The organism is Demequina lignilytica (genome assembly GCF_030418305.1).
Classification (GTDB): Bacteria; Actinomycetota; Actinomycetes; order Actinomycetales; family Demequinaceae; genus Demequina; species Demequina lignilytica.
Map to the genome: position 1 here is coordinate 55,792 of NZ_JAUHPX010000004.1, position 55,979 is coordinate 111,770.

Sequence of the window (55,979 nt, forward strand, 5' to 3'; positions counted from 1 at the left end):
CCCGCGCCCCTGTCCTCGCCCCCGGGGGACAACGAACGGGCACCGCTCACGCTTCCCGCGACGGCGGCGGACACCAGCGCGGAGCGGCCGTGGCCGGTCCGGCACCTGTCCCCCAAGATCGCCGACTACATCGCGCGGCTGCCCGCGGTCTGGGTGGAGGGCCAGGTCCTCAACGTCAAGCGCTGGCGCGAACTGGTGTTCCTCACGCTGCGTGACACGGACGAGCACATGTCGCTCAGCGCGACGCTGCCCGCCAAGGCCGTCGACGCGCTGGGCACGGACCTGACCGACGGCACGCGAGTGGTCATCCACGCGAAGCCGCAGTGGTGGGCCAAGCAGGGCACCTTGCAGATGGCCGGCCGCGACGTGCGCCAGGTGGGTCTCGGCGACCTGCTCGCGCGGCTCGAGGCTCTCAAGGATGCGCTCGCTCGCGAGGGCCTCTTCGACACGGACCGCAAGGTCCCGCTCCCGTTCATCCCCCGCACGGTGGGCCTGGTGTGCGCGACGCAGGGCGATGCCGAGCACGACGTCGTCGAGAACGCGACGCGCCGGTGGCCCGGCGTGCGCTTCGAGATCCGCCGCGTGACGGTGCAGGGGGCACGTGCGGTCCCGGAGACCACCGCGGCCATCCGCGAGCTCGACGGCCTCGACCGGGTGGACGTGATCGTGGTCGCGCGCGGCGGCGGATCCTTCGAGGACCTGCTGCCGTTCAGCGACGAGGCGCTGGTGCGAGCCGCGGCCGCGTGCGCGACCCCGCTGGTCAGCGCCATCGGCCATGAGAAGGACAGCCCTCTCCTGGACCTGGTCGCCGACTACCGCGCCTCGACCCCGACCGACGCCGGCAAGCGCATCGTCCCCGACGCCGCGGCCGAGGCCGCCGGCATCGCGCGAGCGCGGCAGTCGATGGCCGGCGCGCTCGCCGCCGGGATCTCGCGCGAGCGGCAGGCTCTCGCGGCGCTGAGGTCGCGTCCCGCCCTCGACCGGCCGGGCACCATGCTGGAGGCGCGCGCCGTCGAGGCGGCGCGGCTCCGCGCGGACGCCGGTCACGCGCTGGTCAGGTCCCTCTCGTCCACCGAGGCGGAGCTGCGCGAGCTCGCCGCCGGCGTGCGCGCCCTCAGCCCGCTGAGCACGCTCGAGCGCGGCTTCGCCGTGGTGCGGGACGCCGCCGGCGGGATCGTCCGCGACGCCGCGCAGGTCGGGCCGGGCGACACCCTGCGCATCCGGGTCGCGCGCGGCGAGATCGCCGCCGACGTCTCCGGGACCTGACCGCGGAGGGTCAGCCCTTCCCGAGCAGGGCGTCCAGCGCATCGTCGCGCACCCGGTGCGCCGCGACGATCGGCGCGCGCTCGCCCACCGAGGCCGGGTGCGTCGGCGGGAACGCGGGGACCTCCGCCGCCGCGGCCGGGACGGCGGGGGCCGGAGCCGCCGCGGCGCCGTACCGCTTCGCCTCCGCGAGGCGGGCGCGCGCGTGCTTCGCGTACTCCTTGTGGATCTGCCGGCCCAGACGGGCGATGACCGGGTCCGGGACCGCGGGATTGCCGATCAGCGCATAGACCACGTCGACGTTCTTGTCCTTCGCGAGGTCCTCGAACAGCTCGACCGGGATCCCCTGGCGCGGGTTGCTCGCGACGCCGATCCGGACGTCCGCGTTGACGTCCTGCGCCAGCTTGAGCAGCGTGATGATCGGCGTTCCAGGGTGTGCCGCGGCCGCCGCGCGCACCTTCGCCTCGGGAGAGCGCGCGAGCGTTGCCAGCTCGCCGTCGCTGATGTTGCCCGCGAGCGCCTTCTGCGCGCTCTGCAGTGCCGTCTGCTGCCCGTTGCCGTCGCTGAACATGTCCACCTCGTCGTGTCTCGTTCTCGATGCGTGCTGTGCCTCATGGGACGGGGCATCGCACGGGTTATGACGCGACTAACGGCGCGAGATCGCCTCGACTTGAGTGCATTCGGTAGCGTCGGGCACGTGACTGACGCGACGAGCCCGCTCGAGACACCGGTGGACGACCTCTCCTACGAGGAGGCCCGCGACCAGCTCGTCGGGATCGTCGCGCGGCTCGAGGCGGGCAGCGCGACGCTCGAGGAGTCGCTCGGGCTGTGGGAGCGTGGTGAGGCGCTGGCCGCCCGCTGCCAGACGCTGCTCGACGGCGCCCGCGACAGGATCGCGGCCGCACGCGGCGTCGATGAGGACGATGCGGACGCCGGGATCGTCGGAGTGGCGGCGACGGACGACGAGGACTGACGCCGGAACGTCGCGACGGGGGTCCCCGGGCCCGCGCCTCCGTGCAAGAATCGGCGCCATGACAACGGAGTTCCGCATCGAGCACGACACCATGGGCGAGGTCCGCGTCCCGGCCGACGCCCTCTACCGCGCGCAGACGCAGCGCGCCGTCGAGAACTTCCCCATCTCGGGGATCACCCTCGAGCGCCGCCACATCGAGGCGCTCGCGCGGGTGAAGAAGGCGGCCGCCCGCGCGAATGCGGAGCTGGGCGTCCTGGACCAGGGGATCGCCGATGCGATCGTCGCCGCCGCCGAGGAGGTCGCGGGCGGCGCGCACGACGCCCACTTCCCCGTCGACGTCTTCCAGACCGGCTCCGGCACGTCCTCGAACATGAACACCAACGAGGTGATCGCGACGCTCGCCACCCGCGCGCTCGGGGCGGACGTGCACCCGAACGACCACGTCAACGCCTCGCAGTCGAGCAACGACGTCTTCCCGACCTCGGTGCACGTCGCGGCGACCGCGGCGCTCGTCGGCGACCTGATCCCCGCGCTCGAGCACCTCGCGACCACGCTCGAGGCGAAGGCGGAGGAGTTCGCCGACGTCTTCAAGTCGGGCCGCACCCACCTGATGGACGCCACCCCGGTGACGCTTGGCCAGGAGTTCTCCGGCTACGCGGCCGCCGTCCGCTACGGGGTCGAGCGCCTCCTGGTCGCCCTTCCCCGCGTCGCAGAGGTCCCGCTCGGCGGCACCGCGGTCGGCACGGGCATCAACACGCCCGCCGGATTCCCGCAGCGCGTGATCGCGCTGCTCGCCGAGGACACCGGCCTCCCGATCACCGAGGCCCGCAACCACTTCGAGGCGCAGTCCGCGCGCGACGGTCTGGTCGAGGTCTCCGGCGCGCTGCGCACCATCGCCGTGTCGCTCACCAAGATCTGCAACGACCTGCGGTGGATGGGCTCGGGCCCGAACACCGGCCTGGGCGAGATCGCGCTGCCGGACCTCCAGCCGGGCTCGTCGATCATGCCGGGCAAGGTGAACCCCGTGGTCCCGGAGGCCGTCCTCATGGTCTGCGCGCGCGTCGTGGGCAACGACGCCACCGTGGCCTGGGCGGGCGCGTCCGGCGCCTTCGAGCTCAACGTGCAGATCCCCGTGATGGCGCTGGGCACCCTGGAGTCGATCCGGCTGCTGTCCTCGGCCGTCCGCGTGCTCGCGGACCGCACCGTCGCCGGCACCGTCGCGAACGTGGACCGCGCCCGCTTCCTCGCCGAGGCCAGCCCGAGCATCGTCACCCCGCTCAACCGGGTGATCGGCTACGAGAACGCCGCCGCGATCGCCAAGCACGCGGTGAAGAAGGGCATGACGGTGCGCGAGGCCACCGTCGACCTCGGGTTCGTCGAGCGCGGGGAGATCAGCCTCGAGCAGCTCGACGCGCTGCTCGACGTCACCACGATGGTGGGCCGCTGAGAACACGCCGCTGACCAGCGCCGATATCGCCCCCGGGACGTAGGTCCCGGGGGCGAGGTACGATTGAGGGCGATTTTCCACGCACCGTCGCGGGACGGCGACGCGGGAACACGGCGGACCTCTCCCGCGGTTCCCCCTGCAGGAGGTTCCCCATGTCCCGGACACGCGTTCTCATCCTCGGAGGCGGCTACGTCGGCCTCTACACCGCGCTCACCCTCAAGAAGAAGGCGCGCGACAAGGTCGACATCACCGTGCTCGACCGGCGGCCGTACATGACGTACGCCCCGTTCCTGCCAGAGGTGGGCGCCGGGTCCATCGAGCCGCGCCATGCCGTGGTGCCGCTGCGCCGTGAGCTCCCCGAGGTGCGCGTGCTCCAGGGCAAGGTCGACTCGATCGTGCACGCCGACCGGCGGGTGACGGCGACCACCGACCTCGGCGAGGAGCTCGTGGTCGAGTACGACGAGCTCGTGGTCGCGCTCGGCGCGGTCTCGCGGACCCTGCCCATCCCCGGCCTGCTGGAGTTCGGCATCGGCTTCAAGTACGTGGAGGAGGCGATCAGCCTGCGCAACCGCGTCCTGGGACGCATCGCCCGCGCCGCGACCACCACCGACGCCGAGCTGCGCCGCAAGCTCCTGACGTTCGTGTTCGTGGGCGGCGGCTTCGCCGGCGTCGAGGCCTTCGCGGAGACCGAGGACATGGCCAAGGCGGCGCTGCGCTACTACCCGGAGCTGTCCCGCTCGGACCTCAACTTCGTGATGGTGGAGGCGGCACCGCGCATCCTGCCCGAGATGGGGCCGGAGATGGGCGCGTACACCGTGACGGAGCTCGAGGATCGCGGCATGCGCGTCCTGCTCGAGACCCGCCTCGAGAGCTGCGTCGACGGCCACGTGGTGCTGTCCAACGGCGAGGAGTTCGAGGCGGACACGGTGGTGTGGACCGCCGGCGTCAAGCCCTCGCCCGTGATCCAGGCCTCCGACCTGCCGCTCGGCCCCCGCGGTCACGTCAACACGGCGGCGACCCTCCAGGTGATCGACGACTCGGGCGCGCCGATCGGCGGCGCCTGGGCCGCGGGCGACTGCGCGCAGGTCCCGAACCTGGTCGAGGGCGAGGGCGACTGGTGCGCTCCCAGCGCCCAGCACGCGGTCCGTCAGGCGAAGCACCTGGGCACGAACCTCGCCCGACACCTCGCGGGCGACCCGCTCGACGAGTACAAGCACAAGCACCTCGGCGTGGTGGCCTCGCTGGGCCTCAACAAGGGCGTCGCGACCACCATGGGGTTCAAGCTGCGCGGCTGGCCGGCCTGGGTCATGCACCGCACGTACCACCTGCTCGCGATCCCGACCTTCAACCGCAAGGCCCGGGTCGCCCTGGACTGGACCGCGGCGGTGTTCTTCCGCCGCGACCTCGTGTCGATGGGCCGCATCCAGGAGCCGCGCCGCGCGTTCGAGGAGGCCGCGCGCTCCTAGAGCGAGGCCCCGCCCCCCTCCGCCGCCGGACGCTCCGCACGGATCTGGCCCGGACACGCCGGGCGCAACCCGTGCATCGTCCCAACCCGACGGCGTGTCGCCGTCGATTCCGTGCGGACTGTCCGGTGGAGCGGGGTGGGTCAGCCCTCCGACGCGACCGTGGGCTTGGGCGCGCGGCCCAGGCAGCAGTCGGTCGGGCACACGTCCTGCCACGGCCCCAGGCCGGTGAGCGCGACGCGGTCGCGCGGCGTGCCTCCGGGCGTCACGTGGCGCTCCTCGACCAGGTCGATCAGGCCGGCGACGAACGCCGGGTCGATGCCCACGGTCGGCACGCGCACGGCCGCCAGGCCGCGCTCCGCGCACGTCTCGAGCGCCTCGTTGTCGAGGTCCCACGCGACCTCCATGTGGTCGGACACGAAGCCGACCGGGGAGATCACCAGGCCGGTCACCGACGCGGGCAGCGCCTCGATCGCGTCGTTGACGTCGGGCTCGAGCCACGGCACCTCGGGCGCGCCCGAGCGCGACTGGAACACCAGCGACCACTCCGCGGTCGGGAACTCGTCCGCGACGGCATCCATGATGAGCGCGGCGACGGCGCGCTGCTGCTCGACGTACCAGCCGCCGCCGGCGAACCACTCGTCCGCGCCGCCGGTCGGCACCTCGGTGCCGTCGGGCCGCGCCTCGCGGGGACCGGAGACGTCGGCCGCCGCGGTCGGGATCGAATGGGTCGCGAACATGACGTGCGGCGCCGCGCCGTCCCCCTGCGCCGCGAGGGTCCGCAGGCCGGCACGCACGGCGTCGATGTTGGGGTTCACGAAGCCCGGGTGGTCGAAGTACTGGCGCACCTTGTCCAGCTCGAGCTCTCCCGCGAGCCCGGTCTCCTCGAGAGCGGTCGCGAGGTCCTCGCGGTACGCCCGGCAGCCCGAGTAGCTCGAGAACGCGGTGGTGACCAGCACCAGCACCTTGCGGTGGCCGTCCGCGTGGAGCTCCTTCAGGGCATCCGCGAAGTACGGCGCCCAGAAGCGGTTCCCCCAGTACACCGGGAGGTCGAGGCCGCGGTCGGCGATCTCGGCCTCCAGCGCGGCCTTGAGGTCGCGGTTCTGGTCGTTGATCGGGCTGATGCCGCCGAAGTGGCGGTAGTGGTGCGCCACCTCCTCGAGCCGCTCGTCGGGGATGCCCCGGCCGCGGGTGACGTTGCGCAGGTAGGGGATCACGTCCTCCTGGCCCTCGGGGCCGCCGAAGCCTGCGAGGAGGATCGCGTCGTAGGTCGCGGCGGGCAGGGTGCGGGACGATGCGGCGAGCGGCGGCAGGGCGACGGCCTCGGTCATGACGCGAGCACCTCCACGGCCTCGGCGGTGGTGATGCGGCGACCGGTGTAGAAGGGCAGCTCCTCGCGCACGTGGCGCCGGGCCTCCGTGTAGCGGAGGTCGCGCATCATGTCGACCAGCTCGGTGACGTCGTCGGCCTCCATCGGCAGCAGCCACTCGTAATCGCCCAGCGCGAAGGCGGCGACGGTGTTCGCGACGACCCCCGAGTACTTCGCGCCCGCGATGCCGTGCTCGCGGAGCATGACGGAGCGCTCCTCCTCGGGGAGCAGGTACCACTCGTAGGACCGCACGAACGGGTAGACCGTCAGCCAGTCGCGTGCGCGCTCGCCGCGCAGGAAGCCCGGCACGTGGCGCTTGTTGAACTCGGCGTCGCGGTGCACGCCCGCGGCGGACCACGTGAGCGTGGTCTCCGCGAGGAGCTCGGTGGCGCGCAGCTCGCGCAGCGCGAGCTGCAGGTCCTCGAGGACCGGGCCGTGCAGCCACAGCATGACGGTGCCGTCCGCGCGCAGCCCGGAGACGTCGTAGATGCCGCGCAGGACCACGTCGTGCTCGGCGAGCTCGGTGACCGCGGAGTCGAAGTGCTCGACCACGTCGGCGAGGTCCTCGTCGGGGGCGTGCAGCAGCCCGTCGAGCACGGAGAACAGCGTGAAGCCGTGAGGGGAGTCGCTCATGCGACCCATCTTCCCCCGCCGTGCGCCCCGGGGCGAAATCTGCGCCCCGCTCCTCCTCTCCCCCGGACGCTCCGCACGGAATCCGCGGCGACACGCCGCGGCCGGCGCGCGCATCGTCCCGTGGGCGCGGCGTGTCGGGATCAGCTCCGTGCGGGCTGTCCGGGGGTGGGGCGCTGCTCCGCGCCGACGATCGCGGCGAGCCCGCTCAGCCCGGCCGCCGATCCGACCAGCTCGAGCCCCGGCAGCGGCGCCCTGTCGGGCACCCGCGCGGGGGACGCGTCGTCCCACACCACCGTCCGGGACGCGCGGACCTGCGGCGGCGCGAGCGGCACGCCGAGCAGCCGCGCCGCATCGTCGACGGCGTGCGCGGCGACGTCCTCGTCCGGATCCGGCAGCGCGTAGGACAGGCGCACCACGTGCAGACCGTCGGCCGCCTCGCGCAGCCACCGCCACTTCGCGGTCGCGTGGGTGAGCGCCTTCGCGCGGGTCACGCCATCCGTCGCGAGCACCCCGGTGCCGCGCGGGGCGGCGTCGAGCGCGGGCGCGTCGAGCACCAGCGTCACGAGCGCGACCCGGCGGGCCGCAGCCTCGGGTGCGGTGTCGAGCGCGGGGACCAGGCGCCCCGCCACGGCAGCGGTGGTGGCGAGGACCAGCGTGTCCGCGGTCATGGTGCCGCCGCCGGCGCGCACGTGCCACGCGCCGTCCGCGCGCACGACCGACTCCGCCTCGGTGCCGCCGAGCAGGCGGACGCCGTCGGCGAGCGCCGCGTCCGCGAGCGCCTGCGCGATGCGCCAGATGCCGCCTCGCACGCCGAGCACGGCCGACCCGGCGGGCGCGAGGGCACGCCGGCGCTCCGCCAGCGCGGTGAGGCTGCCCGCGGCCCGCAGCTGAGCAGGCAGGGTCGGGTCGATCGCCGCCAACGGCAGCTCGTCGAGCGGGCGCGAGTACACGCCCTGCAGCACCGGCGCCACGAGCATCCGCGCGACCCGCTCTCCCAGCCGCGATCGCACCAGCGACCCGACGGTCGCATCGTCGGCGACATCGCCGAGCGGACGTCCACGCTCGAGGGCGGCGTCGACCGCGGCCGCCCAGCCGATGACCCGCCGCACGTCGGGCTGCAGGGGGCGCGTGGGGATGCCGAGCCAGCCGGTGATGGGGAGCGCGTACGCACGGTCGGGGCTCACCACCCACGCAGGCCGGCGGGTCGGGGCGACCAGGTCGCCGCCGAGCCCGAGACCGCGCGCCAGGTCCGCGACCGCGGCGCTGCGCGTGGCGAAGGACTCGGCGCCGGCGTCCAGCAGCAGCCCGTGGACCTCGTGCGCGCTGACGCGGCCGCCCCAGCGATCCGCAGCCTCGAGCACCGTCACCTCCGCCCCGTCGCGCGCGTGGCGGCGCGCGGCCAGCAGACCGGCGACGCCGCCGCCGACGACGATCACGCGTGCCGACATGTCAGCCGCGCTCGTGGACCAGGTCGACCACGCGCTGCAGCTGGTCGGGATCCGTCTCGGGCGGCACTCCATGGCCGAGGTTCACCACGTGGCCCGGGGCCTCCGCTCCGCGCGCGAGCACGTCGAGCACGTGGCTCGCGAGCACGTCCGCGGGGGCGTCGAGGCGCGCGGGGTCGACATTGCCCTGGAGCGGGTAGGCCCCGCCGAGCAGGCGGGACGCCGCGTCGAGCGGCAGCCGGTAGTCGACGCCCATGACCGTCGCGCCCGCCTGAGCCATCGGGGCGAGCAGGTGCGAGCCGTGGGCGGCGAAGTGGATGCGCGGCACCGGCAGGTCGGCGACCGCGTAGAGGGCGGCGGCGGAGAAGGGCAGGCACGACTCCTCGTAGTCGGACGCCGCCAGCGAACCGGCCCACGAGTCGAACAGCTGGACCGCGGAGGCACCGGCGAGCACCTGCGCGCGGAGGAACAGTCCGGCGGCTCGGGAGGTCCACGCGCTCAGCGCGGCCCAGACGTCGGGCGCCGCGAGCATGAGCCGTCGCGCGCCCAGGTGGTCGCGCGACGGGCGGCCGTCGACCATGTAGGCGGCCAGGGTGAAGGGAGCGCCGGCGAAGCCGATGAGCGGGGTCTCCCCGAGCTGCGCCGTGGTGAGGCGGACGGTCTCGCGGATCACGTCGAGCGCCGTGTCGAAGGCGCCCCTGTCGCCCGGCTCTCCCAGCTGGGGCAGCGCCTCGACGTCGTCCATGGTGCGGATCGGCCGCTCGAACACCGGTCCCACCCCGGGGGCGATGTCGACGCCGACCCCGGCGAGGCGCATCGGCACCACGATGTCGGAGAAGAAGATCGCCGCGTCGACGCCGTAGCGGCGGACGGGCTGCAGCGTGATCTCGGTCGCCAGCTCGGGCGTGAGGCAGGACTCCAGCATGGTGGTGCCGCGGCGGGCCTCGCGGTACTCCGGCAGCGACCGGCCCGCCTGCCGCATGAACCAGACGGGACGATGCGCGGGCTGCTCTCCGCGCAGCGCGGCGAGCAGCGGCGCGTCAGCGACGCGCCCGTCGGCGAGGGGATGGTCCGGGGCGAGCAGGCTGGGGTCGGGGGTCGCGGACGACGGATGCATGAGGACGATTCTGCCCTGCCGGGGTCCCGTGTCAGAATTGTGCGGTGCCTCTCCTGTCCCTGGTGGCCAGCCACCGCAACCGCGACCTCGCGATCCTCGAGCAGCTGCAGGTCGGCGCCGACCGCCTCGCGGCCGAGCTCGTGGACCGTCATGGCGCGGTGACGGGTGCCGTGGTGCTGCCGACATGCAACCGCTTCGAGGTCTACGTCGAGGCGGAGGACCTGGAGACCGCGCGGCACCAGGTGGTCGAGGCGATCGCCGAGCTGAGCCAGCTCGACCCCCGCTCGGTCGAGGACTCGCTGATGCCGTTCGAGGGCGACGATGCGGTCCAGCACCTGCTGTCCGTGACCTCCGGCCTCGAGTCGATGGTGGTGGGCGAGCGCGAGATCTCCGGCCAGGTCCGGCGCGCGCACCTCGACTCGCAGCGCCGGCACCACATCACCCCGCGGCTCGACCGGCTGTTCCAGTCGGCGCTGAGGACGTCGCGCGTGGTCGCCTCGTCGACCGGCCTGGGCACCTCGGGCCGCTCCGTCGTGTCCGTCGCCTTCGACCTCGCCTCCGACACGGTCGAGTGGGAGGACGCCCGCGTGCTGCTGATCGGCACCGGGGCGCTCGCCGAGACGGCGGTCGGCGTGCTGAACGGCCGCGGCGCCCGGATCTTCGGCGTCTACTCGCCGTCGGGCCGGTCCCTCGAGTTCTCCGTCCGCCACGGCATGGACGCGATCACGGCGGCCGGCCTGGAGATGGCGATCCGAGAGGCCGATGTGGTGGTGACGTGCTCAGGCGGGGAGTCGGTGGTGGTGACCTCGCCGCTGGTCGCCGCCGCGCGGCACGGCATCGACCACCCGCTGACGATCGTGGACCTCGCGCTCCATCGCGACGTCGCCCCCGGCGTGGCCGGCCTGCGCGGCGTCACCGTGATCGGTCTCGACCAGGTGGGCGAGCACGCCCCCGGCGAGTCCGTGGGCGCGATCGAGGCCGCGCGATCCATCGTGGCGCACGCCGTCGCACGCTTCGGGGACGGCGAGACGGCCCGCTCCCTCGACCCCGCCGTGGTGGCGCTCCGCGAGCATGTGTTCGGGCTCCTCGAGCGGGAGATCGCGCGGATCCGACCGGCGTCCGGCGCCTCGCCCGAGGCGATCGCGCGCGCCGACGAGACGGAGCAGGCGCTGCGTCGCTTCGCCAAGACCCTCCTCCACACCCCGACGGTGCGGGCGCGCGAGCACGCGCAGGCGGGCGAGTCGTCGATCTACCTCGATGCGATCCGCGCCCTGTACGGCATCGACGTGGCGGTGCCGGACGACGCGTGCCCGGCTCCGGCGATCGACGCGGACGGCGCATCGTCGACCACCTCGACGGACGCCATTTAGCCAACGTCCGCGTTGCTTTAATCGCTCGCGATGGGCTAGGTTAGGCAAACCTTCCCTGAAGCACGATGTCCGTGCGCCCCGTCCCGAGGAGTCGAATGCGCACGCGCGCCCTTGTCACGCTCGCCGCCGCCGCGGTGCTGCTCGTGGCCGTCGCGTTGTCGCTGGCGATCGGCTCGCGCAGCATCGACCTCGGCACGGTGTGGGAGGCGATCGTCCGGTACGACCCGACCGATCCCCTGCAGCAGATCGTGCGGGAGCTCCGTGCGTCGCGCACCGTGATCGGGCTGCTCGCGGGCGCCGCGCTCGGCGTGGCGGGCGCGCTCATGCAGGCGCTCACGCGCAACCCCTTCGCCGACCCCGGGCTGCTCGGGATCAACGCCGGCGCGTCGCTCGCAGTGGTGCTCGGCCTCTCGACGGGTCTCGCCACGGGCTTCGCCGCCCAGGTCCCGCTGGCGTTCATCGGCGCGGGGCTCGCCGCCGTGATCGTCTACGCGATCGGCGCGCGAGGCGCGGCCGCCGGCGCACCCGTGCGGCTCGCCCTCGCAGGCGTCGCGCTCACCGCCCTCATCTCCTCGGTCACCTACGCCGTCCTCATGGTCGACGACGCGACGCTCGACCAGTTCCGGCTCTGGGTCGCCGGCTCGCTCACGGGCCGACAGGCGGACGACGTCGCCGCGCTCGTCCCGGTGGTCCTGGTCGCGATCGCGGCGGCGCTGGTCGCCTCGCGCCAGCTCGAGGCGGTGGCGCTCGGCGAGGACACCGCCCGTTCGCTCGGCGTGCGCATCGGCGGGGTCCGGACGGTCGTCATCGTGCTCGTCACGCTGCTCGCGGCCGCCGCGACCGCCGCGGCGGGACCGATCGTCTTCGTCGGCCTCGCCGTGCCCCACCTGGCCCGCGCGCTGGTGGGCGCATCCCTCCCGTGGCTCGTGATCGTGAGCGCGCTCGGTGGCGCGGCGCTGATGCTCGTCTGCGACGTGGTCGGGCGGGTGATCGCGCCTCCGGGCGAGATCGGCGTCGGCATCACCACCGCCTTCATCGGCGGCATCATCTTCGCGCTCATGGCGCGACGCATGAAGGTGGTGGAGCTGTGAGGATCCTGCGCCTCGGGCCCCTGGGCATCACCACGCACCGCCGGACCTTCGCGGTCGGGCTGGCGCTCCTCGCCCTCCTGGCCGCGCTGCTGCTGTTCGCGCTGTCCGCGGGCAAGGCCGACATCGGCGTCCTGGACTCCCTCCGCGCCGCGGTCGGCATCCCCGTCGGGGCACCGGCGGACTTCATCGTCGGTCAGGTCCGCGCGCCGCGCGCCCTCACCGCGGTGCTGGTCGGGGCCATGCTGGGGCTCTCGGGCGCCATCCTGCAGTCGCTCACGCGCAACCCGCTCGCATCCCCCGACTTCATCGGCATCAGCATGGGCGCCGGCACGGGCGCGGTGCTCACCATCTGGCTCGTCACCGCATCGTCCCTCTGGGTCACCGCCGCCGCGGCGGCCGCCGGGGCGCTCGCGACGGCCGCGCTGATCCTCGCGCTGTCGTGGAGGCGCCGGGGCATCGTCCCCCTCCGACTGATCCTCGCGGGCATCGCCGTCGGGTTCGTCGCCCAGGCGACCACCCAGTACCTGCTCACGCGCATGGACGTGCACGACGCGGGGAACGCCCTCGCCTGGCTCGTCGGCACCACCACGGGCCGCACCTGGACGCACGTCACCGTCGCCGCGATCGTGATGGCCGTGCTGGCGCCGATCGTGCTGTGGAACGCCCGCGCGCTGCGGACCATGGAGATGGGCGAGGACACCGCGCGGGGGCTCGGCATCGCCGTCGGGCCGGCCCGCGCCACCCTCGCCGTGTGCTCGGTGCTGCTCGCCGCCGGCGCCGTCGCCGTGACGGGCCCGGTCGGGTTCATCGCCCTGGTGGCGCCCGCGCTCGCGCTGCGCGTCACCCGCAACGCCGGGGCCACGCTCATCCCGTCCGCCCTCATGGGCGCCACCCTGCTGCTCGCCGCCGACCAGCTCGCGCAGCAGATGCCCGCCACCCTGCAGTTCCCCGTCGGCATCTTCACCGCCGTCGTGGGGGCGCCGTACCTGCTCTGGCTGGTCTGGCGCGCATCCCGAGGAGGTCCCGCATGACCAGACTGGAGACCCGCGGCGCGGTCATCGGCTACGGCGGCGCGCCCATCGTGCGCGGCGTGGACGTGGCCGTGCCCGACGGGCAGATCACCGCGATCGTCGGACCCAACGGCTGCGGCAAGTCGACCCTGCTCCGGGCCCTGGTCCGGCTGCTCGAGCCGAGCGAGGGCACGGTGCTGCTGGACGGCGACGACATCCACCGCATCCCGACGCGCGAGGTGGCGCGCCGCGTCGGCCTGCTCCCCCAAGCGCCCATCGCGCCCGCCGGGATCACGGTCAAGGAGCTCGTGGCGCGCGGACGGACGCCGCATCAGAAGGTGCTCCGGCCGTGGAGCGCCGCCGACGAGACCGCGGTGATGTCCGCGCTCCACTCGACCGCGCTCACCGAGATCCAGGACGCCGTGGTCGACGAGCTCTCGGGAGGCCAGCGGCAGCGCGCCTGGATCGCGATGGCGCTCGCGCAGGACACGCCGCTGATGCTGCTCGACGAGCCCACCACCTACCTGGACATCGCCCACCAGTTCGACGTGCTCGACCTGCTCCACCGCCTCAACAACCGGCAGCAGCGCACCATCGTCATGGTGGTGCACGACCTTCACCAGGCCGCGCGGTACGCCCACCACGTGATCGCGATGCACGACGGCGAGGTCGCCGCGTCCGGCGCGCCCGCCGAGGTGTTCACCGAGGACCTGATCCGGCGCGTCTTCTCCCTCGAGGCGCGCGTGCTTCCCGACCCCGTCACCGGCACGCCCCTGGTGGTGCCGGCGCACGGGCCCGGCGGGGCGCGCGACCACGGCCCCGACCCGCGACCCACCCCCTGACGTCCCTTCACCCCAGCCGTCCAGGCACCGTTCCCCAGGAAAGGAAACCCATGATCACCTCCACCCAGCGCCGCGCCGCGGCGATCGGGATGGCCGCGGTCGCCGCGCTCGTCCTCGCCGCCTGCTCGTCGGGCACCACCGACGCCGAGGCGACCGAGAGCGCCTCCCCGGCGGAGACCGCCACCGAGGCCGCCGCCTTCCCGGTGACCCTCGACACCGTGATGGGCGAGGTCACCATCGACTCCGAGCCGCAGCGCGTCGTCACGCTCGGCTCCCACGAGCACGAGTACCTCTACGCGCTCGGCGTGGCCCCCGTCGCGGTGCCCGAGTCGTGGCAGGACTACGAGCTCGGCACCGGCCCGTGGGCCGTGGCCGACATGGAGGCCGCGGGCGCAACCCCAGAGACCTTCGTGCCCGGCTCCGGCACCTACGACGCGGAGCTCATCGCGTCCTTCGAGCCCGACCTGATCGTCGCGACCTACCCCAACCACACCATGACCCAGGAGGAGTACGACCTGCTGTCCGGCATCGCCCCCGTGGTGACCCGTCCCGCGACCGGCTCCGATGGCGTGGAGACCGTCGAGTGGGGCGTCTCGCTCGCGGACGAGCTGACCCTGCTGGCCGCCGCCACCGGCACCTCCGACACGGCCATCGAGATCCTCGCGGACATCGACGCCGAGTTCGCCGCCGTGCGCGAGGCGCACCCCGAGTGGGAGGGCCTCACCTCCCAGGTCGGCGGCTTCTACGAGGGCCAGGCCTTCGTGTACGCCGCCACCGACACCCGCAACCAGTTCCTCGCGAGCGTGGGCCTCGACGTCACCGCCGTCGAGGGCACCGACGCCGCGTGGCTGCAGATCAGCGCCGAGCAGCTCGACACCGTGCTCGGCGACCTCGACTCCGTGGTCTGGCAGGTCGCGACCACGCCGGAGGCCAAGGACTCCCTCGAGGCGCTGCCGCTGTTCGCGTCGCTCAACTCGACGACCACCGGCGGCAACGTCTGGCTGACGGACACCGTGCTGGAGGGCGCGTTCTTCGCGAACTCGCCGTCCTCGATCGCCTACACGATCGAGCACATGGTGCCGCTGCTCGAGGCCGCCCTCGACGGCGACCCGGCCACCGAGGCCGCCGCCTGACCCACGCCGCACGCAGCGAGGCCCCGCTCCCCTCTCGTGAGGGGGCGGGGCCTCGTCGCGTGTCGGGACGATGCGGGCCGGGCTAGAGGTCCAGGCGCTCCAGCATGTCCGTGACCAGCGCGGCGACCGCCGAGCGCTCGGAGCGCTCGAGGGTGATGTGCGCGAACAGCGGGTGACCCTTGAGCGCCTCGATCACCGCCGCGATGCCGTCGTGGCGGCCCACCCGCAGGTTGTCGCGCTGGGCGACATCGTGCGTGAGCACCACGCGCGACTGCTGGCCGATGCGGCTGAGCATCGTGAGGAGCACGTTGCGCTCGAGCGACTGGGCCTCGTCGACGATCACGAAGGCGTCGTGGAGGGAGCGGCCGCGGATGTGGGTGAGGGGCAGGACCTCGAGCATCCCGCGCGCCATGACCTCCTCGAGCACCTCGCCGGAGACCATCGCGCCGAGCGTGTCGAAGACCGCCTGCGCCCACGGGTTCATCTTCTCGGCCTCGGAGCCGGGCAGGTAGCCCAGGTCCTGGCCGCCGACCGCATAGAGCGGGCGGAACACCATGATCTTCTTGTGCTGGCGGCGCTCCATGACGGCCTCGAGGCCCGCGCACAGCGCGAGAGCGGACTTGCCGGTGCCGGCGCGGCCGCCCATGGACACGATGCCGACCGACTCGTCGAGCAGCAGGTCGATCGCGATCCGCTGCTCCGCGGAGCGGCCATGGATGCCGAAGACCTCCTGGTCGCCGCGGACCAGCCGCACCGAGCCGTCGTCGGTCACGCGGCCCAGCGCGCTGCCGCGGCCGGCGTGGATCACCAGGCCCGTGTGCACGGGGAGCTGCGCGAGGTCCTCGCCGCAGTCGGCGGGGTGCGGGGCGGGCAGCGACTCGTGCTCCCACAGGGAGGCCATCTGCTCGTCGGTCAGCTGGATCTCGCGCATGCCGGTCCAGCCGGACTCGACGGCGAGCTCCGCGCGGTACTCCTCCGCCTCGATGCCCAGCGCCGAGGCCTTGACGCGCATCGGCAGGTCCTTCGACACCACCGTGACGGAGTGGCCCTCGGCGGCGAGGTTCGCGGCGACCGCGAGGATGCGGGTGTCGTTGTCACCCAGTCGGAATCCCGAGGGCAGCACCTCGGGGTCGGTGTGGTTGAGCTCGACCCGCAGGCTTCCGCCGGTCTGGTTCACCGCGACCGGCTCGTCCAGCTTGCCGTGGAGGACGCGCAGCTCGTCGAGCATCCGCAGCGCCGACCGGGCGAAGTACCCCAGCTCCGGGTGATGCCGTTTCGCCTCGAGCTCCGTGATGACGACCACGGGGAGGACCACCGCGTGCTCCGCGAAGCGCTTCATCGCTCGCGGATCCGACAGCAGGACGGACGTGTCCAGCACGAACGTGCGGACCTCCGTCTCCAACGCCGAGTCGGTGGAGGTGGTGGGGACGGTGCTAGGCGAGGTGGTCAACGGTGCTCCCAGCGAATCAGGCCGCAGGGCACCGAGCGCCCTGCGGCGGTCGGTTACGTCGGCTCGGGTCCGGGTCGACGTCGTGTTGTTACCACGAGGCCGACGCTACGCCCGGAACGGCGGGAAGCGGGAGAGGATCGCCCAATTGTTCACACGTTTGTAACTCGCATCCCGCGCCCGGGCGTGTCCCCTCCCCGTTGCTCCGCACGGTTCGGGCGACGACCCGCCGGACCCCGCCCGCGCATCGTCCCTCGTGGCCGGCGTGTCGGGGACGAAACCGTGCGGAGCATCGCGGGGGACCGGGGTGCGACGATGCCTCGCCGCGCCCGTCAGCGGCCGAGCCGGCGCTCGCGCTGGGAGAAGGCGCGCAGCGCGCGCAGGAAGTCGATGTGGCGGAAGTCCGGCCAGTACGCCTCGCAGAAGTAGAACTCCGAGTGAGCGGACTGCCACAGCAGGAACCCGCCCAGGCGCTGCTCCCCCGACGTGCGGATCACCAGGTCGGGATCCGGCTGCCCCTTGGTGTAGAGGTGGTCGGCGATGTGCTCCACCGAGAAGCTCTCCGCGACCTCCTCGAGCGAGTGGCCCGCGTCGACCCCGGCGCGCAGGAAGCCGCGCACCGCCTCCGCGATCTCGTGCCGGCCCCCGTAGCCCACGGCCACGTTGACCTGCAGCCCGGGCGCATCGTCGGTCCGGACCACGGCCGCCGCGAGGCGGGCGGCCGTGTCAGCCGGGAGCAGCGACGCGTCGCCCACATGCCGCAGCCGCCACCGGCCGTCGTCCGCGAGCCGCTCGACCGCGGCGGCGATGATCTCGAGCAGCGGCGCGAGCTCCTGGGGGTCGCGCGCGAGGTTGTCGGTCGAGAGCATCCACAGCGTCACCACCTCGACGCCCGCCTCCTGCGACCACTCGAGGACCTCGGTGATCTTGTCCGCGCCGGCCTGGTGGCCGTGGGCCGTGGACGCGCCCGACTGCTTGGCCCAGCGGCGGTTGCCGTCGAGGATGACGCCGATGTGGCGGGGAGCCTGGCCCTCCCGCTTCAGGGTGCGCGCCAGCCGCTTCTCGTACGTTCCGTACAGGAGCGATCTGAGTGCCATCGACATCCGTTCTCGGGGGGCGGCAGGGGCCGAGACCACCGTACTCCCGCGCCGTAACCTACGGTATCGTAGGTTCATGGCTGAGAACCTCCCCGTGCAGGGCAAGCCGCTGATGCGCGGCTGGCTTCACCTCGGAGCGGCGCCGCTCGCGCTGGTCGCCGGGCTGGTGCTGACGGCGGTCGCGCCGACGCTCCCCGGGCGCATCTCCTTCGCGATCTTCACCCTCACCGCGGTGATGCTGTTCGGCACCTCCGCCGTCTACCACCGCGGCAACTGGTCACCGAAGACCCAGGCCGTGCTGCGGCGCATGGACCATGCCAACATCTTCCTGATCATCGCCGGCACCTACACCCCGCTCACGGTGCTGCTGCTCGACAACCCGGCGAGGACCTGGGTGCTCGCGATCGTGTGGGGCGGCGCGCTGCTCGGGCTGCTCTTCCGCGTGCTGTGGCTGGGCGCCCCGCGGTGGATGTACGTGCCCATCTACGTCGCGCTGGGCTGGGTCGCGATCGGGTTCATCAAGCCGTTCTACGAGGCGGGCGGCATGGCCGTGGTGGTCCTCGTGATCGTCGGCGGCCTCTGCTACACCGTGGGCGCCATCATCTACGGCACCAAGTGGCCTCGCGGATCGACCCGGTACTTCGGGTTCCACGAGATCTTCCACTCACTGACGATCGCCGGGTTCGTCTGCCACTTCATCGCCGCCTCGCTCGCCGCCTTCGCCGTCGCCTGACGGCTCGGGGGACGATGCGGCGGTCGCCTGCACGTCGCCTGCCGCGGCGGCCTCCGCCGCCTCCTTCGCCGCCTGCGCCCGCACCTTCCTGAGGTGCCGGCTGAGCGACAGGAACAGGATCACGCCCGCGATCACGAGCCCGAACGTGGCGAGGAACGCGAGGAATCCCGGCCCGCCGCTGAAGTCTGACGACATGTCCACCCTTCTGACCCGACTATCCTGCCTCATCATGAGCACCCCGCCCGCCGATGAGGCCGCCGCGTTCGAGGAGGAGTCCTCGGCGCTGCCCCGGCTCAGCGCCCGCGGCTGGGTGCTCGTGTCGCTCGGCCTGGCCGCGCTCATCGGCATCACGGCCTGGGTCGCCGTCCAGATGCAGTCGCAGCCGGTGCGGTGGAAGGACGTCGGCTTCACCGTCACCTCCCCGACCGAGGTGACCGCGACGTACGAGGTGTACCTCTACACCGACGCGGGCGCGACATGCACGGTGCGGGCGCTGAACGATCGCTTCACCGAGGTGGGCGTCGCCGCCGTGCACGTGGACCGCGCGGACGGCGCGGAGCAGCGGCTGACCACCCCCGTGGTGACCACCGAGGAGGCGACCACGGCCACCGTCCAGGGCTGCGTCGCGGACGGCTGACGCGCATCGTCCCCGCCGCGCCCGGCGACGCGCGGACTTGGGTGCCCCCGTGGGCGCTTGCTATCCTCACCTATCCCATCCGTGAGGAGAACGACGTGACCGAGACCACCGGAACCTGGCTCACCCAGGAGGCGTACGACCGCCTCCAGGCGGAGTACGACGACCTGGTGAACGTGGGCCGCGCCGCGATCGCGAAGGAGATCGACGAGCGCCGCCAGGAGGGCGACCTCAAGGAGAACGGCGGCTACCACGCCGCGCGAGACGAGCAGGCGAAGATGGAGGCGCGCATCGAGGAGCTGCGCCGCAAGCTCGCCAACGCGCACGTCGGCGAGGTGCAGTTCGACGGCACCATCGCCGCCGGCACCGTGGTGACCGCGTCCGTCATGGGGCGTGAGATGCGCTTCCTCGTGGGTTCCCGCGAGATCGCCGAGGGCACCGACCTCGACGTGTTCAGCGCGCAGTCGCCGCTCGGCGCCGCGCTGATCGGCCTCAAGGCCGGCGAGACGACGTCCTACCAGGCGCCCAACGGCAAGGAGATCGCCGTCGAGGTCATCTCCGCGGAGCCCTTCGGCGGCTGAGCCCGCGCGCCGCGGACGCTCAGCGCCGCTGCAGCAGCACCACGGCCTCGTAGTGCGTGGTGTGCGGGAACATGTCGAGCAGCCGCCCCCGGACGGGCACCAGCGAGGGCATCGCCGCGAGGTCGCGCGCGAGGGTGACGGCGTTGCAGCTGGAGTAGACCACCCGCGACACGCCGCTCGCCTCGAGCCACGCCGCCAGCTCGACGCCGATGCCGCGTCGTGGCGGGTTGACCACCACGACGTCGGCGACCGCCGGCTGCGACGTCGCCCACGCGACGGCGTCCCCCACGACGAAGGTCGCCCCGTCTGCCCCGGCGACCCCCGCATCGTCCATCTCCGCGGCGCTGAGCCGCGCGCTCGCGACGGCCTGCTCGCTCGCCTCGACCCCGGTGACACGGCGCCCCTCGCGCACGCAGTGGAGCGCGAAGCCGCCCACGCCGCAGTAGAGATCCCACACGGTGGCGGGCGCGGACTCGTCGACCCAGCCGGCGACCTGCGCGTAGAGGTCGCGCGCGATCGCGGTGTTGGTCTGGAAGAAGCTCTGCGGGCGCAGGTGCAGCGCCACGGCGCCCAGCTCCATCGTGAGGGACGCGCGCTCCGTCAGCACGATCTCGCGCTCGCCCTCCGTGACCGCCTTGTGCTCGGGCAGCACGTTCAGCGTGGCGACCGCGAGCGCGGGCAGGCGCTCACGCAGCCACGGCAGGTGCTTGACCAGACGTGCGTGCGCCTCGGTGGACCGCATGACGAACCGCACCATCAGGTCGCCGGACGGCGCCAGGGTGACGATCACGTGCTTGAGCTCGCCGCGGCGCTCCGGCACGTCGTAGGGCTCGAGCCGGGCGCGGGTGATCAGCTCCGCGAGGACGGGGAACGATGCGGAGAGCGGCTCCGGGTAGAGCGGGCAGCCCCGCAGGTCGACGCCGCGGCCGGCCGGGTCGAGGATGCCGATGGTGGGCGCGTCGACCGAGCCGGCGACCACCATCTTCGCCTTGGTGCGGAAGCCGGACTCGGCGCTCAGCAGCGGGGGCAGCCACTCCGGGCGAGCACCGGGCGCGCCCTGGGCGACCAGCCGCTCGAGCCCGGCCTGCTTGTCGGCCACCTGCACCGCGTGCGGCGTCTCGATGAGCGTGCACGACCGGCACCGCCCCGAGTCGTAGTAGTCGCAGCGCACCCGTGGAGTCTAGGCGCGCGCAGGCGTCCGCGGCTCGGGAGTCACCGGGCACGCGCCGACGGGACACCGAGCAGCGTCGAGGTCGCCGCGAACTGGCGATCGTTGCCACCCTGCAGGTAGTTCGTCTCGGCAAGGCCTCGCCCCTGCGAGAACGGGAGGTAGGGGAAGTTGGCGGGCGCGTCCGCGAGCTGCCGGATCGGGATGCCCTCCTTCCGCGCGACCATGTAGAGCCAGATGTCGTCCGCGCGTGGCGCGGAGTCCTCGAACTGCCTGCCGCGAGCGCGCAGCGCCGCCTGCATCCGCGGGTTGTAGAGCACGCCGCTGACGCCGGTCGGGAAGACCTCGGGACCCGGTACGTCGGTGCGGCAGTCCGGCCACGTGTGGTACGGCGGCAGCGTGCCATCGGCACCCGCCGCCGGCACCATCCGTGCTCGGTAGGCGATGTTCGCCTCGGGCATCTCGCGATGCGCCCGCGCGAGCCCGGCGAGCCAGGTCACCGGGTAGATCGCGTCGTCGTCGGAGGTGACGAGCGCGAGGCCGTCGGGCGCATCGTCATCGCTCACGTACGGGAAGTACTTCTTGTGGGGCCCCAGGTCCTCGCAGGCGCGGAGCTCGAGGCCACGCGAGATCAGCCGGCGGATCGCTCGCGGCGGCGAGGCCCGGAACTCGGGGTCCTCCGACCAGAGGATCAATCGGGCGGGCCGCAGAGAGCCGCGCGCGATGGACTCGATCACGAGGTGCACGTGCCGGAGCCGGCTCCCGTAGCTGGTGAGCGAGACGACGCAGGGCGAGCCCGGGTCGCAGACGCTCCGCCGAGACGTCAGATTGGCGACGCCGAGCCCGACGGCCGCAGGAACCGCACCCAGACCACGCATGCGCACCACCGCAGGCCTGAGATACCTCTTCGCGACGTCCCTCACGCTCATGCTCGCCCCCTCCCGCGCCATCGCCGCCGTGACTCAGATCCCTGGCAGACCCCCGTCACCCTGAGCTGAACCGTTGGGACGTCATCCTGGTCCCGAGCATCGGCGGCGATCGTCCCCGATACGCCGTGCATTCGCGAGCATAGCCCGCGGGCCCGGATCGGCCCAGGGGCCCGTGGCGACCCACGCCCGCCTCGGCGAACGTCCCGCGGTCCACGGCCGGGGCGAGGGCGGACCCCGCCGGGCGATGCGACCGACGCACCTTTTGACCTGGTTTGCACCCCCATGCCTGTGCAATGATCTGCTGAGGACAGCAGGGCTCGCAAGGGGGTGCGCGCAGATGCTTGTGGCAACAGTGGCGACGTGCGACGGCGGCGCATCCGTCGATCGAGACGAGTGCGGACGGCCGACCCGGACGCGGGCCAGTGACGATGGCTGAGGACGACGCGCTCTCGAGACGCCCCCTCGTCTCGGTGGTCGCACCGGTCTTCAACCCCGGGGAGGAGCTGGGCGACGCGCTGCGGAACATCGCGTCGCTCACATACCCCGAGCTCGAGGTGATCCTGGTCGACGACGCCTCCACCGTCCCCTCCAGCGCATGGGGAGCGTTCGACATGACGAGGCCGGGCACGCGGCGGATCGTCGAATGGATGCGTCTGCCGGAGAACGTGGGGCCGGCAGGGGCACGCAACGCGGGGCTGCGAGCCGCCTCCGGCGAGTACGTGTGGTTCGTCGACTGGGATGACGAGTGGGACCCGGGCATCCTCGACCGCCTCGTGGAAGAGGCGGAGTCGACCGGCGCGGACTTCTCCATGTGCCGCGGGCGATGGCAGATCGGCGCGGAGGAGGGCCCGCCCACCGACGGCCATGACGCGCCTACGGTGATGGACAGGGAAGGCGCGTTCCTCCAGCTGCTCCACGGCGGCATCCGCGGCTACCTCTGGACCAAGCTGTTCAGGCGAAGCGTCCTGGGGGTCGATCCCTTCGCGCCCCACGGATACATCGAGGACTTCTTCGTCGTGGCAGACGTGGTGGACCGCTGCGAGACGGTCGCGTCGATCCCGGAGACGCTGTACCGGCACCTGGTCCGGGCCGGGTCCCTCAGCAACTCCAAGGATCCGCAGCTCCATCATCTCGAGGAGGCGAACGCGCACGTGCGCCAGCTGGCGGCAGGGTTCCCCCAGACGCCGGCGCTCAGGCGCGGGTTGGCCCATTTCGAGCTCGAGTTCGATCACATCGCGCGGGCGACCACGGCGCTTCGGCTGTGCTCCGACGCGCGCGCGAGGGAGGTGCTTCGCGGGATCCGCCGCCAGATCCGGAGCCGCGATGTGCTCCTGGTGCTCCCGATCGCACCGGGAACGGCGTCGAGGGCGACCGCCATCAAGCTCGCGGGGCCGTACTTCCTGGAGGTGCGCGCGGCGGCTCGGTCCCTGAAGCGCCTGGTCCGGCGGGGCGGTCGAGGCCTCCGGCACCCGGACGGCGCACCGGCGGCGAGCGGCGCGGCAGCCTAGGCGCGGCTACGCCTCGGGGCCCTGCTGCTCCTGGGTGCCGCGCGGCTGGTCGGCGCCGCGGTGACGGCGCACGCGGATCTCGCCGGTGCGCGCGATCGCCTCGCGGGCGCGCCGGAGCGCGTCCTTGGGCTGTTCTCCGAGCACCGTGATCTCACCGGTCCCGTCCCCGGGGTCGTCGACCTCGTACTCGGAGCGCAGGGCGCGCGCGAACGCGTAGGCGAAGGAGACGATCGGCACCGCGATGACCGCGCCCACCAGGCCGAGCAGCAGGGTTCCCGTCGCGACGGTGAGCAGGATCGCCAGCGGGTGGAGCGAGGCGGCCTTGCCGAACAGCCAGGGGTACAGGATGTTCCCCTCGAGCTGCTGGACCAGGAGCACGATCCCGACCATGATCAGCGCCTTCACCGGGCCGCCGTCGACCAGTGCGACCAGCACCGCGATCGCGCCCGAGATGGTGGCGCCGAACAGGGGGATGAAGGACAGCAGGAACACGAAGATCGCGATGGGCAGCGCGAGGGGGATGCCCAGGATCCACGCGCCGAGACCGATGCCGAGCGCGTCGATGAACGCCACGAACACGCTGGTCTCCGTGTAGCGGCGCAGCGTGAGCCAGGCGGTCATGCCGGCGCGGTCGACCTTCTCGCTGCGACCGCGCGGCAGCAGCCCGACGAACCACAGCCACAGCCGGCGCCCGTCCTTCATGAAGAAGAAGAGGGCGAACAGCGCGACGATCGAGCCCGCGAAGAGGGAGCCGAGCGTGCCGGTCACGGACGCCGCCCCGCTCGCGACTCCCCACGCGTTGTCCTGCAGCGTCGACGTCGCGTTCGCGATGACCTGGTCGATCTGCTCACGTGACATGTGGATGGGGCCGTTGACCAGCCAGTCGAGGAACTGGTCGAAGCCCGCGAGCGCCGCGTCGCGCAGGTCGCCGAAGCCCGCGACGATCGAGCTGCCTGCCGCGACCCCGAGGCCCAGCACCACGACGACGAGCGTCAGGATCGCGAGCAGCGCGCCCCCCGTCCGCGGCACCCCCCACTTCTGGAGCCGGCTCACCATCTGCTCGAGCGGCGCCGCGATCAGCAGCGCGATGCCCAGGGGGAGGACCACCGAGGACAAGGTGGTGAAGCCCTGGAACAGGACGAGCAGAACGATGCCGACGACGATCAGTCGCCAGCCCCACGCCGCGGACACCCGCAGCCAGACCGGCACGTTCTCGGTGACCACGTCGGCTGGAGGGGCGTGAGACGCATCGTCCTTGTCGGGCATACCGTCACACTAGTGCGGCGGCGCGGAACATCGGCGGACCCGGACGCGTTCGTCCTGCGGAAGGGAGCAGCGATGCTTGGACTCGACAAGATGACCCTGGTGACCCCCGACAAGGCCCTGCCCGGGCGGGACGCCGAGATGCAGATCACCGACCGCCACGTGGTGCTCGGGAGCCCGCTCAAGGGCCCGTGGCCCGAGGGCCACGAGGTGCTCTACGTGGCGATGGGCTGCTTCTGGGGCGCCGAGCGCATCTTCTGGCAGATCCCCGGCGTCCACTCGACCGCGGTCGGCTACATGGGCGGGTGGACGGCGAACCCGACCTATCAGGAGACGTGCACATCGCTGACCGGCCACACCGAGACGGTGCAGGTGGTCTACGACCCGGCGCAGGTGTCGCTGGACACCCTGCTCGCGGCGTTCTGGGAGAACCACGACCCGACCACCCCGAACCGGCAGGGCGGCGACATCGGCACCCAGTACCGCAGCGCGATCTTCGCCACCACCGACGCGCAGCTCGAGGCCGCGAAGGCGTCGGCCGCGCGCTACCAGGAGCGGCTGAGCGCCGGCGGCTACGGCCCGATCTCGACGCAGATCGACCGGGTCGCGGACGCGGGCGACGGGCGCTTCTACTACGCCGAGGAGTACCACCAGGGCTACCTCGACAAGAACCCCGGCGGCTACTGCAACCACGGCTTCTGCCAGGTCAGCTTCGCCTGACCCCCGACCCCGCCCCCACCCCCGGACACTCGGCACGGGACAGGTCCAGGGTCGGCGGCGTGTCGGCCCGATCGGACCGGTCTCGACCGGCGTGTCCCCCGGAGATCGGTGCGGACTGTCCGGTGGGCGGGGCGGGACGATGCGGGGAGCGACCCCGGCCCTGACAGCACGACGGCCCCCGACCTCGCGGTCGGGGGCCGTCGGCGCGTCGGATGCTAGTCGCGACCGGAGAACAGCGCGATGAGGCGCAGGAACTCGGTGTAGAGCCAGACGAGCGTGACGATGAGGCCGAAGGCGGCCTTCCACTCGAGCTTCTTCTCGAGGCCGCGCTTCACGCCGTTGTCGATGAAGTCGAAGTCCCCGATGAGCGAGATGCAGGCCAGCAGCACGGCGACCACGCCGATGATGGCGCCGAGCGGGAAGCTGAGACCGCCGATGCTGATCTCCACCGAGCGTGCGCCGAAGGCCCCCATGTCCGGGTTCAGGAACATGATGCCGATGTTCACCACGCTGAACACCAGGTAGGAGATCGCGCCGATCATGAAGATCTTCTGCATCTTGGCCGTGTAGCGCACCTTGCCGGAGCGGTACAGCCAGAGGCACACCATGAACGTGATGCCGGTGGCGAGCAGGGCCTGGACGCCCGCGCCGGGAACCTCGAAGTAGGTCTCGATCCACGCGGTGAGCGCGCCGAGGAAGACGCCCTCGGCCGCGGCGTAGGTGCCCACGAGCCCCACGCCCGGGGTGCGCTTGAAGGCGGCGATGAGTCCGACCACGAGCGCCAGGATGCCGGCGCCGAACGCGAGAAGCATCGCGCCGGGCTGCTCGGCCACGTAGAAGTAGGTGCCGGCGCCGAGGCCGAGGGTGACCAGGCCGAGGCCCACGCCCTTGTTGACCACGCCGCGGTACGACATGCGGTCGTCGGCGTAGCCAGGGGTCGCCGACGGCGCCTCGTACTGGCGCTGGAGGTCCTCGGCCGTGGACTGCTGCGCGAGCAGGGGGTCGGCCTTGAACTCCTTCGAGCTGCTGAACACGGGACTTGCCACGAATGCCTCCTTGGATTGGCGCCCTCAGTCTACCGATCCCCCCTCGGGCCCGGTCCAGACGCCTTGCCTGATCAACGCGGGAACCACCCCCTCTGCTCCAGCGCGGCACGGGCCACGGGTTGAGGCACCGAGTCGCGCCGATTTGGTTCCGCTTGCTTTTGCTTGGTTTTTGTTTCTGTGGTTTCATGTGGATATTGCACCCCCGGAGGACGCAGACGAAGGAGTCGGGATGTACGCGACGGAGCGACAGCAGCGCATCCTCGCCCAGGCGCGCGACGACGGCCGGGTCGAGGTGGCCGCGCTCGCCGAGGACCTCTCCGTCACCCCCGAGACCATCCGCCGCGACCTCACCGCGCTCGAGCAGCGCGGCTCCGTGCGCCGCGTGCACGGAGGCGCCATCCCCGTCGAGCGCCTGGTCGCCGAGCCGACCCTCGCGTCGCGCTCCGCCCACCTGCCCGACGTGAAGCGCCGCATCGCCGCGCGGATCATGGACGAGCTCCCGGCGGGCGGCACCATCCTGCTCGACGCGGGATCGACCACCCACGCGCTGATCGACCTGCTCCCCGACGACGCGACCTTCACGATCCTCACGAACTCGATCCCCGCCGCTGCCGCCCTCGCCGGTCGCCCCGGACTCACGCTGTACGTGCTGGGCGGACGGGTCCGCGGTGTCACGGCGGCCGCCGTGGGCGACTGGGCCTCGGCCGCCCTCAAGGGCGTCGTGGTCGACGTCGCCGTGATCGGCACGAACGGGATCTCCGCCGCCCGAGGCCTCACGACGCCCGACCAGGCCGAGGCCGAGATCAAGCGCGCGATGGTGACCTCCGCCCGCCGGGTCATCGTCGCCACGGACTCCACCAAGGCGGGCGACGACCATCTCCACCGCTTCGCAAGCCTCGCCGAAGTCGATCTGGTGGTGACCGATGCCGACCTCTCCGAGGACGTGCTGGACGAGCTGCGCGAGGCCGGACCTGAGGTGGTGACCGCATGATCGTGACCCTGACCCCGAATCCCAGCGTGGACCGGGCGGTGACGCTGGACGCGCTGGTGCGCGGCGAGGTGCTCCGCGCGAGCGACGTGCGCGTCGACGCGGGAGGCAAGGGCGTCAACGTCGCCCGCGCGATCACCGCACAGGGCGGCGATGCCATCGCGGTGCTCCCTGTCGGCGGCCCGGAGGGGCACCTGCTCGAGGAGCTGCTCGACGCCGCGGACGTGCCGCGCCGCTCCGTCGCGATCACCGGATCCGCGCGCATGAACATCTCCGTGCTCGAGCCCGACGGCACCACGACCAAGCTCAACGAGCCCGGCCCCGAGCTCGCCGAGGCCGAGGTCGAGGCGATGCTGGACGCGACGCTCGAGGCCGCCGCGGGCGCCGCCTGGGTGGTCGGCTGCGGCTCGCTCCCGCCGGGCGCGCCGGTCGATCTCTACGGCCAGCTGGTCGCACGAGTGCACGCCGGCGGCGGGAAGGTGGCGATCGACAGCTCCGGGCCCGCGCTCGCCGCCGCCGTCGCGGCCACCCCCGACCTCATCAAGCCCAACCACGAGGAGCTCGAGGAGCTCGTGGGCCGCGCGCTTCCGACGCTCGGCGACGTCCAGGACGCCGCCCGCGACCTGGTCGCCCAGGGCATCGGCATCGTCTGCGTGAGCCTCGGACGCCACGGCGCCCTGCTGGTCACCGCGGACGAGCTGCTCCACTCCTGGGCCACCATCACCACGCCGCTGTCCACCGTCGGCGCCGGCGACTGCATGCTCGCCGGGATGCTCCACGGGCTCACCCGTGGCCTCGACCACGACGATGCGCTCGCTGAGGGCGTCGCCTGGGGCGCTGCCGCCGTCACCCTTCCCGGCAGCCGCGTCCCTCACCCTGAGGATCTTCACGGGATCCCGGTGGACCTCACCCACTCCCCCGACGCCGGCACGACGCTGGCAGAGAACTGACAGGAGAGGAACTCCCATGTCACTCATCAACGAGCAGCAGGTGATCCTCGGTCTCACGGCCGACGACCGCCACGCCGCGACGCGCGCGCTCGCCGAGACGCTGGTCGCCTCGGGACGGTGCACCGACCTGGACCAGTTCGTCGCGGACGTCCGCAAGCGCGAGGAGACCATGGCGACCGGCCTGCCCGGTGGCATCGCGATCCCCCACGCCCGCTCCGCCGCGATCACCGAGCCCACGCTGGCGTTCGGGCGGCCCGCGGAGGGGATCGACTGGGCCGCGAAGGACGGTCCGGCCACGGTGATCTTCCTGATCGCGGCCCCCGAGGGCGCGTCCGAGGCGCACATGCAGGTGCTGCCCAAGCTCGCCAAGGCGCTCATGAAGAAGGAGTTCAAGGCCGCGCTCGCCGAGGCCACCTCCGAGGACGAGGTCGTCGCGATCGTCGAGGCCGAGGTCGGCGAGGCGCCCGTCGCGACGCCCGCCCCCACCCCGACGCCCGCGCCGGCCGCCGCTGCCGCGGCGACGGAGCCGGCCGAGGCTCCCGCCGCATCGTCCGGCCTCACGCTGGTCGGGGTGACCTCCTGCCCCACCGGCATCGCGCACACCTACATGGCGGCCGAGGCGCTCGAGCGGGCCGCCAAGGAGGCGGGTCACACGATGGTGGTCGAGACGCAGGGCTCGGCGGGCGCGACCCCGCTCAGCGCAGCGCAGATCGCCGAGGCCGACGCCGTGATCTTCGCCCACGACGTCGAGGTGAGGAACGCCGACCGCTTCGCCGGCAAGCCGATCATCGACGTGGGCGTGAAGAAGGCGATCTCCGACGGTCCGCTGCTCATCAGCCAGGCGGTGGACAAGGCCGCCGAGTGGAAGGCCGACCCGTCGAAGGCCGCCGCCGCTCCCGCTGCCACCGGCAGCCTCGCCACCAAGGTGGACGAGAAGGCCGGCATCGGCACCCGCATCCGCCAGTGGCTGATGACCGGTGTGAGCTACATGATCCCGTTCGTCGCCGCGGGCGGAATCCTGATCGCGTTGTCGTTCCTGGTCGCCAACCAGGTGATCGAGGAGAACGCGCAGCAGGAGATCGTCAGCTACTACGTCGGGTTCGTCGACCCTGCCGTGTCCTCGGCCGCCGACTACACGCCGGACCCGTACAACCTCGCCGCGAGCTTCGACGCCACGTCGATGGTCTACTGGGCGGCGCTCATGTTCGTCATCGGCGGCGCGGCGTTCGGCTTCCTGGTGCCCATCCTCTCCGGGTTCATCGCGTTCGCGATCGCGGACCGTCCCGGACTGGTGCCCGGCATCGTCGGCGGCTTCATCGCGAACACGATGGGCGCCGGATTCCTCGGCGGCATCGTCACCGGTGTGCTCGGCGGCTTCGCCGCGAAGTGGATCTCGTCGTGGAAGGTCCACAAGGGCGTCCGCGGAGTCATGCCCGTCGTGGTGACCCCGCTCCTCTCTCTCCTGATCACCGCCGGGCTCTTCATCACCCTGCTCGGCAAGCCGATCGTCGCCGCGGCGACCGGTCTCACCGAGTGGCTCAACGGCATCCCCCCGGAGCAGGCCCTGATCCTCGGCGCCATCCTCGGCGCGATGATGGGCTTCGACCTCGGCGGCCCGGTCAACAAGGTCGCGTACTTCTTCGCGACCGCAGGCCTCGCCAGCGCCGGCGCGGTGTCCGGCTCGACGGAGCTGAAGGTCATGGCGGCGGTCATGGCGGCCGGCATGGTCGCCCCGCTCGCGATGGCGCTCGCCACCGTGGTGCGCCCCAAGCTCTTCTCGGAGCCGGAGCGGGAGAACGGCAAGGCCGCGTGGCTGCTGGGAGCCTCGTTCATCTCGGAGGGAGCGATCCCGTTCGCCGCCGCCGACCCGTGGCGCGTGATCCTGTCCTCGGTGATCGGCTCGTCGGTGACCGGAGCGCTCGCGCTCGCGTGGGGCACCGAGTCGCCCGCCCCGCACGGCGGCGTCTGGGTCGCCGCGCTCATCACCCACTGGTGGCTCTGGATCGCCGCGATCGTCATCGGCGTGGTCGTCATGACGTCGATCGTGCTGATCCTCAAGTCCCGCGACCCCAAGCTCGCGACCGTCGACGCGGCCGCGACCGTCTGACAACCCCCAAGAAAGAAGGAGATCCCTCATGGCACAGCGCACCGTTGCGATCGGCTCGTCCGTCGGCCTCCACGCCCGTCCCGCCGCCCTCTTCGTCGAGGCCGCGCAGGAGACCGGTCTGGACGTCGAGATCGGCCGACCCGGCCAGGACGCCGTCGACGCCACCAGCATCCTCGGCGTGATGGCGCTCGGCGCCAAGCACGGCGAGGAGGTCGTGCTCACCGCCGACGGCGACGGCGCGGACGCCGCGCTCGACTCGCTCGTCGCGCTCCTCGAGCGCGACCTGGACGCGGAGGGCTGACATGTCCGGCGAGACGTTCACCGGCGTGGGAGTGAGCCCGGGGACGGCTGCGGGTCCGGTGGTGCAGGTCGCGCCTCCGGTCCGGCCGCCGGCGGACGAACCCACCCCGGTCGACGCCGCCGCGGCCACCGACCTGGTGCTCGAGGCCTTCGCCTCGGTCGCGAAGGACCTCGACGCCCGGGCCGAGGCCGCCGACGAGCACGCCGCCCCCATCCTCAAGGCGACCGCCCTGATCGCCCGCGACAAGGGCCTCGCGAAGGCCGCGGGCCGCCAGGTGGGCAAGGGCAAGGGTCCGGCGACCGCCATCGCCGCGGCCGTCGACGAGTACGCCGCGCAGTTCGAGGCGCTCGGCGGCTACTTCGCGGAGCGGGTCACCGACCTCCGCGACGTGGGCCACCGCGCCGTCGCGGCCGTGCTCGGCGTCCCCGCTCCCGGGGTGCCGTCCCTCACCGGCCCGTCCGTGATCGTCGCGGAGGACCTCGCTCCCGCGGAGACCGCGGCGCTCGACCGCGCCAAGGTGGTGGCCATCATCACCGCGGCCGGCGGCCGCACCTCGCACACCGCGATCCTGGCAGCCCAGATGGGCATCCCGGCCGTGGTCCAGCTGCACGGCGCCACGTCGATCGCCGAGGGCACCACGGTCGCCGTCGACGGCGACTCCGGCGAGGTCACCCTCGAGCCCGACATGGAGCTCATCGAGGCGCAGCGGGCGCGCCGCGAGGCGCTCGCCGCCGCGCTCGCGGAGGTGACCGGCAACGGCCTCACCAGGGACGGGCACCCGGTCAACCTGCTCGCCAACATCGGCGGGGTGGACGATGCGGTGGCCGCCGGCGCCACGGACGTCGAGGGCGTCGGGCTGTTCCGCACCGAGTTCGTGTACCTGTCCGCGCAGACCATGCCGACCGTCGAGGAGCAGGCCGAGGTCTACCGCAAGGTGTTCGAGCAGTTCCCGGGCCGGCGCGTGGTGGTCCGCACCCTCGACGCTGGCGCCGACAAGCCGCTGGCGTTCGCGAACCTGGGCGACGAGGAGAACCCGGCGCTCGGTCGTCGCGGCCTGCGCCTGTGCGAGGCGAAGCCGGAGCTGCTCGACTCGCAGCTCGAGGCGCTCGCCGTCGCCGCCAAGGAGACCGGCGCCGACGTCCGCGTGATGGCGCCGATGGTCGCCACGGCCGACGAGGCCGCGTGGTTCGCCGAGCGGGTCTACGCCCACGGCCTGCCGAAGGCGGGCGTGATGGTCGAGGTCCCGGCCGTCGCGCTGCGATCGAAGCACGTGCTCGCGGAGGTCGACTTCGCGTCGATCGGCACGAACGACCTGGCGCAGTACACGATGGCGGCCGACCGCATGGAGGGCGAGCTCTCGCATCTGCTCGACCCGTGGCAGCCGGCCGTGCTCGACGTGGTGGCCGCCGCCTGCGACGGCGCGGACCACAACGGCAAGCCGATCGGCGTGTGCGGCGAGTCCGCGGGCGACCCGTACCTGGCGCTGGTGCTCGCCGGGCTGGGCGTGCGCAGCCTCTCGATGGCGCCGTCGAAGGTGCCGGCGGTGCGGCTCGCGCTGTCCAAGCACACCATCCAGCAGTGCCGCCAGCTCGCGCACCTGGCGCTCGAGGCGCGAGGCGCCCACGAGGCTCGCGAGGCCGTCCGGGCCGCGGCGAACGAGGAGCTCACCGCCATCCTGTGAGCCTCTGACCTTCGCCCGACCCCCCACCTCGGGGTTCTCTCTCCCTCCCCGAGCCGACGGCCGGGGCACCCGCTGACGAGCGGGCGCCCCGGCCGTCCTGTCGTCCCCCGTAGACTTGCCTCCTTCCCCAGCGACGAGCCCAAGGAGACGTGTGTCCGCGACCGCCCCGCTGCTCGACGGCATCTCGATCGAGATCACGGCCCGCGACGCGGCGACCCTGCCGACCGCGGCATCGTCCCTCCCGGCGGGCACCCGGGTGCACGTGACGCACCTCGGCACCGAGGAGCCCGCCGCGCGCGTCGAGGCCGCCGGCGCCGCGCGCTCGCTCGGACTGGTGCCGGTCCCCCACGTCGCGGCCCGTCGCGTGCCCAGCGAGGCCGCGCTGCGGCAGCACCTCGCGGCGCTGACCATGAGGGACGCGCACCGCCGCATGTTCATCATCGGAGGCGACCCGGCCACGCCCGCCGGCCCGTACGCCGATGCCGAGGCGCTGATCCGTGGGGACGTGCTCGCCGACCATCACGTCGAGGAGGTCGGGTTCGCCGCGTACCCCGAGGGCCACCCTGCGATCGCGTCGGACGTGCTGTGGGCCTCGCTGCTGCGCAAGCAGGACGCCGTGCGCGAGGCCGGCATGGCGGGGCTGGTCGCCACGCAGATGTCCTTCGACGCCGACGCGGTGCTGGCGTGGATCGCCGAGGCACGGGCGCGCGGACTCGAGCTCCCGATCCGGGTCGGCGTGCCCGGGCCCGCGAGCGTCGCACGCCTGGTGGGATTCGCACGCCGCTGCGGGGTCTCCGCCACCGCATCCATCGCGAAGAAGTACGGGTTCTCGCTGACGTCGCTCATCGGCTCGGCGGGGCCGGAGCGGCTCGTGGGCGACCTGGTCCACGGGCTGTCGCCCGCGGTGCACGGGGACGTGTCGCTGCACCTGTACACCTTCGGGAACCTGGAGGCGTCGGTGGACTGGATCGCGCGGGCGGAGGCGCTCCCGGCCTGAGCGGCCCGCGGCGCTCAGTCCAGCGGGCGGCGGAGCACGTCGCTGTCGAGCGCGGTGCCGTTCAGCTCCGCGTACAGGTGGCCGTCGGTGACCGAGACCGTGAGAGCGTTGCGACGCCCGACCAGCGCCGCGGCCGCGTCGATGAAGCCTGGGTCGAAGCTGACGAGCTCGATCCGCTCCCGCTCGTGGATCCGCTTGCCGTCCCAGCGGGCCAGCACCTTGGCGGGGTCGTGCTGGGTGTACACGACGGTCCGCTCCGCCAGGCGCGACCCGCGGTGCAGGCGCTCCGCCTCGGGCTGGCCCACCTCGATCCACGCGGTGATCAGCCCGGTCAGGTCGCGCACCAGCACCGCCGGCTCCTCGGTGGTGGAGATGCCCTCGGAGAACGCGATCCCCTCCGCGTGCTCGAGGCAGTGCGCCAGCACGCGGGTCATCATGAACGCGCCGGTCTCCGAGGGATGGCGCGCGACACGCAGCGACAGGTCCTCGTAGACGCCGCGGTCGACGTCCGCGAGCGTGATCTCGAAGGTGTGGACGGTCGCGCCAGCTGCCATGGCGCACCAGCCTAGGGGCTGGCCGGCAATCGCCGCCCCGCGCCGCCGCCTCGGTCCCGCGGCCGTGGCGCCACGGCCCCATCCCCCGAAATGGAGGTTCGGCGCACGAAACCCTCGGGTTGCGGTCACCGAGCGTCCATTTCGAGAACGGGGCGGCGGGGACCGGGCCGGGGCGGCGGGGACGGGGCCGGGGCGGCGGGCACGAGGGTGGAGCGGCGCGGCGGGCGTCTCGGCGGTGCCCCCGGCGGGGTTCGAACCCGCACTGGACCGGGTTTAAGCCGGCTGCCTCTGCCAGTTGGGCTACGGGGGCGGGACGATGCGCGGGTCGGGCCCGGCGCGAGCGCGCGGGCTCAGGCCCGCGAGGCTAACAGCGGCTCGGCCACCGCGAGCGCGAGCCCGTCCAGGATGTCGTGCTCCGACGTCACCACGTGCGGCAGCTCGCCCCCTGCCGCCACCACCGCGTCGCGCACGCGCGTCATCACCGTGCGCCACACGAGCGCGCCCGCACCGATGACGTCGACGCGGCCGGGGTGCATGAACCCGAGCGCGGCCCGCTCGTGGCGCGAGGCGACCAGCAGCTCGTCGCAGGCGCGGATGGCGTCCTCGATGGGCAGCACCGCACCGTCGAGCGTCTCGGAGTCGTACTCGGGCAGCCCGAGCGCGTGCGCGGTGACCGTGGTGACCGTGCCGGCGAGGCCGACCAGCGTGCGGGTGCGTTCCACCGGGACACCCTCGAAGGCCGCGTCGAGGGCGGCGTGGATGTCTCGCTCGGCCGCCTCCACCTGAGACGTCGAGGGCGGGTCGCCCGCGAGGTGCCGCTCGGTCATCCGCACGCAGCCGACGTCCATGGAGTGGGCCGCCTCGGGCGCGTCGACGCCCAGCACCACCTCGGTCGACCCGCCGCCGAGGTCGATCACCAGGAACGGCGCGTCGTGAGCCGGGTCCAGCACGGCGGTCGCGCCGCGGAAGCTCAGCGCGGCCTCCTCCTCGCCGGAGATCACCTCGGGCGTGACGCCCAACCGACCACGGACACCGTCGAGGAACTGCTCGCGGTTGCCGGCGTCGCGGGTCGCGGAGGTCGCGACGAACCGGATCGACTCCACCCCGTGCTCCCGGCACAGCGCCGCGTACCCGTCGACCGCCGCGAAGGTCCGCGTGAGCGCGGCCGCCGAGAACTCGCCGGTGCGGTCGACCCCCTCGCCCAGACGCACCACCACCATCTCGCGCACCACGTCGGTCAGCTCGAGCGAGCCGTCCGCCCGCGCGGCCACATCGGCGATCAGCAGCCGGATCGAGTTGGTGCCGCAGTCGACGGCGGCGACGCGTGCCACGTCCTCAGACCTCGACCGCGCAGGTGCAGCGGTCCGGCGTCCACGCGTGGGCGATCAGGGCGAGCGCCTCGTCGCCCAGCGGGTTGACCCCGGGACCCGCCGCGAGCGCGTGCCCGACGAGCACGTGCAGGCACTTCACGCGGTCGGGCATGCCGCCGGCCGAGATCCCGTGGATCTCCTCGACGTCCCCGAGCGCGTAGCGCTCCTCGAGGTAGCGCTCGTGCGCGGCCCGGTAGGCCGCGGCCAGCTCGGGCTCCTCTCCCAGCCGCGCCTGCATCGTCTTCATGACGCCGTCGGCCTCGAGCGTCGACACCGCGCTCACGGCATCGGGATGGGTCAGGTAGTACTGCGTCGGGAACGGGGTCCCGTCCGGCAGCCGCGGGGCGGTGTGGACCACCGTCGGGTTGCCGCAGACGCAGCGGGCCGCGATCGCGACCACGCCGCGGGGCACCCGCCCCAGCTGGGCCTCGAGGACGGCCAGGTCACGGTCGGTCGCGGGGGTGTCGGTCACCCGGGAGAGTCTAGTCGGCGTCGCTCGTGGCCGGGGCGGGCTCCTCCTCCGCCGCCGCCTCGCCCGCGATCGAGCCCCACACGCGGGTGTACCAGACGCCGTCCTCGGTGCCGGTCGACTCCTCCTCCGCGGCGGGCGATCCCTCCGCGGCGCCCGCCACGGTCTCGGGGTCGATCACGCGGTACGGGGTCTCCCCCGGGAAGACGAACGCGAGACGCTCGCGGGCCTGCGCGACCACGTACGCCGGGTCGTCCCAGCGCGCCGCCTCCGCGCGCAGATCCTCGACCTCGACCTGGGCCGCCTGGGCCTCCGCGGCGAGGTCGGCGAGCTCCTCCTGCTGGCGGAAGTACGAGCGCAGCGACGGCAGCACCACGGCGGCGGCGAGCACCAGCACCCCCGCGAGCACGGCGATCCGCCACGACGCCGCGGTGAGCCAGGAGCCCCGTGCACGCGCCGGCTCGATGCGGTTGCGCGTCTCGGGCCCGCGCGCATGCGTGGTGGGCCCGCCGGGGCGCGACGAGGCGCGGCCCTTCGGGATCCTCACCCCACCGGTCGCCGGCCCGTTGCGCTTGGGCGGCCGTGCGCCCGCCCGCACGCGGGGCTCCGCTGCGGGCGCCGCGGCGGCCGGGGTGCGGGCGAAGCGCGCGCGCAGGTTCGCCAGCGCACCGGCGGGCGCGGACGGCTCGTGGTGGCGGGCGGGCGGGGGCGTCGGCGAGGACGATGCGCGGGGAGACGCGGGCCGCGCCGGGCTCGGCGCGGGACGGCCCTGGTGTGCGGCGGCGGACGGGGCCTTGGCCGGGCCGCGCGCGGCGCTCGTCGCCGGGCGCTCGGCCTTCGCCGTGCCGCGCGCGGGCCGCTGCGCAGCCTTCTGGGCGCGGGCCTGCGCCTGGGAGCGCTGATCCGCCTGCACCCGTGCCCGGCGCTCGGCCGCGCTCGAGGTGGGGCGGGACGTGCCGGTGGGCGTCGTCTTCCGGCCACGGCCGGGCGCCGGCGGGACCATGGGGACCTGGACGGTGCGGGCATCGGGACCCTCGACCGCATGCCAGCCGCGCGCCGCGGCGTCGGGGACGCGCGGCTCGTCGGGACCGGAGGCGGAGCGCACGGGGACATTGTCGCCGCCACCGGCCGGGTCGGACCGCTGCCGCGGCAGCGAGTCGCTGGATTGCCCGGGCCCACCCCACGGACGCTGCGCACGGAACTCGGACCGACACGCCGAGTCTCGCGCCGCATCGTCCCGCGACACGCCGGGCAACCGGGACGTGCTCCGTGCGCGCTGTCCAGGCATGGGCGCGCCGGGGGGCGAGGCGGAGCCGGCCCCGGAACGCGGAACGGGCGCGCCTCCCGTGAGGGAGACGCGCCCGTCCGTCAGGCTGTCAGGCCGCCTTACGCGCCGTAGCGGCGCGGGAACGCCGACTTGCCGGCGTACTTGGCGGCGTCGTCCAGCTCCTCCTCGATGCGGAGCAGCTGGTTGTACTTGTTGATGCGCTCGCCACGGGCGGGGGCACCGGTCTTGATCTGGCCGGCGTTGTACGCGACGGACAGGTCGGCGATGGTGACGTCCTCGGTCTCGCCCGAGCGGTGCGACACCATGGCGGCGAAGCCCGCGCGCTGCGCCATCTCCACGGCGTCCGAGGTCTCGGACAGCGTGCCGATCTGGTTGAGCTTCACCAGGAGGGCGTTCGCGGCCTTCATGTCGATGCCCTTCTTGAGGCGCACCGGGTTGGTCACGAACAGGTCGTCGCCGACGATCTGGGTCTTGTCGCCCACCTTGGCCACGAGGCCGGCCCAGGAGTCCCACTCGTCCTCGGACAGCGGGTCCTCGATGGAGACCAGCGGGTAGTCGTTCACGAGGCCCTCGTAGAACGCGATCATCTCGTCGGGGGTCTTCTGACCGCCCTCCCACTGGTACGCGCCGTCCTTGAAGAACTCGGTCGCGGCCACGTCGAGCGCGAGCGCCACGTCGTCACCGGGGGTGAAGCCGGCCTTCTCGATCGCGACCAGGATCAGGTCCAGGGCGTCGCGGTTCGAGGGCAGGTTCGGGGCGAAGCCGCCCTCGTCGCCCAGGCCGGTCGCCAGGCCGCGCTCCTTGAGCACGGACTTCAGCGAGTGGTAGACCTCGGCGCCGGTGCGCAGGGCCTCACGGAACGTCGGGGCGCCGACGGGAGCGATCATGAACTCCTGGATGTCGACGTTGGAGTCCGCGTGCGAGCCACCGTTGAGGATGTTCATCATCGGGACGGGCAGCACGTGCGCGTTCGGTCCGCCCACGTAGCGGAACAGCGCGATGTCGGCCGACTCGGCGGCCGCCTTCGCCACCGCGAGGGACACGCCCAGGATCGCGTTCGCGCCGAGCTTGCCCTTGTTGTCGGTGCCGTCGATCTCGAGCATGCGCTGGTCGATCAGGCGCTGGTCGCCCGCGTCCATGCCGATGATCTCGGGGGCGATGTCGTCCATGACCGCGTCCACGGCCTGCTCGACACCCTTGCCCAGGTAGCGACCCTTGTCGCCGTCGCGGCGCTCGACCGCCTCGAACGCGCCGGTCGACGCGCCCGACGGGACGGCTGCACGCGCGAACGTGCCGTCCTCGAGTGCGACCTCGACCTCCACGGTGGGGTTGCCGCGCGAGTCGAGGATCTCGCGGGCGCCGACGGCCTCAATGCTGGCCATGATGCTCCTTCGCTTGGATGGATGTACCTCTAGGGAGTCTAGTCAGCGCACAGCGCACGCGCTGAGCGCCGTAGGTCCTAGTCCGATGAACGTCCGGTGTCCGCCGGACGCTGCTGCTCCGCGTCGCGGGCGGCCCCCTCGAACTCGCGGGTGGCGGCGCGCAGGGCGGCCTCGGCGTCGACGCCGGCGGCCTGCGCGCGCACGGCGAGGGCGAGCAGCTCGGCGCCGATCCGGGCCGCCGCATCGTCCCCGTCGGACGATGCGGGGGCGCCGGGGAGGACCACACCGGCGCGGTCGGCGCGGCTCGCGATCTTCTGCGCGCGGGCCAGGGCCGGCTGGTCCAGCGGGACGCCGTCGAACACCGACTCGCGCCGCTTGGTCTCCTTCTTGATCCGCTCCCAGCGGGAGTAGACCTCGTCGGCCGTGCCCGCCTCCGCGTCGGCGAAGACGTGGGGGTGGCGCTCGATCAGCTTGTCCGCGACGCCGTTCGCCACCTCGTCGAGGGTGAACGGGTCCTCGGGGTGCTCCTGCGCGACGCGGGCGTGGAACACCACCTGGAGCAGGACGTCGCCGAGCTCCTCGCGCAGGTCCTCGCGGGTGCCGTTCTCGATCGCGTCGACCAGTTCGTAGGTCTCCTCGAGCGCGAAGCGCACCAGGGTCTCGTGGGTCTGCTCCGCATCCCACGGGCAGCCGCCAGGGGACCGCAGCCGGTCCATCACCTGGACCAGGCGGATGAGGCCGTCAGTCACGCGCCGCCCAGGACACGTCGGGCGCCGAGAACCCGGAGACGTCGGTGTACATGATGAACGTGTAGGTGCCGAGGCCCAGGTTCGACGCCTGCGTCTGCGCGTCGGCCATCGAGGCCGACAGCGCCTCCGCCGAGAAGTCGCCCAGGCGCGGGGAGAACAGCCCGGAGTCCTCGACGTCGGCGGCGATCTCGGCGAGCTGCGCCTGCGTGTCCTCGTCGGTGAGCGACAGGACGTACACCGCGAGGATCTCGCGCACCTGCTCGACCACCTCGTCGCTGATCTCCGCGTCGGTGACGCCCACGTACTCGAACCACGCGGAGGCGACATTCGCCGCGACCCCCGTGGTGATCGGGCTGTCCGTGTCCTCCGTCGCGGCGACCGCGGCGGGACCGATCAGCGCGTACGTCGCGACCTGGTCGCGCGTCGGGGCGACGAGCCCGTCGCTGTCCTCCGCCCAGGCCGCGGCCAGCTGGTCGAGCCCGGCGGTGGTGAGCGTGGTGCCGTCGTACTCGGCGGCGACGCCGGGGGCGGCGCCCTGGCCGGGCACGGCGCAGCCGGCGAGCAGAAGGGACGATGCGGCGATCACGGCGAGGCGGCGACGGAACGACATGCGGCTCATCCTAGTTGCCGCCCGCGGGCGCGCGGACGCCCATGGCCGCGAGCACCTCGCGGACCCAGTCGAGCACGGGCAGACCCTCGACCGGCTTCCCGCCCACGCGCGCCGTCATGGGCGCGGGGACCAGCACCTGGCGCACCGCGGGCTTGATCAGCGTGCCCGGGTACAGGCGGGTGACGCGCATCGCCGCGGAGTCGGGCAGCTCGACAGGGCTGAAGCGGATCAGGCGGCCCTGGGACACCACGTCGTGGATGCCGGCGGCGCGCAGCTCGATGCGGACGCGGGCGACGGCGATCAGGTTCGCCACCGGCTCGGGGAGCGGGCCGTAGCGGTCGCCGAGCTCCTCGACCACGGCGTCCAGCGCATCGCCGCTCTCCGCGTCCGCGATCTTGCGGTACGCCTCGAGGCGCAGCCGCTCGTGGTCGATGTAGGCCACCGGGATGTGCGCGTCGATGGGCAGGTCGACGGTCATGGGGGCGCGCTCCTCCTGCTCCTCGCCGCGGAAGCCGGCGACGGCCTCGCCGACCATGCGGATGTAGAGGTCGAAGCCGACGCCCTCGATGTGGCCGGACTGCTCGGCGCCCAGCAGGTTGCCTGCCCCGCGGATCTCCAGGTCCTTCATGGCGACGGCCATGCCGGAGCCCAGGTCCGTGTTGGCGGCGATGGTCTGGAGCCGGTCGTGCGCCGTCTCCGTGAGGGTGCGGTCCGGCGGGTAGAGGAAGTACGCGTAGGCGCGCTCGCGGCCGCGGCCGACGCGCCCGCGGAGCTGGTGGAGCTGGGACAGGCCGAAGGTGTCCGCGCGCTCGACGATCAAGGTGTTGGCGTTGGAGATGTCCAGGCCCGTCTCCACGATCGTGGTGCACACCAGCACGTCGTACTTCTTGTCGTAGTAGTCGACGATCACCTGCTCGAGCTGCTTCTCGCTCATCTGCCCGTGGGCGACCGCGATGCGCGCCTCAGGCACCAGCTCGCCCAGCTTGAGCGCCGCGCGCGTGATGGTCTTGACGGAGTTGTGGATGTAGAACACCTGGCCGTCACGCAGCAGCTCGCGGCGGATCGCGGCGATGACCTGGGCGTCCTCGTGCGGGCCCACGTAGGTGAGGATCGGGTGGCGCTCCTCGGGAGGGGTCGCGAGCGTGGACATCTCCCGGATGCCCGTGACGGCCATCTCGAGCGTGCGGGGGATCGGCGTCGCGGACATCGCGAGCACGTCGACGTTCGTCCGCAGGGCCTTGAGCGTCTCCTTGTGCTCGACGCCGAACCGCTGCTCCTCGTCGATCACGATCAGGCCCAGGTCCTTGAAACGCACCGACCCCGTGATGAGGCGGTGCGTGCCGACCACCAGGTCGACGCTGCCGTCGGCCAGGCCCTCGATGACCTCCTTCGCCTCCTTGTCCGTCTGGAAGCGCGACAGGGCGGCGACCTTGACGGGGAACTGACCGAAGCGCTCGGCGAAGGTGTCGACGTGCTGCTTCACCAGCAGCGTGGTCGGGCACAGCACCGCGACCTGGGTGCCCTCCTGGATGGCCTTGAACGCGGCGCGCACGGCGATCTCGGTCTTGCCGAAGCCGACGTCGCCGCAGACCAGGCGGTCCATGGGGACGGCCTTCTCCATGTCGGACTTCACCTCGTCGACGGTGGTGAGCTGGTCGGGGGTCTCGACGAAGGCGAAGGACTCCTCGAGCTCCCGCTGCCAGGGGGTGTCCGGGCCGAACTCGCGTCCCTGCGTCGCCATGCGCGCGCTGTAGAGACGGATCAGCTCGGAGGCGATCTCCTTCACCGCCTTGCGGGCCCTGCCCTTGGTCTTCGACCAGTCGGCGCCGCCCATCTTGTTCACGCTCGGGGCCTCGCCGCCGACGTACTTGGTGATGAGGTCGAGCTGGTCGGTGGGCACCGACAGCCGGTCGCCCGGCCCGCCGCGCTTCGAGGGCGCGTACTCGATGACCAGGTACTCGCGCTCGATGCCCCGTACCGTGCGCTTGGTGAGCTCGACGAACCGCCCCACGCCGTGGGTCTCGTGCACCACGAAGTCTCCCGGGCGCAGCTGCAGCGGGTCGACCGCGGTGCGGCGGCGGCTCGGGACCTTCACCTTGGGCCCCGCGGCGGACGCGGCGCGGCCCGTCAGCTCGCTCTCGTGGAGCACCAGCAGCCTCGCGTCCGCGACCTGGTAGCCGCGCGCATCGACGGAGGCGAGGACGGCGACCACGCCGGCGTCCGAGTCGTCGCCTCGCGCGGCGACGCGCGCCGGGATGTCCCGCTCCGCGCACTGCTCGACGATGCGGTGGGCGCTGCCGACGGACGCGGCGGCGATGGTGACGCGCCAACCGTCGGCGAGGCGCGCCTTGATGAGGTCGAGCACGGCGGCGAGGCGTCCCCGGAAGTCCTCGATCTCCCCGATCGGCGTCGCGACGGCGGCGGCGGAGCCGAACGGCCCGATCGCGGTCCAGCCGAGGCCGTGCTCCGCGGCGGAGACCTCGACGTCCTCGAGCGCGAGGAAGCCGCCCTGCTCCCCCTGGGCCTCGAGCGGCGAGTCCGCGCCGGCCGCCGCGGACACCCACGCGGCCTGCAGGAACTCGGCGGCGGTGCGCTGGAGGTCCTCGGCTCGCCTCGCGAGGCGCTCGGGCTCGAGGGCGACGATGCGGGTGCCCGGCGGCAGGACGTCCGTCACCGGGGTGAGGCGCGTGAGCAGCACGGGGATCAACGACTCCATGCCCTCGACCGCGTGGCCGTCGGCGATGCGGGTGAGCATGTCGGCGGCGGTCGGGATCTGAGAGGCGAGGGCGGTGGCCCGGGTGCGCACCTCGTCGGTCAGCAGCAGCTCGCGGCACGGCGGCGCCCACAGCCGGCCGACCGACTCCAGCGACCGCTGGTCCGCGACCGAGAAGAAGCGCAGGGACTCGACCTCGTCGCCGAAGAACTCGACGCGGATCGGGTGAGGGTCCGTCGGCGGGAACACGTCGACGATCCCGCCGCGGACCGCGAACTCGCCGCGCCGCTCGACCATGTCGACGCGGGTGTAGGCGGCGGCCGCGAGCGCCTCGGTGAGGTCGGTGAGGTCGCGCTCGTCGCCGACTCGCAGGAGCACCGGCTCGAGGTCGGCGAGCCCGGGCACCAGCGGCTGCAGGAGGGCGCGGAGCGGGGCGACCACCACGCGCGGGGCGGGGAGGCCGGACTCGGCCGCGGCCCGCTCGGGGTGGACCAGCCGGCGGAGGGTCGCGAGGCGGCGGGCGACGGTGTCGGAGCGGGGGCTGAGGCGCTCGTGCGGGAGCGTCTCCCAGCTGGGGAACGTGGTGACGGTCGCCGGATCCAGATAGGCCGTGAGCGCGCGGGCGAGCTGGTCGGCGTCCCCGCCGGTGGCGGCGACGGCGACGATGGGCGCGTCGGCGGTGAGCGCGGCGCGGGCGATGAGCGGCGCGGCGGCGGCCCCGGGCGCCTGGACGTAGGTCGCGTCGCCGAGGCGCGCATCGGCCCACTCCCCGAGCAGCGGGGCGAGGGGTGCGGCGGGCGCGGGTGTGGTCACGGGGCTCCTCCAGGGCATGCCGAACGACCGGGATTCTCCGGCGGGACCATCCTAGGCGGCGCCTCCGACGGCGGCCTCGGGTGCCGCGGCGGTGGTCGAGCGGACCACGAGCGTGGTGGCGAGCTGGAGCCGTCTGGCCGGTGGCCTCCTGCCCTCCGCGAGGTCCAGCAGCGTGGTCGCCGCGAGCATGCCCATCTCGCGGATGGGCTGGTGCACCGAGGTGAGGGGCGGCACCGCCCATTCCGCGAGGTACGTGTCGTCGAATCCGACCACCGAGAGCTCGGCCGGCACGGGGATCCCGAGCCGGCGGGCGGCCTCGAGCACCCGGAGCGCGATCACATCGTTGGCGCACATCACCGCGGTGGGCCGGGGCTCCGCGCTCAGCAGCACGAGCGCCGCCTCCGTCGCCCGGTCGACCGTGGACGCGTCGAGCACCACCGTCGGCTCGGGCAGGCCGTGCACGTCGAGCGCGCTGCGGCAGCCCGCGAGCCGCTCCAGTGTCGCGTCGTCGCCGCGCGTCCCACCGAGGAACGCGACGCGCCGGTGCCCCGACGCGACCAGGTGCTCGACGGCCTCGAGCGCACCCGCGTAGTTGGTGGATCCGATCGACACCGTCCTGCGACCGGGCCGGTGCGGCGGGTCGACGAGCACCACCGGCAGTCCGATGTCCTCGCACAGCGCCACGGCGGCGTCGCTCACCTCCGTGGCGACGGCGAGGGCTCCGACCGTGCCCCGCGCGAGGCACCGCCGCACCCACTCCTCGGTCCACGGGACGGGGCGGCCGTCGGGGACCGCCTGCATGATGTCGACCGAGAGCTCCGCGCCGCGCTCGTAGGCCGCCGTGCGGACGGACTCGAGCACCTGGGCCGAGTACGCGTTCGTGATGCCGTCGAAGACGACCGCGAGCGAGGCCCCCTCCGCGAACAGGCGCTTCGCGGTCGTGGGCACGTAGCCCACCGCCCGCATCGACGCGGCGACGCGCTCACGGGTGCCGGCCGCCACGTCCGTCCTGCTGTTGAGCACCTTCGACACCGTGGTGACCGAGACCCCCGCGTGCCTGGCGACCGCCGCCAGGGTGGGCCGTGCTCGACGCATCGTCCCTCCCTCGTTGGCACCCGGTGATCGAAAATCTTCCGGCGCCGCTCCGCTTGCCTCCACCTTAGACATCCGGCCACCCTGGCAGAAGTCTTCATTTGATCGAAACTTTCCCCCAACGCGCGAGCGCACGGCCGAGCCCCGCGGCCATCACCCTCAGGAGCACCCCGATGAGCGCCACCCCGATCACCACCGCCGACAGGACCGCGTCCTGGACCATCACCACGCAGTCCGACGTCTGGTCGACGCAGGCGCCCGCCGCGCTCGACGCGCTCGAGGTGCGCGCGATGGAGGACTTCCCCTCCGTCATGATCCGCAGCTCGGAGCAGCGGCAGCGCGTCGACGGCTTCGGCGCCTGCTTCAACGAGCTCGGCTGGCGCGCGCTCCAGCGCCTGCCCGAGCCCGACCGCGAGGCCGTGCTCGACGCGATCTTCCTCCCGGGCGCCGGCCTCAACCTCACGCTGTGCCGGATGCCGCTGGGCGCCAACGACTTCTCGCTCGACTGGTACTCGTACGACGAGGTCGCCGGCGACCACGCGCTCGAGCACTTCAGCGTCGAGCACGACGAGGCGACCCTGATCCCCTTCATCCATGCGGCGAAGGAGCGGCAGCCCGACCTGCGCGTGTGGGCATCGCCGTGGAGCCCCCCGACGTGGCTCAAGGCCAACGGCCACTACGCGGCCGCGGAGCCGTTCCCCGCGTCGGGTGTCGAGAACGGCATCCGTCCCGACCAGGTCGGGCGGGAGGGCACCGACATGGCGCTCCTCGACGAGGCGCACCTGGACACGTACGCCCGCTACTTCGGCCGCTTCATCGAGGAGTACCGCGCCCGCGGCATCGACGTGTTCATGGTGATGCCGCAGAACGAGTACAACTCCCCTCAGGTGTTCCCCTCCTGCACCTGGACGCCCGAGGGCCTCGCCGCGTTCCTGCGGGTGCTGGGGCCGCGGATGGCCGCGCTCGGGGTGGAGGTCTTCCTCGGCACCACCGAGCGTCCCGACGCCCGCCTGGTGCTCGACACCCTCGCCGACCCCGAGGTCGCCCGCTGGGTGTCGGGCGCGGGCTTCCAGTGGGCCGGCAAGCGGGCGATCGCCGACGTCCGCACCGCGCGCCCCGACCTCGCGCTCTACCAGACGGAGCAGGAGTGCGGGGACGGCCGCAACGACTGGCGCTTCGCCCGCCACGCCTGGTCCCTGATGCGCCACTTCCTCACGAACGGCACGTCCGGCTACTGCTACTGGAACATCGCCCTCGACGAGGGCGGGGTGAGCCGCTGGGGCTGGGCCCAGAACTCGCTCGTCGTGGTCGACCCCGGGACCGGCGGCCACCGCTTCACCTACGAGTACGCGGTCTTGCGCCACGTCAGCGGCTTCGTCCAGCCCGGCGCCGTCCGTCTCGAGGCCTTCAGCTGGTCCGGGTACGAGAACCAGCTCGCGTTCCGCAACCCCGACGGCACCACCGTGATCGTGGTGCAGAACGACATGGCGGACCCGATGCCGTACGTGGTCTCCGTCGACCAGGAGGTCATGCGGGTGGTGCTGCCGGCCGACTCGCTCAGCACGTTCGTGCTGCCCGCCCCGGACGCCGCGGCCTGAGGATCGCCCGGTCCGTCAGCCCGCGACGGGCTCCTCCGCCGCGACCCTCGCCAGCAGGTCGAGCGTCGCGCGCGCGGACCGGGCCGCGGCATCGTCCAGGTGCTCGTCGAACTCGACTCCCCCGTCGCCCTGGCACATGTCCGACACGCAGCGGAGGGACAGGAACGGGATGCCGGACGCGGCGGCGACCTGCGAGACCGCGGCGGACTCCATGTCCGTCGCGATCACCTTGGGGAAGCGCTCGCGGATCAGGTCGACCGTCTCCGCGACCGCGAAGGCGTTCGCGGAGGCGAGGTAGCCCTTCTTCGCGCCCATCGCGACCGCGAGGTCGACCAGCGCGTCGTCCGACTCGTGGAACTCGGCGTGGCCGGGGACCTGGCCGTACTCGTAGCCGATCGACGTCGAGTCGGCGGACCAGTCGAGCGAGCAGCACGGCGCCACCAGGTCGCCCACCTGCACGTGACCGGGGATGCCGCCGCAGGTGCCGGCGGAGACGATCAGCGTGGGCGTGATCCCGCCGATCACCCCATGCGCGGCCAGGGTCGCGGCGCGGGCGGCCGCGACCATGCCGATGCGCGTCACCACCAGCAGGTAGGTGACGTCGCCGGACGTCACGAGCCAGGCGTCGTCCGGCGAGTTGAGACCCTCGTGGTGGTCGGAGAGGTCGAGGAATCCCTGGGCCTCCTCCGGCATCGCGACCAGCACGGCGGGGATGGAGGCGGCCATCAGCGCATCACCGTGAGGAGCTCGTCGGCGTGCGCCGTGAACTCCGTCACCGCCGCGCGCATCGCGTCGAGCGAGTGGTGCGCCCCCCACCCGCACTGCACCTCGTTCGCGGCGGGGACCTCCTCGAGGTCGAGCATCGAGGCCATGGTGGCGAGCACCAGGTCCTTGATCTCCTCGGGCGCGTGGTCCCCCGACATGATCAGGTAGAAGCCGGTCTGGCAGCCCATCGGACCGAAGTCGATGACCTGCGCGCTGTGGTCGCGCACGCACTCGGCGAACGAGTGCTCGATCGAATGGACCGCGGGCATCTCGAGATGGCCGACGTTCGGCTGCGTGAAGCGCACGTCGAACTTGGTGAGCACGTCGCCGTGAGGCAGCTCCTTGCGGTCAGCCAGCCGGATGAACGGCGCGGCCACGGCGGTGTGGTCCAGGTTGAACGACTCGACGTTCATCTTGCGTGGCTCGGTCACGGTGGATCCTTCGGCTCTGGGACGGCCTGACCAGCGTAATCCCCGCCCGCGCTCGGAGCCCACCGGCGCTCCTAGACTTGGACCCCATGACCGACCCGCATGCGACCGCCGAGCGGATCCTCCGTCGCTTCGCCCGCGAGACCAATCTGCTCATCTCAGGGCGCCCCGTGCGCGTGAGCGCCGAGGCCGAGGACACCGCCGTCGCGCTCGCCGTCGCGGGCATGGCCCGCGCGCTGGGCGCGCGTCTGGTGGAGGACGAGGCGACGAGCGCGGACGTCCTCGACATCGACGTGCGGGGCGACGATGCGGCGCTGTCCCTGGGCGGCGCGCCGCTCGCGAGCCGGGGTGACGCGGGCGGACGGCTCGACTTCGCCGCCGCGCACATGCCGGTCTCGACGGCGCTCGCGGAGGAGATCGGCGCGGCGGGCACCGTCCGCGGCCTGCGGGTCGGCGTCGCGATGACCCTCGAGCCCAAGACCGCGAACCTGGCGCTGCTGCTGCAGGCCGCGGGCGCCGAGGTCGCCGTGTACGCCCACCCCGACGAGACCGATCCCGCGGTCGCGGCCGCCCTGCGCGCGCGCGGCGTGCCCGTCGACGCCGACGCGACCCTCTCCGGCGAGGCCGAGCGTGCGGCCGCCCTCGCCTGGCTGCGCCGCGGCTTCGACGTGGTGGTCGACGACGGCTCCCACCTCGTGAGGCTCGCCCACGAGGCGGCACCGGAGCTCGTCGAGTCGTGGATCGGAGTCACCGAGGAGACCACCTCGGGCCTCACGCCGCTGCGCGCGATGGCGACGCAGGGGGCGCTGCGCACCCCGGTGGTCGCGGTGAACGATGCGGCGACCAAGACCGGCTTCGACAACCGCTACGGCACCGGGCAGAGCTGCGTGCTCGCGATCGCGGACCTCATCGAGCACGTCGACGCGACCGTCCGCGACCTGCCCGTCCTGGTGATCGGCTACGGCCCGGTGGGAGTCGGGGTCGCCGCGCACCTGCGCGCGCTGGGCGCCGAGGTCGCCGTCGCGGAGATCGACCCCGTGCGCGCGCTGCTCGCCGCGCACGACGGCTACCCGGTGGGTCGCGCCGAGGACCACGCGCCGGGCGCTCTCGTCATCTCCTGCACCGGCGCCCCCGGCACGGTGACCCGCGAGCTGCTGGAGCTCGCGAGCATCGTCGCGGTCGCGGGCGGCGTGCCCGGCGAGGTGGACCTCGACCTCGCCGCGCTCGAGCCGGTCGAGGTGGCCGGGCGCACCGTGGACCACCTCGACGTCGACGTCGAGCGCGGCACGCTCGTCCTGGACCGCGGCGGCTGCATCAACGTCACCGCGGCCGAGGGCAACCCGATCGAGATCATGGACCTGTCCTTCGCCACGCAGCTCGCCGCCATCCGGGAGCTCGTCGAGACCCGGCCCGGCCCCGGCGTCCACGCCGTGAGCGACGCGGCGGTGGCGCACGTCGCCGCCACCGCCGCCCGCGTGCGCGGCGTCGCGCTCGACGCGCGCCCCGCATCGTCCGCCGCGGCCTCGTCCGACTGGCACTCCCCGCGCTACCGGGAGGACCGCGCGTGACCACGATCGTCTTCAGCGCCGCCCTGGTGCTGCCCATGACCGCACCGCCCGTCCTCGACGGCGCGATCGCGGTGCGCGGACGGCGGATCGTCCACGTCGGCGAGCGTGCCTGGGTGGTCGAGGCCCTGCGCGAGAGCGGGCACGAGTTCACGGAGCATCGCTGGGACGGCGTGCTCATGCCGGGGCTCATCAACGCCCACACCCACCTGCAGTACACGGGCATGGCGTCGGTGGGTCAGGGTCGCTACACCGGCTTCGAGGACTGGGCGCTGGCGTTCAACCCGGTCTACGAGCGCGGGCAGGACTGGCGCGCCGCCGCGGCCGCCGGTGCCCGCATGGCGCTCGAGGCGGGCACCACCGCCGTCGCGGACGTGGTCACCGACCTCGAGGCGATGTACGCGCTCGCCGATGCCGGGCTGCACGGCATCACCTACTGGGAGGTGATGGACTGGACCAACGCCGCGTGGCGCGAGCGCGGTCGGGCCCAGGTCGAGGCGGCGCTCGACGCGCTTCCCACTCCCCCGGGCACCGGGCTCAGCCCCCACGCGCCGTACTCCCTCGAGATCGTGCCGCTGCTCGACATCCCCGACATCGTCCGCGAGCGCGGCAGCCGCATCCACATCCACCTGGGCGAGTCCGCCATCGAGCGGGAGTTCTCCCACACGGTGGCCGAGCCGTGGCAGCGCAAGGGACTGGGCTCGCTGTCCGAGCTGCGGTCGGCCGGCTACGGCACCTCGGCGACGGACTACGTCGACCACCTCGGCGTGCTGGGTCCCGACTGCCACATCGCGCACGGCGTCTACCTCTCCGCGAAGGACCGCGCGATCCTCCGGGCGCGCGGCACCTCCGTCGCGCTGTGCCCGCGCTCCAACGAGGTGATCGGCCTCGACGAGCCCCCGGTCGCCGCCTACCTCACCGAGGGCAGTCCGATCTCCGTAGGCACGGACTCGCTGTCGTCGGCGCCGAGCCTGGACCTGATGGGCGACGTGGCGGCGCTGTACGCGATGGCCCGCCGGCAGGGCTACGACCGCCCCGACCTCGCGGAGCGGCTGCTCGCCGCCGCCACCCACGGCGGCTCTCGCGCGATGGGCCTGCACATGGGTCCGGACCGCACCGGCTACCTCGCGGTCGGCGCCCGCGCCGACCTCGCGTTCCTCGACGTCCCCGTGGGCGACCTCGCGACGTCGATCGACGACCTGGCCCGCGCAGGCGACGGCCACGCCGTCGCCACCGTCGTCGCGGGCCGGCTGCGCCACGCCACCGCATCGTTCACCTCCCAGACCGGAGCGTCGCTCACATGACCGTCCCCGAGACCGCCGCCGCGCTGCACCTCGAGCCGCACCCCGAGGGCGGCTGGTTCCGCCGCACCTACACGTCCGAGATCCCGGTCGCGACCGCGGGCGGCGAGCGCCCCGCGGCGACGCTGATCCACTACCTGCTCGCTCCCGGCGAGCACTCCGCGTGGCACGTGGTCAGCTCGGACGAGATCTGGCTGTGGCACGGGCCCGGCCGTCTGGAGCTGTCGCTCGGCGGCCGGGGCGCTGAGCCCGACGAGGAGGCCACCCGGATCGTGCTCGGGCCGGCGCCGCTCGACGACGAGGCGGCCCAGGGCATCGTCCCTGCCGGGACGTGGCAGGCCGCGCGCCTCCTGGACGATGCGGAATGCCTGGTCAGCTGCATGGTGTCGCCCGGGTTCTCCTTCGCGGACTGGCGGCTGGCGCCGCCGGTAGACTAGGCGCCGCGCAGCCGACGACGGCGCGCCACTCCCACCCCGCAACTCTGCAAGGAGCACCCATGACCACCCGCGCCCGTGCCGCCCTCATCGCGACCGCCTCCCTGTCCGCGCTGATCATGGCGGGCTGCTCCTCGACCTCCTCGGACTCCGAGAGCTCGGCGTCGAGCACCCCCGAGCCCACCGCATCGTCCGCCGTCGAGCTCGAGACCCTCACCGAGGGCAAGCTCACCATTGCGACCGGCGAGCCCGCCTACGAGCCGTGGGTCGTGAACGACGACCCGGCCTCGGGCGAGGGCTTCGAGGCCGCCGTGGCCTACGCCGTCGCCGAGGAGCTCGGCTTCGCCGCCGACGACGTGGTGTGGGTCCGCTCGAGCTTCGACTCGGCCATCGCCCCCGGCGCCAAGGACTGGGACCTCAACATCCAGCAGTTCTCGATCACCGAGGAGCGCAAGGCCGCCGTCGACTTCTCGTCGCCGTACTACACGACCACGCAGGCCGTCGTGACGGTCGAGGGTTCGGCCGCCGCCGACGCCACCACGGTCGAGGCCCTCGCCGGGCTCGCCGTGGGCGTGCCGTCGGGCACCACCTCGTACACCATCGCCGCCGAGGTGCTCGGCGAGGACAACCTCTCCGTGTTCAACTCCTCGGAGGACACGGTCCTCGCGCTCAACTCGGGCCAGATCGACGCGTTCGTGATCGACCTGCCGTCGGCGTTCTACCTCGCCGCGGTCGAGCTCGACGGCGGCGTCATCCTCGGTCAGTTCGAGGACGCCACCGGCGGCGACGAGTTCGGCTTCGTGCTCCCCAAGGGCTCCGCGCTGACCGAGCCCGTCACCGCCGCCGTGGACGCGCTCCGCGAGGACGGCACGCTCGCCTCGATCGAGGCCGAGTGGCTGTCGGACGCGGTCGACGTCCCGGTCCTCAAGTAACACCTGAGGCAGATCGACGATGACGGACCGGGCGGCCGTGGAGGCCTTCTCCCCGAGCGCGCTGGAGCTGGATCGCCGGCTCCACCGCCGGCGGGCCTCCCGCCGCTCGGTCCTCATCGCACTGGTCTCGACGCTGGCGTTCGCCGGGGTCGGGGGCTGGCTGGTGGTGACGTCCCCCGGGTGGGACGGCGTCCGCCAGATGTTCTTCAACCTCGAGATCGCGGCCGACTCGTTCCCGAAGATCCTCGAGGGGCTGTGGCTCAACATCCGAGTGCTGTTCTTCGCGACCATCGCCGTCGCCGTGGTGGCGACGCTGCTCGCGGTCATGCGCTCGCTGCGGGGGCCCGTGTGGTTCCCGCTGCGCGCGATCGCGACGGGCTACACGGACCTGTTCCGCGGGCTGCCGGTGCTGATCGTGCTGTACCTGGTGGGCTTCGGCGTCCCCGCGCTCAACCCCGAGACCCGCATCCCCATCGCGGTGCTCGGCACCGTCGGCATCTCGCTGTGCTACTCGGCGTACGTCGCCGAGGTGCTGCGTGCCGGCATGGAGGCGGTCCACCCGTCGCAGCGCATCGCCGCGCGCTCCCTGGGGCTGTCGCACGCGAAGACGCTGCGCATGGTGGTGATCCCGCAGGCCCTGCGCAAGGTCGTGCCGGCGCTGATGAACGACTTCGTGTCGATGCAGAAGGACGTGGGCCTGATCTCCGTGCTGGGCGCCGTCGACGCGGTGCGTGCCGCGCAGATCGTCACCGCGCAGACGTACAACTTCACCCCCTACGTGGTGGCGGGACTGCTGTTCGTCGCGATGAGCTTCCCGATGATCCGCCTGACCGACACCGTGTCGGCACGGATGGCGCGGCGCGAGCAGCAGGGAGGGACCGTATGAGCGCCTCCGTCCTCGAGCTGCACGGCGTCCACAAGCTCTTCGGTGACAACCACGTGCTCCGCGGCGTCGACCTCACGGTCGCATCGCACGAGGTGGTCGTGGTGATCGGCGCCTCCGGATCCGGCAAGTCCACCCTGATGCGGACCATCAACCTGATCGAGCGGGTCGACGACGGCCGCATCCTGCTCTCGGGTGACGACATCACGGCACCCGACGTGGACGTCGACAAGGTGCGCGCGCGCATCGGCGTGGTGTTCCAGCACTTCAACCTGTTCCCGCACATGCGGGTGATCGACAACGTCACCCTGGCCGCGCGCAAGGTCCACGGGATCGAGGCGTCCGTCGCGCGCGAGAAGGCCGTCGGGCTGCTGTCGACATTCGGGCTGGCGGAGAAGGTCGACGACTACCCCGACCGGCTCTCGGGCGGCCAGCAGCAGCGCGTCGCGATCGTGCGCGCGATCATGACGGACCCGGAGCTCCTGCTGCTCGACGAGATCACCTCGGCGCTCGACCCCATGCTGGTCGGCGAGGTGCTCGACCTGGTGCGCGACCTCAAGGCGCAGGGCTCGACCATGCTGATGGCGACGCACGAGATGAGCTTCGCCCGCTCGGTGGCCGACCGCATCGTCTTCATGCACGGCGGCCGCCCGCTCGAGGTGGGCCCGCCGGAGCAGATCTTCGAGGACCCGCAGCATCCCGAGACCCGCGAGTTCCTGGCGCGCCTCACGCACCGCTGACCCTGCCCCCTGCCCCCGCCCCCGCATCGTGCCGGGACAGTGAGTCCTCAATCCTGAGCCCCCGTCGCGCTCCCGGGACAATGAGTCCTCATCTGCTCACCTCAGGATCGGGGGCACCTCGCCCCATGAGGACTCAGCGTCCCGGCAGCGAGCTGCCGCGCGCGACATGAGGACTGAGTGTCCCGACCCCGTGAGGGCGGCGGCTACTCGTCGCCGTCGTGCTCCGACTCCACCACCGCGGGCAGCGACGCGGTCACCACGGAGCCGTCCGCTCGCATGGTGCCGTGGAAGGCGGCCGCGTCGGGTGCCCCCGAGATGCGCGGGCCCTGGTCGGCGAGGGGCACCACGACCTCCTCGCCCCGCAGCACGCTCACGCGCTCGCCGCGCACCTCGACGGTCAGCCCCTGGCCCTCCTCGACCGTGAACCCGACGGACTCCTGCTTCACGGTGACGAGCAGCCGGGTGCCGCGCTGGGTGACGCGGAACCGCATCTCGGGCCAGCTGGCCGGGAGGCGCGGGTCGAAGGACAGCTGGCCCCCATAGTCGCGCATCCCACCGAAGCCGTGCGCCAGCGCCGACCACACGCCGCCGGCCGACGCCACGTGCACGCCGTCCGCGGTGTTCGAGTGCAGGTCCGCGATGTCGACGAACAGGCCGTCCCAGAAGTAGCGCAGCGCGAGCTCGTGGTACCCGACCTCGGAGGCCATGATCGACTGCACCACGCCCGAGAGCGTCGAGTCGCCGGTGGTGATCGGGTCGTAGTAGTCGAAGTCGGCCTTCTTCTCCTCGGCGGTGAACTCGTCGCCCTGCAGGAACAGCGCGAGCACCACGTCCGCCTGCTTGAGGACCTGGAACCGGTAGATCACGAGCGGGTGGAAGTGCAGCAGCAGCGGGCGCTTCTCGGGCGGCGTGTTCTCGAGGTCCCACAGCTCGCGCTCGTGGAACAGGGCGTCCTGCGGGTGGATCCCCAGGTCCTCGTCCCACAGGATCGCCATCGCCTCGGCGGCGGCGTCCCATTCGGCGACCTCGGCATCGTCCAGCCCCAGCCGCGCGACCATCTTGGCGTGCTGCTCGGGCCACATGCGCGCGAGCTTGCGGACCGACGCGGCGGCGCAGCGCAGGTTGAAGCGCGCCATCACGTTCGTGTACAGGTTGTCGTTCACCACGGTGGTGTACTCGTCGGGGCCGGTCACCCCGTGGATGCGGAACGAGGACCCCTCGGACTTGGTGGACCGCCAGAACCCCAGGTCCGCCCACATGCGCGCCGTCTGCACCAGGATGTCGATGCCCTCGCGCGCGAGGAACTCGTCGTCCCCCGTGGCGGTCACGTACTTGTCGATCGCGAAGGAGATGTCGGCGTCGATGTGATACTGCGCGGTGCCCGCCGCGTAGTAGGCCGAGGCCTCCTCGCCGTTGATGGTGCGCCACGGGAACAGCGCGCCGTGCTGGGCCAGCTCGCCCGCGCGGTCGGTCGCCTTGGGGAGCATCCGGTAGCGGTAGCGCAGGGCGTTCCGCGCGATGCCGGGCGAGGTGTAGACGAAGAAGGGCACCACGTAGATCTCGGTGTCCCAGAAGTAGTGGCCCGAGTAGCCCGAGCCGGTGACGCCCTTGGCGGCGACCCCCTGGCCGTCGCCGCGCGCGGCCGCCTGCGCCAGCTGGAACAGGTTCCAGCGGATCGCCTGCTGGACGCGGTCGTCGCCGTCGACCTCGACGTCGGAGCGCTGCCAGAAGTCGGTCAGCCAGGCACCCTGGTCGGCGAACTGCTTGTCGACGCCCTCGGAGCGGACGCGCTCAAGCGTGCGGTGGCAGCGGTCGCCGAGCTCGCGCGCGGGCACCATGCGGGACGTGTGGTACGACACCACCTTGGTCAGCGTGAAGGTGCGGCCGGGCGCGGCACGGAACCGGAACACCTCCTTCGCGAAGTCGGGCTCGACCAGCCGGTCGCGCTCGACGTCGCCGTCGAAGTCGACGGTGTGCTCCATGGCCACCGCGATCGCCATGCCCGAGTTGCGGCACTTGTAGCCGACCAGCATGTGCTCGTCGTGCGCGAGGTGGAGCTTGGGCTCGAGCACGCGCTCGTTGAGCGCGTCCGACTTGCGGGGGTCGAAGCCCGCCTTGGTGCCCTCGGTGGTGCGGTACTCGTCCGCACCGGACTCCCGGTTGAGCAGCTGCGAGGAGACCGCGACGGGCGCCTCCTTGTCGAGCAGCGTCACCTCGAACGTCATGATCGCCAGGTGCCGCTGCGCGAACGAGACCATGCGCCGCGAGCGCACGCGGACGCGGTTGCCCGCGGGCGTGCGCCACAGCAGGTCGCGCGTCAGGACGCCCGTCTTCATGTCCAGCGTGCGCGAGTACTCGGGGAGGTCGGCCACGGACAGGAGCAGCGGCTCGTCGTCGACGTAGAGCCGGATCACCTTCGGGTCGGGGACGTTGACGATGGTCTGTCCGGTCCGGGCGAAGCCGTACGCCTCCTCGGCGTGGCGGATGCGCCACGTCTCGTGGAAGCCGTTGATGAAGGTGCCGTGCGCGTGGGCGTCGTGACCCTCCTCGATGTTGCCGCGCAGGCCCAGGTAGCCGTTGCCGACGGCGAACAGCGTCTCCGACGTCCCGAGGTCGTCGCTGCGGAACTCCGTCTCGACCAGGCGCCACGGGTCGGCGGGGAACCGCAGGCGGTCGACGTAGTCCGGCGCGCTGGTGTCCCCGAGCGAGCGCCGCGCCGCCTTCATCCGGGCACCACCTCTCCGAGGTCCGTCACCACGACGTCCGCCCCGCCGTCCAGCAGCTCCTCGGCGCCCGCACCGCGGTCGACCCCGAGCACCAGCCCGAAGTCGCCCGCACGGCCCGCCTGCACGCCCGACAGCGCGTCCTCGACCACCACGGCCGCCTCCTTGGGCACGCCCAGCAGCTCGGCGGCGTACAGGTACGTGTCGGGGGCGGGCTTGCCCGGGATGCCGTGGTCGGCGGCGACCTGCCCGCTCACCACGTGC

52 protein-coding genes and 1 tRNA gene (2 of these 53 only partly in view) are annotated in these 55,979 nt (G+C 72.9%); 27 read left to right on the forward strand and 26 right to left on the reverse strand.

Annotation, left to right across the window (positions count from 1 at the left end):
- On the forward strand, window positions 1-1,266 hold the 3' portion of the coding sequence (xseA, locus tag QQX10_RS07510; RefSeq protein WP_301118867.1) for an exodeoxyribonuclease VII large subunit. The gene continues 12 nt to the left of window position 1, outside the view; only the last 1,266 of its 1,278 coding nucleotides appear in the window; the start codon falls outside the window, past its left edge; the stop codon is at window positions 1,264-1,266.
- Window positions 1,267-1,276: 10 nt separating this feature from the next.
- Here xseA and QQX10_RS07515 read toward each other — a convergent pair whose 3' ends face one another.
- Window positions 1,277-1,834 carry a hypothetical protein gene (locus tag QQX10_RS07515; protein WP_301118866.1) on the reverse strand — a complete coding sequence of 186 codons (558 nt, stop codon included), beginning with the start codon at window positions 1,832-1,834 and terminating at the stop codon, window positions 1,277-1,279.
- Window positions 1,835-1,960: 126 nt separating this feature from the next.
- Here QQX10_RS07515 and QQX10_RS07520 point away from each other — a divergent pair, with 126 nt between their 5' ends.
- The 3 genes from QQX10_RS07520 (at window position 1,961) to QQX10_RS07530 (ending at window position 5,149) form a co-directional block, all read left to right on the forward strand.
- A complete protein-coding gene (locus QQX10_RS07520; protein ID WP_301118865.1) occupies window positions 1,961-2,236 on the forward strand; it encodes an exodeoxyribonuclease VII small subunit in 276 nt (91 codons plus the stop codon).
- Between the two features lie 58 nt (window positions 2,237-2,294).
- Complete coding sequence (locus QQX10_RS07525; protein WP_301118864.1) at window positions 2,295-3,683, forward strand: class II fumarate hydratase; 1,389 nt, start codon at window positions 2,295-2,297, stop codon at window positions 3,681-3,683.
- A 152-nt stretch (window positions 3,684-3,835) separates the two neighbouring features.
- Window positions 3,836-5,149: an NAD(P)/FAD-dependent oxidoreductase gene (locus QQX10_RS07530; RefSeq protein WP_301118863.1), complete on the forward strand. Its 1,314-nt coding sequence runs from the start codon at window positions 3,836-3,838 to the stop codon at window positions 5,147-5,149.
- A 140-nt stretch (window positions 5,150-5,289) separates the two neighbouring features.
- On the opposite strand, the gene QQX10_RS07535 is transcribed toward QQX10_RS07530, so the two are convergent.
- The 4 genes from QQX10_RS07535 to hemE all read right to left on the reverse strand — a co-directional run bounded on the left by QQX10_RS07535 (window position 5,290) and on the right by hemE (window position 9,710).
- Window positions 5,290-6,477 (reverse strand): ferrochelatase, encoded by a 1,188-nt coding sequence (locus QQX10_RS07535; RefSeq protein WP_301118862.1) that lies wholly within the window; start codon window positions 6,475-6,477, stop codon window positions 5,290-5,292.
- Window positions 6,474-7,148, reverse strand: a complete 675-nt coding sequence (gene hemQ / locus QQX10_RS07540) for a hydrogen peroxide-dependent heme synthase (protein ID WP_301118861.1) — start codon at window positions 7,146-7,148, stop codon at window positions 6,474-6,476. Before hemQ ends, QQX10_RS07535 begins: the two co-directional genes overlap by 4 nt.
- Before the next feature lie 140 nt (window positions 7,149-7,288).
- Complete coding sequence (locus tag QQX10_RS07545; RefSeq protein WP_301118860.1) at window positions 7,289-8,596, reverse strand: protoporphyrinogen/coproporphyrinogen oxidase; 1,308 nt, start codon at window positions 8,594-8,596, stop codon at window positions 7,289-7,291.
- Between the two features lies 1 nt (window position 8,597).
- Window positions 8,598-9,710 carry a uroporphyrinogen decarboxylase gene (gene hemE / locus QQX10_RS07550; RefSeq protein WP_301118859.1) on the reverse strand — a complete coding sequence of 371 codons (1,113 nt, stop codon included), beginning with the start codon at window positions 9,708-9,710 and terminating at the stop codon, window positions 8,598-8,600.
- Window positions 9,711-9,754: 44 nt separating this feature from the next.
- On the opposite strand from hemE, the gene QQX10_RS07555 reads away from it, so the two are divergent.
- From QQX10_RS07555 to QQX10_RS07575, 5 genes are all read left to right on the forward strand, one after another.
- Window positions 9,755-11,080: a glutamyl-tRNA reductase gene (locus tag QQX10_RS07555; RefSeq protein WP_301118858.1), complete on the forward strand. Its 1,326-nt coding sequence runs from the start codon at window positions 9,755-9,757 to the stop codon at window positions 11,078-11,080.
- A 95-nt stretch (window positions 11,081-11,175) separates the two neighbouring features.
- On the forward strand, window positions 11,176-12,171 hold the full coding sequence (locus QQX10_RS07560; RefSeq protein WP_301118857.1) for a FecCD family ABC transporter permease: 996 nt from the start codon (window positions 11,176-11,178) through the stop codon (window positions 12,169-12,171).
- Window positions 12,168-13,202, forward strand: coding sequence for a FecCD family ABC transporter permease (locus QQX10_RS07565; RefSeq protein ID WP_301118856.1), 1,035 nt, complete (start codon window positions 12,168-12,170; stop codon window positions 13,200-13,202). Before QQX10_RS07560 ends, QQX10_RS07565 begins: the two co-directional genes overlap by 4 nt.
- Entirely contained in the window at window positions 13,199-14,023 is an 825-nt protein-coding gene (locus QQX10_RS07570; RefSeq protein ID WP_301118855.1) for an ABC transporter ATP-binding protein, read from the forward strand. Before QQX10_RS07565 ends, QQX10_RS07570 begins: the two co-directional genes overlap by 4 nt.
- A gap of 50 nt (window positions 14,024-14,073) precedes the next feature.
- Window positions 14,074-15,156 (forward strand): ABC transporter substrate-binding protein, encoded by a 1,083-nt coding sequence (locus QQX10_RS07575; protein WP_301118854.1) that lies wholly within the window; start codon window positions 14,074-14,076, stop codon window positions 15,154-15,156.
- A gap of 82 nt (window positions 15,157-15,238) precedes the next feature.
- Here QQX10_RS07575 and phoH2 read toward each other — a convergent pair whose 3' ends face one another.
- Both phoH2 and QQX10_RS07585 read right to left on the reverse strand, forming a co-directional pair.
- Window positions 15,239-16,495 carry an RNA 5'-3' helicase PhoH2 gene (gene phoH2, locus QQX10_RS07580; RefSeq protein WP_436968570.1) on the reverse strand — a complete coding sequence of 419 codons (1,257 nt, stop codon included), beginning with the start codon at window positions 16,493-16,495 and terminating at the stop codon, window positions 15,239-15,241.
- A gap of 440 nt (window positions 16,496-16,935) precedes the next feature.
- Entirely contained in the window at window positions 16,936-17,700 is a 765-nt protein-coding gene (locus tag QQX10_RS07585; protein ID WP_301118853.1) for an isoprenyl transferase, read from the reverse strand.
- A gap of 76 nt (window positions 17,701-17,776) precedes the next feature.
- On the opposite strand from QQX10_RS07585, the gene trhA reads away from it, so the two are divergent.
- Window positions 17,777-18,433 carry a PAQR family membrane homeostasis protein TrhA gene (gene trhA, locus QQX10_RS07590; RefSeq protein WP_301118852.1) on the forward strand — a complete coding sequence of 219 codons (657 nt, stop codon included), beginning with the start codon at window positions 17,777-17,779 and terminating at the stop codon, window positions 18,431-18,433.
- Here the strand turns inward: trhA and QQX10_RS07595 are convergent.
- Entirely contained in the window at window positions 18,365-18,628 is a 264-nt protein-coding gene (locus QQX10_RS07595) for a hypothetical protein (RefSeq protein WP_301118851.1), read from the reverse strand. The genes trhA and QQX10_RS07595 overlap by 69 nt on opposite strands.
- A 34-nt stretch (window positions 18,629-18,662) precedes the next feature.
- Between QQX10_RS07595 and QQX10_RS07600 the strand changes: the two genes are divergently transcribed.
- Both QQX10_RS07600 and greA read left to right on the forward strand, forming a co-directional pair.
- Window positions 18,663-19,070, forward strand: a complete 408-nt coding sequence (locus QQX10_RS07600; protein WP_301118850.1) for a DUF4307 domain-containing protein — start codon at window positions 18,663-18,665, stop codon at window positions 19,068-19,070.
- A gap of 95 nt (window positions 19,071-19,165) precedes the next feature.
- Window positions 19,166-19,648 (forward strand): transcription elongation factor GreA, encoded by a 483-nt coding sequence (gene greA, locus QQX10_RS07605; RefSeq protein ID WP_301118849.1) that lies wholly within the window; start codon window positions 19,166-19,168, stop codon window positions 19,646-19,648.
- A gap of 19 nt (window positions 19,649-19,667) precedes the next feature.
- Here greA and rlmC read toward each other — a convergent pair whose 3' ends face one another.
- Both rlmC and QQX10_RS07615 read right to left on the reverse strand, forming a co-directional pair.
- Window positions 19,668-20,819 (reverse strand): 23S rRNA (uracil(747)-C(5))-methyltransferase RlmC, encoded by a 1,152-nt coding sequence (rlmC, locus tag QQX10_RS07610; protein WP_301118848.1) that lies wholly within the window; start codon window positions 20,817-20,819, stop codon window positions 19,668-19,670.
- A 41-nt stretch (window positions 20,820-20,860) separates the two neighbouring features.
- Window positions 20,861-21,745, reverse strand: a complete 885-nt coding sequence (locus tag QQX10_RS07615) for a hypothetical protein (RefSeq protein WP_301118847.1) — start codon at window positions 21,743-21,745, stop codon at window positions 20,861-20,863.
- 428 nt (window positions 21,746-22,173) lie between these two features.
- Between QQX10_RS07615 and QQX10_RS07620 the strand changes: the two genes are divergently transcribed.
- Entirely contained in the window at window positions 22,174-23,253 is a 1,080-nt protein-coding gene (locus tag QQX10_RS07620; RefSeq protein ID WP_301118846.1) for a glycosyltransferase family 2 protein, read from the forward strand.
- 6 nt (window positions 23,254-23,259) lie between these two features.
- On the opposite strand, the gene QQX10_RS07625 is transcribed toward QQX10_RS07620, so the two are convergent.
- Complete coding sequence (locus QQX10_RS07625; RefSeq protein ID WP_301118845.1) at window positions 23,260-24,519, reverse strand: AI-2E family transporter; 1,260 nt, start codon at window positions 24,517-24,519, stop codon at window positions 23,260-23,262.
- A gap of 72 nt (window positions 24,520-24,591) precedes the next feature.
- On the opposite strand from QQX10_RS07625, the gene msrA reads away from it, so the two are divergent.
- A complete protein-coding gene (gene msrA / locus QQX10_RS07630) occupies window positions 24,592-25,236 on the forward strand; it encodes a peptide-methionine (S)-S-oxide reductase MsrA (RefSeq protein WP_301118844.1) in 645 nt (214 codons plus the stop codon).
- Between the two features lie 215 nt (window positions 25,237-25,451).
- Here msrA and QQX10_RS07635 read toward each other — a convergent pair whose 3' ends face one another.
- Complete coding sequence (locus QQX10_RS07635; protein WP_301118842.1) at window positions 25,452-26,282, reverse strand: Bax inhibitor-1/YccA family protein; 831 nt, start codon at window positions 26,280-26,282, stop codon at window positions 25,452-25,454.
- 229 nt (window positions 26,283-26,511) lie between these two features.
- Between QQX10_RS07635 and QQX10_RS07640 the strand changes: the two genes are divergently transcribed.
- The 6 genes from QQX10_RS07640 (at window position 26,512) to QQX10_RS07665 (ending at window position 33,306) form a co-directional block, all read left to right on the forward strand.
- Window positions 26,512-27,273: a DeoR/GlpR family DNA-binding transcription regulator gene (locus QQX10_RS07640; RefSeq protein ID WP_301118841.1), complete on the forward strand. Its 762-nt coding sequence runs from the start codon at window positions 26,512-26,514 to the stop codon at window positions 27,271-27,273.
- Window positions 27,270-28,220, forward strand: coding sequence for a 1-phosphofructokinase (gene pfkB / locus QQX10_RS07645; RefSeq protein WP_301118840.1), 951 nt, complete (start codon window positions 27,270-27,272; stop codon window positions 28,218-28,220). The genes QQX10_RS07640 and pfkB overlap by 4 nt, the downstream gene beginning before the upstream one ends.
- A gap of 16 nt (window positions 28,221-28,236) precedes the next feature.
- A complete protein-coding gene (locus tag QQX10_RS07650; RefSeq protein WP_301118839.1) occupies window positions 28,237-30,327 on the forward strand; it encodes a PTS fructose transporter subunit IIABC in 2,091 nt (696 codons plus the stop codon).
- 28 nt (window positions 30,328-30,355) lie between these two features.
- Window positions 30,356-30,628 (forward strand): HPr family phosphocarrier protein, encoded by a 273-nt coding sequence (locus QQX10_RS07655; RefSeq protein ID WP_301118838.1) that lies wholly within the window; start codon window positions 30,356-30,358, stop codon window positions 30,626-30,628.
- A gap of 1 nt (window position 30,629) precedes the next feature.
- The gene (ptsP, locus tag QQX10_RS07660) at window positions 30,630-32,309 is read left to right on the forward strand and encodes a phosphoenolpyruvate--protein phosphotransferase (RefSeq protein ID WP_301118837.1); all 1,680 of its coding nucleotides are present in this window, start codon (window positions 30,630-30,632) and stop codon (window positions 32,307-32,309) included.
- A 151-nt stretch (window positions 32,310-32,460) separates the two neighbouring features.
- Window positions 32,461-33,306, forward strand: a complete 846-nt coding sequence (locus QQX10_RS07665) for a methylenetetrahydrofolate reductase (protein WP_301118836.1) — start codon at window positions 32,461-32,463, stop codon at window positions 33,304-33,306.
- A 14-nt stretch (window positions 33,307-33,320) separates the two neighbouring features.
- Here the strand turns inward: QQX10_RS07665 and QQX10_RS07670 are convergent, their stop codons facing one another.
- From QQX10_RS07670 to QQX10_RS07715, 10 genes are all read right to left on the reverse strand, one after another.
- On the reverse strand, window positions 33,321-33,860 hold the full coding sequence (locus tag QQX10_RS07670; protein ID WP_301118835.1) for a YaeQ family protein: 540 nt from the start codon (window positions 33,858-33,860) through the stop codon (window positions 33,321-33,323).
- A 236-nt stretch (window positions 33,861-34,096) separates the two neighbouring features.
- A tRNA-Leu gene (locus QQX10_RS07675) sits at window positions 34,097-34,170 on the reverse strand.
- A 40-nt stretch (window positions 34,171-34,210) separates the two neighbouring features.
- Window positions 34,211-35,191 (reverse strand): Ppx/GppA phosphatase family protein, encoded by a 981-nt coding sequence (locus QQX10_RS07680; protein WP_301118834.1) that lies wholly within the window; start codon window positions 35,189-35,191, stop codon window positions 34,211-34,213.
- A gap of 4 nt (window positions 35,192-35,195) precedes the next feature.
- The gene (locus tag QQX10_RS07685; RefSeq protein WP_301118833.1) at window positions 35,196-35,702 is read right to left on the reverse strand and encodes a DUF501 domain-containing protein; all 507 of its coding nucleotides are present in this window, start codon (window positions 35,700-35,702) and stop codon (window positions 35,196-35,198) included.
- 10 nt (window positions 35,703-35,712) lie between these two features.
- Entirely contained in the window at window positions 35,713-36,804 is a 1,092-nt protein-coding gene (locus tag QQX10_RS07690) for a septum formation initiator family protein (RefSeq protein WP_301118832.1), read from the reverse strand.
- 281 nt (window positions 36,805-37,085) lie between these two features.
- Window positions 37,086-38,369 (reverse strand): phosphopyruvate hydratase, encoded by a 1,284-nt coding sequence (gene eno, locus QQX10_RS07695; protein WP_301118831.1) that lies wholly within the window; start codon window positions 38,367-38,369, stop codon window positions 37,086-37,088.
- Window positions 38,370-38,446: 77 nt separating this feature from the next.
- Window positions 38,447-39,118, reverse strand: coding sequence for a nucleoside triphosphate pyrophosphohydrolase (locus tag QQX10_RS07700; RefSeq protein WP_301118830.1), 672 nt, complete (start codon window positions 39,116-39,118; stop codon window positions 38,447-38,449).
- The gene (locus QQX10_RS07705; protein WP_301118829.1) at window positions 39,111-39,728 is read right to left on the reverse strand and encodes a hypothetical protein; all 618 of its coding nucleotides are present in this window, start codon (window positions 39,726-39,728) and stop codon (window positions 39,111-39,113) included. The genes QQX10_RS07700 and QQX10_RS07705 overlap by 8 nt, the downstream gene beginning before the upstream one ends.
- 10 nt (window positions 39,729-39,738) lie before the next feature.
- Window positions 39,739-43,272: a transcription-repair coupling factor gene (gene mfd / locus QQX10_RS07710; RefSeq protein WP_439710115.1), complete on the reverse strand. Its 3,534-nt coding sequence runs from the start codon at window positions 43,270-43,272 to the stop codon at window positions 39,739-39,741.
- A gap of 33 nt (window positions 43,273-43,305) precedes the next feature.
- Window positions 43,306-44,349 carry a LacI family DNA-binding transcriptional regulator gene (locus tag QQX10_RS07715; protein ID WP_301118827.1) on the reverse strand — a complete coding sequence of 348 codons (1,044 nt, stop codon included), beginning with the start codon at window positions 44,347-44,349 and terminating at the stop codon, window positions 43,306-43,308.
- Window positions 44,350-44,519: 170 nt separating this feature from the next.
- Between QQX10_RS07715 and QQX10_RS07720 the strand changes: the two genes are divergently transcribed.
- Window positions 44,520-45,944, forward strand: coding sequence for a glycoside hydrolase family 30 protein (locus tag QQX10_RS07720; protein WP_301118826.1), 1,425 nt, complete (start codon window positions 44,520-44,522; stop codon window positions 45,942-45,944).
- Between the two features lie 15 nt (window positions 45,945-45,959).
- On the opposite strand, the gene mtnN is transcribed toward QQX10_RS07720, so the two are convergent.
- Window positions 45,960-46,670 (reverse strand): 5'-methylthioadenosine/S-adenosylhomocysteine nucleosidase, encoded by a 711-nt coding sequence (mtnN, locus tag QQX10_RS07725; RefSeq protein WP_301118825.1) that lies wholly within the window; start codon window positions 46,668-46,670, stop codon window positions 45,960-45,962.
- A complete protein-coding gene (locus tag QQX10_RS07730) occupies window positions 46,670-47,140 on the reverse strand; it encodes an S-ribosylhomocysteine lyase (RefSeq protein ID WP_436968566.1) in 471 nt (156 codons plus the stop codon). The genes mtnN and QQX10_RS07730 overlap by 1 nt, the downstream gene beginning before the upstream one ends.
- An 86-nt stretch (window positions 47,141-47,226) precedes the next feature.
- Here QQX10_RS07730 and QQX10_RS07735 point away from each other — a divergent pair, with 86 nt between their 5' ends.
- Genes QQX10_RS07735 through QQX10_RS07760 form a run of 6 tightly spaced genes read left to right on the forward strand, consistent with a single transcriptional unit; the run spans window position 47,227 to window position 52,992 of the window.
- The gene (locus QQX10_RS07735) at window positions 47,227-48,705 is read left to right on the forward strand and encodes an adenosylhomocysteinase (protein WP_301118824.1); all 1,479 of its coding nucleotides are present in this window, start codon (window positions 47,227-47,229) and stop codon (window positions 48,703-48,705) included.
- On the forward strand, window positions 48,702-50,006 hold the full coding sequence (locus QQX10_RS07740) for an amidohydrolase family protein (RefSeq protein WP_367281264.1): 1,305 nt from the start codon (window positions 48,702-48,704) through the stop codon (window positions 50,004-50,006). Before QQX10_RS07735 ends, QQX10_RS07740 begins: the two co-directional genes overlap by 4 nt.
- Complete coding sequence (locus tag QQX10_RS07745) at window positions 50,003-50,440, forward strand: cupin domain-containing protein (RefSeq protein WP_301118823.1); 438 nt, start codon at window positions 50,003-50,005, stop codon at window positions 50,438-50,440. The genes QQX10_RS07740 and QQX10_RS07745 overlap by 4 nt, the downstream gene beginning before the upstream one ends.
- A 59-nt stretch (window positions 50,441-50,499) precedes the next feature.
- Complete coding sequence (locus tag QQX10_RS07750) at window positions 50,500-51,369, forward strand: ABC transporter substrate-binding protein (RefSeq protein WP_301118822.1); 870 nt, start codon at window positions 50,500-50,502, stop codon at window positions 51,367-51,369.
- Window positions 51,370-51,388: 19 nt separating this feature from the next.
- Window positions 51,389-52,255, forward strand: a complete 867-nt coding sequence (locus QQX10_RS07755) for an amino acid ABC transporter permease (protein ID WP_301118821.1) — start codon at window positions 51,389-51,391, stop codon at window positions 52,253-52,255.
- Entirely contained in the window at window positions 52,252-52,992 is a 741-nt protein-coding gene (locus tag QQX10_RS07760) for an amino acid ABC transporter ATP-binding protein (RefSeq protein ID WP_301118820.1), read from the forward strand. Before QQX10_RS07755 ends, QQX10_RS07760 begins: the two co-directional genes overlap by 4 nt.
- 203 nt (window positions 52,993-53,195) lie before the next feature.
- On the opposite strand, the gene QQX10_RS07765 is transcribed toward QQX10_RS07760, so the two are convergent.
- Window positions 53,196-55,718: a glycoside hydrolase family 65 protein gene (locus QQX10_RS07765; protein ID WP_301118819.1), complete on the reverse strand. Its 2,523-nt coding sequence runs from the start codon at window positions 55,716-55,718 to the stop codon at window positions 53,196-53,198.
- Window positions 55,715-55,979: the 3' portion of an HAD family hydrolase gene (locus QQX10_RS07770; RefSeq protein ID WP_301118818.1), read on the reverse strand. It continues 488 nt past the right edge of the window; 265 of the gene's 753 nt are visible here — the last part of the coding sequence; the start codon falls outside the window, past its right edge; it ends in the stop codon at window positions 55,715-55,717. Before QQX10_RS07770 ends, QQX10_RS07765 begins: the two co-directional genes overlap by 4 nt.

Bases quoted from the DNA above. Each gene is read 5' to 3' on its own strand.
- mtnN (WP_301118825.1), bottom strand. From the start codon at position 46,670: ATGGCCGCCTCCATCCCCGCCGTGCTGGTCGCGATGCCGGAGGAGGCC.
- QQX10_RS07720 (WP_301118826.1), top strand. From the start codon at position 44,520: ATGAGCGCCACCCCGATCACCACCGCCGACAGGACCGCGTCCTGGACC.
- ptsP (WP_301118837.1), top strand. From the start codon at position 30,630: ATGTCCGGCGAGACGTTCACCGGCGTGGGAGTGAGCCCGGGGACGGCT.
- QQX10_RS07530 (WP_301118863.1), top strand. From the start codon at position 3,836: ATGTCCCGGACACGCGTTCTCATCCTCGGAGGCGGCTACGTCGGCCTC.
- msrA (WP_301118844.1), top strand. From the start codon at position 24,592: ATGCTTGGACTCGACAAGATGACCCTGGTGACCCCCGACAAGGCCCTG.
- trhA (WP_301118852.1), top strand. From the start codon at position 17,777: ATGGCTGAGAACCTCCCCGTGCAGGGCAAGCCGCTGATGCGCGGCTGG.
- QQX10_RS07560 (WP_301118857.1), top strand. From the start codon at position 11,176: ATGCGCACGCGCGCCCTTGTCACGCTCGCCGCCGCCGCGGTGCTGCTC.
- mfd (WP_439710115.1), bottom strand. From the start codon at position 43,272: ATGCCCTGGAGGAGCCCCGTGACCACACCCGCGCCCGCCGCACCCCTC.
- QQX10_RS07715 (WP_301118827.1), bottom strand. From the start codon at position 44,349: ATGCGTCGAGCACGGCCCACCCTGGCGGCGGTCGCCAGGCACGCGGGG.
- QQX10_RS07755 (WP_301118821.1), top strand. From the start codon at position 51,389: ATGACGGACCGGGCGGCCGTGGAGGCCTTCTCCCCGAGCGCGCTGGAG.
- hemQ (WP_301118861.1), bottom strand. From the start codon at position 7,148: ATGAGCGACTCCCCTCACGGCTTCACGCTGTTCTCCGTGCTCGACGGG.
- QQX10_RS07735 (WP_301118824.1), top strand. From the start codon at position 47,227: ATGACCGACCCGCATGCGACCGCCGAGCGGATCCTCCGTCGCTTCGCC.
- pfkB (WP_301118840.1), top strand. From the start codon at position 27,270: ATGATCGTGACCCTGACCCCGAATCCCAGCGTGGACCGGGCGGTGACG.
- phoH2 (WP_436968570.1), bottom strand. From the start codon at position 16,495: ATGAAGCGCTTCGCGGAGCACGCGGTGGTCCTCCCCGTGGTCGTCATC.
- QQX10_RS07760 (WP_301118820.1), top strand. From the start codon at position 52,252: ATGAGCGCCTCCGTCCTCGAGCTGCACGGCGTCCACAAGCTCTTCGGT.
- QQX10_RS07750 (WP_301118822.1), top strand. From the start codon at position 50,500: ATGACCACCCGCGCCCGTGCCGCCCTCATCGCGACCGCCTCCCTGTCC.
- QQX10_RS07640 (WP_301118841.1), top strand. From the start codon at position 26,512: ATGTACGCGACGGAGCGACAGCAGCGCATCCTCGCCCAGGCGCGCGAC.
- QQX10_RS07625 (WP_301118845.1), bottom strand. From the start codon at position 24,519: ATGCCCGACAAGGACGATGCGTCTCACGCCCCTCCAGCCGACGTGGTC.
- eno (WP_301118831.1), bottom strand. From the start codon at position 38,369: ATGGCCAGCATTGAGGCCGTCGGCGCCCGCGAGATCCTCGACTCGCGC.
- hemE (WP_301118859.1), bottom strand. From the start codon at position 9,710: ATGCATCCGTCGTCCGCGACCCCCGACCCCAGCCTGCTCGCCCCGGAC.
- QQX10_RS07705 (WP_301118829.1), bottom strand. From the start codon at position 39,728: ATGTCGTTCCGTCGCCGCCTCGCCGTGATCGCCGCATCGTCCCTTCTG.
- QQX10_RS07765 (WP_301118819.1), bottom strand. From the start codon at position 55,718: ATGAAGGCGGCGCGGCGCTCGCTCGGGGACACCAGCGCGCCGGACTAC.
- QQX10_RS07525 (WP_301118864.1), top strand. From the start codon at position 2,295: ATGACAACGGAGTTCCGCATCGAGCACGACACCATGGGCGAGGTCCGC.
- QQX10_RS07535 (WP_301118862.1), bottom strand. From the start codon at position 6,477: ATGACCGAGGCCGTCGCCCTGCCGCCGCTCGCCGCATCGTCCCGCACC.
- QQX10_RS07670 (WP_301118835.1), bottom strand. From the start codon at position 33,860: ATGGCAGCTGGCGCGACCGTCCACACCTTCGAGATCACGCTCGCGGAC.
- QQX10_RS07650 (WP_301118839.1), top strand. From the start codon at position 28,237: ATGTCACTCATCAACGAGCAGCAGGTGATCCTCGGTCTCACGGCCGAC.
- QQX10_RS07545 (WP_301118860.1), bottom strand. From the start codon at position 8,596: ATGTCGGCACGCGTGATCGTCGTCGGCGGCGGCGTCGCCGGTCTGCTG.
- QQX10_RS07595 (WP_301118851.1), bottom strand. From the start codon at position 18,628: ATGTCGTCAGACTTCAGCGGCGGGCCGGGATTCCTCGCGTTCCTCGCC.
- QQX10_RS07615 (WP_301118847.1), bottom strand. From the start codon at position 21,745: ATGAGCGTGAGGGACGTCGCGAAGAGGTATCTCAGGCCTGCGGTGGTG.
- QQX10_RS07570 (WP_301118855.1), top strand. From the start codon at position 13,199: ATGACCAGACTGGAGACCCGCGGCGCGGTCATCGGCTACGGCGGCGCG.
- QQX10_RS07745 (WP_301118823.1), top strand. From the start codon at position 50,003: ATGACCGTCCCCGAGACCGCCGCCGCGCTGCACCTCGAGCCGCACCCC.
- QQX10_RS07585 (WP_301118853.1), bottom strand. From the start codon at position 17,700: ATGGCACTCAGATCGCTCCTGTACGGAACGTACGAGAAGCGGCTGGCG.
- QQX10_RS07620 (WP_301118846.1), top strand. From the start codon at position 22,174: ATGGCTGAGGACGACGCGCTCTCGAGACGCCCCCTCGTCTCGGTGGTC.
- QQX10_RS07600 (WP_301118850.1), top strand. From the start codon at position 18,663: ATGAGCACCCCGCCCGCCGATGAGGCCGCCGCGTTCGAGGAGGAGTCC.
- QQX10_RS07575 (WP_301118854.1), top strand. From the start codon at position 14,074: ATGATCACCTCCACCCAGCGCCGCGCCGCGGCGATCGGGATGGCCGCG.
- QQX10_RS07515 (WP_301118866.1), bottom strand. From the start codon at position 1,834: ATGTTCAGCGACGGCAACGGGCAGCAGACGGCACTGCAGAGCGCGCAG.
- QQX10_RS07655 (WP_301118838.1), top strand. From the start codon at position 30,356: ATGGCACAGCGCACCGTTGCGATCGGCTCGTCCGTCGGCCTCCACGCC.